Origin of the sequence: Fluctibacter corallii (genome assembly GCF_025751585.1) — a bacterium.
GTDB classification, from domain to species: Bacteria; Pseudomonadota; Gammaproteobacteria; order Enterobacterales; family Alteromonadaceae; genus Fluctibacter_A; species Fluctibacter_A corallii.
Genome location: NZ_JAOWKX010000002.1, coordinates 57672 through 115342, shown reverse-complemented (window position 1 = coordinate 115342; position 57671 = coordinate 57672). Strand labels below are relative to the sequence as shown.

53 protein-coding genes, 9 tRNA genes, 2 other RNA genes and 1 pseudogene (2 of these 65 cut by a window edge) are annotated in these 57671 nt (G+C 43.7%); 34 read left to right on the top strand and 31 right to left on the bottom strand.

Translation table 11 applies throughout. From position 1 onward, the window contains the following. The 6 genes from OE749_RS04080 to OE749_RS04055 form a co-directional block, all read right to left on the bottom strand. Nucleotides 1-477, bottom strand: the 5' portion of a protein-coding gene (locus OE749_RS04080) for a putative bifunctional diguanylate cyclase/phosphodiesterase (RefSeq protein ID WP_263711080.1). The gene continues 1308 nt to the left of window position 1, outside the view; only the first 477 of its 1785 coding nucleotides appear in the window; its start codon is at nt 475-477; the stop codon falls past the left edge of the window. Between the two features lie 407 nt (nt 478-884). Continuing rightward, nucleotides 885-1742 (bottom strand): 23S rRNA pseudouridine(2605) synthase RluB, encoded by an 858-nt coding sequence (rluB, locus tag OE749_RS04075; RefSeq protein ID WP_263711079.1) that lies wholly within the window; start codon nt 1740-1742, stop codon nt 885-887. After that, a complete protein-coding gene (scpB, locus tag OE749_RS04070) occupies nt 1742-2341 on the bottom strand; it encodes an SMC-Scp complex subunit ScpB (RefSeq protein ID WP_263711078.1) in 600 nt (199 codons plus the stop codon). Before scpB ends, rluB begins: the two co-directional genes overlap by 1 nt. Further along, nucleotides 2329-3192 (bottom strand): segregation and condensation protein A, encoded by an 864-nt coding sequence (locus tag OE749_RS04065; RefSeq protein ID WP_263711077.1) that lies wholly within the window; start codon nt 3190-3192, stop codon nt 2329-2331. The genes scpB and OE749_RS04065 overlap by 13 nt, the downstream gene beginning before the upstream one ends. Nucleotides 3193-3207: 15 nt before the next feature. Next, entirely contained in the window at nt 3208-3828 is a 621-nt protein-coding gene (locus OE749_RS04060; RefSeq protein ID WP_263711496.1) for an L-threonylcarbamoyladenylate synthase, read from the bottom strand. 125 nt (nt 3829-3953) lie between these two features. Further along, nucleotides 3954-4826: a PHP domain-containing protein gene (locus OE749_RS04055; RefSeq protein WP_263711076.1), complete on the bottom strand. Its 873-nt coding sequence runs from the start codon at nt 4824-4826 to the stop codon at nt 3954-3956. 366 nt (nt 4827-5192) lie between these two features. On the opposite strand from OE749_RS04055, the gene OE749_RS04050 reads away from it, so the two are divergent. The 12 genes and pseudogenes from OE749_RS04050 (at nt 5193) to OE749_RS03995 (ending at nt 15735) form a co-directional block, all read left to right on the top strand. Beyond that, nucleotides 5193-6785 (top strand): anthranilate synthase component 1, encoded by a 1593-nt coding sequence (locus OE749_RS04050; RefSeq protein WP_263711075.1) that lies wholly within the window; start codon nt 5193-5195, stop codon nt 6783-6785. Beyond that, nucleotides 6782-7420: an aminodeoxychorismate/anthranilate synthase component II gene (locus tag OE749_RS04045; protein ID WP_263711074.1), complete on the top strand. Its 639-nt coding sequence runs from the start codon at nt 6782-6784 to the stop codon at nt 7418-7420. Before OE749_RS04050 ends, OE749_RS04045 begins: the two co-directional genes overlap by 4 nt. Beyond that, nucleotides 7413-8444, top strand: a complete 1032-nt coding sequence (gene trpD / locus OE749_RS04040) for an anthranilate phosphoribosyltransferase (protein WP_263711073.1) — start codon at nt 7413-7415, stop codon at nt 8442-8444. Before OE749_RS04045 ends, trpD begins: the two co-directional genes overlap by 8 nt. After that, nucleotides 8445-9824 (top strand): bifunctional indole-3-glycerol-phosphate synthase TrpC/phosphoribosylanthranilate isomerase TrpF, encoded by a 1380-nt coding sequence (gene trpCF, locus OE749_RS04035; protein WP_263711072.1) that lies wholly within the window; start codon nt 8445-8447, stop codon nt 9822-9824. A 30-nt stretch (nt 9825-9854) separates the two neighbouring features. After that, nucleotides 9855-11033, top strand: a complete 1179-nt coding sequence (gene trpB / locus OE749_RS04030) for a tryptophan synthase subunit beta (RefSeq protein ID WP_263711071.1) — start codon at nt 9855-9857, stop codon at nt 11031-11033. Continuing rightward, nucleotides 11033-11839, top strand: a complete 807-nt coding sequence (gene trpA, locus OE749_RS04025) for a tryptophan synthase subunit alpha (RefSeq protein ID WP_263711069.1) — start codon at nt 11033-11035, stop codon at nt 11837-11839. The genes trpB and trpA overlap by 1 nt, the downstream gene beginning before the upstream one ends. Before the next feature lie 9 nt (nt 11840-11848). Then, nucleotides 11849-12148, top strand: coding sequence for a YciI family protein (locus OE749_RS04020; RefSeq protein WP_263711068.1), 300 nt, complete (start codon nt 11849-11851; stop codon nt 12146-12148). Between the two features lie 29 nt (nt 12149-12177). Continuing rightward, nucleotides 12178-12590: pseudogene (gene arfB / locus OE749_RS04015) on the top strand (alternative ribosome rescue aminoacyl-tRNA hydrolase ArfB). A gap of 183 nt (nt 12591-12773) precedes the next feature. After that, a complete protein-coding gene (locus OE749_RS04010; protein ID WP_263711067.1) occupies nt 12774-13238 on the top strand; it encodes a hypothetical protein in 465 nt (154 codons plus the stop codon). 225 nt (nt 13239-13463) lie between these two features. Further along, nucleotides 13464-13736: a PepSY domain-containing protein gene (locus tag OE749_RS04005; protein WP_263711066.1), complete on the top strand. Its 273-nt coding sequence runs from the start codon at nt 13464-13466 to the stop codon at nt 13734-13736. Further along, nucleotides 13736-14410, top strand: coding sequence for a response regulator transcription factor (locus tag OE749_RS04000; RefSeq protein WP_263711065.1), 675 nt, complete (start codon nt 13736-13738; stop codon nt 14408-14410). Before OE749_RS04005 ends, OE749_RS04000 begins: the two co-directional genes overlap by 1 nt. Beyond that, entirely contained in the window at nt 14407-15735 is a 1329-nt protein-coding gene (locus OE749_RS03995; protein WP_263711064.1) for an ATP-binding protein, read from the top strand. The genes OE749_RS04000 and OE749_RS03995 overlap by 4 nt, the downstream gene beginning before the upstream one ends. 101 nt (nt 15736-15836) lie before the next feature. On the opposite strand, the gene OE749_RS03990 is transcribed toward OE749_RS03995, so the two are convergent. After that, the gene (locus OE749_RS03990) at nt 15837-16751 is read right to left on the bottom strand and encodes a hypothetical protein (RefSeq protein WP_263711063.1); all 915 of its coding nucleotides are present in this window, start codon (nt 16749-16751) and stop codon (nt 15837-15839) included. Between the two features lie 208 nt (nt 16752-16959). Next, nucleotides 16960-18018, bottom strand: a complete 1059-nt coding sequence (locus OE749_RS03985) for an AI-2E family transporter (protein WP_263711062.1) — start codon at nt 18016-18018, stop codon at nt 16960-16962. Between the two features lie 157 nt (nt 18019-18175). On the opposite strand from OE749_RS03985, the gene folX reads away from it, so the two are divergent. Both folX and OE749_RS03975 read left to right on the top strand, forming a co-directional pair. Beyond that, nucleotides 18176-18553 carry a dihydroneopterin triphosphate 2'-epimerase gene (folX, locus tag OE749_RS03980; RefSeq protein WP_263711061.1) on the top strand — a complete coding sequence of 126 codons (378 nt, stop codon included), beginning with the start codon at nt 18176-18178 and terminating at the stop codon, nt 18551-18553. Nucleotides 18554-18562: 9 nt separating this feature from the next. After that, a complete protein-coding gene (locus tag OE749_RS03975; RefSeq protein ID WP_263711060.1) occupies nt 18563-19462 on the top strand; it encodes a TIGR01777 family oxidoreductase in 900 nt (299 codons plus the stop codon). Nucleotides 19463-19470: 8 nt separating this feature from the next. Here the strand turns inward: OE749_RS03975 and OE749_RS03970 are convergent, their stop codons facing one another. Next, a complete protein-coding gene (locus OE749_RS03970) occupies nt 19471-21987 on the bottom strand; it encodes an ABC transporter permease (RefSeq protein WP_263711059.1) in 2517 nt (838 codons plus the stop codon). A gap of 2 nt (nt 21988-21989) precedes the next feature. Next, nucleotides 21990-22706, bottom strand: coding sequence for an ABC transporter ATP-binding protein (locus OE749_RS03965; protein WP_404828122.1), 717 nt, complete (start codon nt 22704-22706; stop codon nt 21990-21992). Nucleotides 22707-22749: 43 nt separating this feature from the next. On the opposite strand from OE749_RS03965, the gene OE749_RS03960 reads away from it, so the two are divergent. Together OE749_RS03960 and OE749_RS03955 are read left to right on the top strand one after the other, a co-directional pair. Beyond that, nucleotides 22750-23388: an arylesterase gene (locus OE749_RS03960; RefSeq protein WP_404828133.1), complete on the top strand. Its 639-nt coding sequence runs from the start codon at nt 22750-22752 to the stop codon at nt 23386-23388. Nucleotides 23389-23461: 73 nt separating this feature from the next. Beyond that, complete coding sequence (locus OE749_RS03955) at nt 23462-23686, top strand: hypothetical protein (RefSeq protein ID WP_263711058.1); 225 nt, start codon at nt 23462-23464, stop codon at nt 23684-23686. Nucleotides 23687-23855: 169 nt separating this feature from the next. Here the strand turns inward: OE749_RS03955 and OE749_RS03950 are convergent, their stop codons facing one another. The 4 genes from OE749_RS03950 to OE749_RS03935 all read right to left on the bottom strand — a co-directional run bounded on the left by OE749_RS03950 (nt 23856) and on the right by OE749_RS03935 (nt 27935). After that, a complete protein-coding gene (locus OE749_RS03950) occupies nt 23856-25148 on the bottom strand; it encodes an amidohydrolase family protein (RefSeq protein ID WP_263711057.1) in 1293 nt (430 codons plus the stop codon). Then, nucleotides 25145-26560, bottom strand: coding sequence for an amidohydrolase (locus tag OE749_RS03945; RefSeq protein WP_263711056.1), 1416 nt, complete (start codon nt 26558-26560; stop codon nt 25145-25147). Before OE749_RS03945 ends, OE749_RS03950 begins: the two co-directional genes overlap by 4 nt. Before the next feature lie 124 nt (nt 26561-26684). Continuing rightward, nucleotides 26685-27614, bottom strand: a complete 930-nt coding sequence (gene dusC, locus OE749_RS03940; protein WP_263711055.1) for a tRNA dihydrouridine(16) synthase DusC — start codon at nt 27612-27614, stop codon at nt 26685-26687. 135 nt (nt 27615-27749) lie between these two features. Next, nucleotides 27750-27935, bottom strand: coding sequence for a DUF1289 domain-containing protein (locus tag OE749_RS03935; RefSeq protein ID WP_263711054.1), 186 nt, complete (start codon nt 27933-27935; stop codon nt 27750-27752). Between the two features lie 294 nt (nt 27936-28229). Here OE749_RS03935 and OE749_RS03930 point away from each other — a divergent pair, with 294 nt between their 5' ends. Then, a complete protein-coding gene (locus tag OE749_RS03930; RefSeq protein ID WP_263711053.1) occupies nt 28230-30407 on the top strand; it encodes a M3 family metallopeptidase in 2178 nt (725 codons plus the stop codon). Between the two features lie 147 nt (nt 30408-30554). Continuing rightward, complete coding sequence (locus OE749_RS03925) at nt 30555-33875, top strand: collagenase (protein WP_263711052.1); 3321 nt, start codon at nt 30555-30557, stop codon at nt 33873-33875. Between the two features lie 411 nt (nt 33876-34286). Here OE749_RS03925 and OE749_RS03920 read toward each other — a convergent pair. The 8 genes from OE749_RS03920 to gltX all read right to left on the bottom strand — a co-directional run bounded on the left by OE749_RS03920 (nt 34287) and on the right by gltX (nt 36876). Then, nucleotides 34287-34420, bottom strand: a non-coding RNA gene (locus OE749_RS03920) — RtT sRNA. A 37-nt stretch (nt 34421-34457) separates the two neighbouring features. Further along, nucleotides 34458-34591, bottom strand: a non-coding RNA gene (locus OE749_RS03915) — RtT sRNA. 38 nt (nt 34592-34629) lie between these two features. Continuing rightward, nucleotides 34630-34705, bottom strand: a tRNA-Glu gene (locus tag OE749_RS03910). Nucleotides 34706-34809: 104 nt separating this feature from the next. Next, a tRNA-Glu gene (locus OE749_RS03905) sits at nt 34810-34885 on the bottom strand. A gap of 104 nt (nt 34886-34989) precedes the next feature. After that, nucleotides 34990-35065 (bottom strand) — tRNA-Glu (locus OE749_RS03900). 155 nt (nt 35066-35220) lie between these two features. After that, nucleotides 35221-35296 (bottom strand) — tRNA-Glu (locus OE749_RS03895). A 7-nt stretch (nt 35297-35303) separates the two neighbouring features. Then, nucleotides 35304-35379, bottom strand: a tRNA-Ala gene (locus OE749_RS03890). A gap of 87 nt (nt 35380-35466) precedes the next feature. Next, nucleotides 35467-36876 carry a glutamate--tRNA ligase gene (gene gltX, locus OE749_RS03885; RefSeq protein WP_263711051.1) on the bottom strand — a complete coding sequence of 470 codons (1410 nt, stop codon included), beginning with the start codon at nt 36874-36876 and terminating at the stop codon, nt 35467-35469. Nucleotides 36877-37210: 334 nt separating this feature from the next. Between gltX and OE749_RS03880 the strand changes: the two genes are divergently transcribed. The 10 genes from OE749_RS03880 to OE749_RS03835 all read left to right on the top strand — a co-directional run bounded on the left by OE749_RS03880 (nt 37211) and on the right by OE749_RS03835 (nt 41513). After that, nucleotides 37211-37286, top strand: a tRNA-Val gene (locus OE749_RS03880). A gap of 27 nt (nt 37287-37313) precedes the next feature. Then, a tRNA-Val gene (locus tag OE749_RS03875) sits at nt 37314-37389 on the top strand. A 22-nt stretch (nt 37390-37411) separates the two neighbouring features. Next, nucleotides 37412-37487, top strand: a tRNA-Val gene (locus OE749_RS03870). Nucleotides 37488-37508: 21 nt separating this feature from the next. Continuing rightward, nucleotides 37509-37584 (top strand) — tRNA-Val (locus OE749_RS03865). Between the two features lie 228 nt (nt 37585-37812). Beyond that, nucleotides 37813-38004, top strand: a complete 192-nt coding sequence (locus OE749_RS03860; protein ID WP_263711050.1) for a CsbD family protein — start codon at nt 37813-37815, stop codon at nt 38002-38004. Nucleotides 38005-38096: 92 nt separating this feature from the next. Then, complete coding sequence (locus tag OE749_RS03855; protein ID WP_263711049.1) at nt 38097-39089, top strand: mechanosensitive ion channel family protein; 993 nt, start codon at nt 38097-38099, stop codon at nt 39087-39089. Between the two features lie 19 nt (nt 39090-39108). Further along, entirely contained in the window at nt 39109-39693 is a 585-nt protein-coding gene (locus OE749_RS03850; protein ID WP_263711048.1) for an exopolysaccharide biosynthesis protein, read from the top strand. Nucleotides 39694-39748: 55 nt separating this feature from the next. Next, on the top strand, nt 39749-40234 hold the full coding sequence (locus tag OE749_RS03845) for an acyloxyacyl hydrolase (RefSeq protein WP_263711047.1): 486 nt from the start codon (nt 39749-39751) through the stop codon (nt 40232-40234). A 208-nt stretch (nt 40235-40442) separates the two neighbouring features. Further along, nucleotides 40443-40859: a hypothetical protein gene (locus tag OE749_RS03840; RefSeq protein ID WP_263711046.1), complete on the top strand. Its 417-nt coding sequence runs from the start codon at nt 40443-40445 to the stop codon at nt 40857-40859. A gap of 72 nt (nt 40860-40931) precedes the next feature. Next, on the top strand, nt 40932-41513 hold the full coding sequence (locus OE749_RS03835) for a class I SAM-dependent DNA methyltransferase (protein ID WP_263711045.1): 582 nt from the start codon (nt 40932-40934) through the stop codon (nt 41511-41513). Nucleotides 41514-41602: 89 nt separating this feature from the next. On the opposite strand, the gene OE749_RS03830 is transcribed toward OE749_RS03835, so the two are convergent. From OE749_RS03830 to OE749_RS03805, 6 genes are all read right to left on the bottom strand, one after another. Continuing rightward, on the bottom strand, nt 41603-42151 hold the full coding sequence (locus OE749_RS03830; RefSeq protein ID WP_263711044.1) for a BON domain-containing protein: 549 nt from the start codon (nt 42149-42151) through the stop codon (nt 41603-41605). A 569-nt stretch (nt 42152-42720) separates the two neighbouring features. Further along, nucleotides 42721-42918, bottom strand: a complete 198-nt coding sequence (locus OE749_RS03825) for a hypothetical protein (protein WP_263711043.1) — start codon at nt 42916-42918, stop codon at nt 42721-42723. A 27-nt stretch (nt 42919-42945) separates the two neighbouring features. Further along, nucleotides 42946-43122, bottom strand: a complete 177-nt coding sequence (locus tag OE749_RS03820) for a DUF1328 domain-containing protein (protein ID WP_263711042.1) — start codon at nt 43120-43122, stop codon at nt 42946-42948. Nucleotides 43123-43355: 233 nt separating this feature from the next. Continuing rightward, nucleotides 43356-43478: an entericidin A/B family lipoprotein gene (locus OE749_RS03815; protein ID WP_404828132.1), complete on the bottom strand. Its 123-nt coding sequence runs from the start codon at nt 43476-43478 to the stop codon at nt 43356-43358. 54 nt (nt 43479-43532) lie between these two features. Beyond that, nucleotides 43533-44870: an NADP-specific glutamate dehydrogenase gene (gene gdhA / locus OE749_RS03810; protein ID WP_263711040.1), complete on the bottom strand. Its 1338-nt coding sequence runs from the start codon at nt 44868-44870 to the stop codon at nt 43533-43535. Between the two features lie 37 nt (nt 44871-44907). Next, a complete protein-coding gene (locus OE749_RS03805) occupies nt 44908-45384 on the bottom strand; it encodes a hypothetical protein (RefSeq protein ID WP_263711039.1) in 477 nt (158 codons plus the stop codon). Between the two features lie 281 nt (nt 45385-45665). Here OE749_RS03805 and OE749_RS03800 point away from each other — a divergent pair, with 281 nt between their 5' ends. The 3 genes from OE749_RS03800 (at nt 45666) to OE749_RS03790 (ending at nt 50076) form a co-directional block, all read left to right on the top strand. Further along, nucleotides 45666-47012, top strand: a complete 1347-nt coding sequence (locus OE749_RS03800; protein WP_263711038.1) for a sigma-54 interaction domain-containing protein — start codon at nt 45666-45668, stop codon at nt 47010-47012. Nucleotides 47013-47110: 98 nt separating this feature from the next. Next, a complete protein-coding gene (locus tag OE749_RS03795; RefSeq protein ID WP_263711037.1) occupies nt 47111-48733 on the top strand; it encodes a tetratricopeptide repeat-containing response regulator in 1623 nt (540 codons plus the stop codon). A 158-nt stretch (nt 48734-48891) separates the two neighbouring features. Then, nucleotides 48892-50076: a porin gene (locus OE749_RS03790; protein WP_263711036.1), complete on the top strand. Its 1185-nt coding sequence runs from the start codon at nt 48892-48894 to the stop codon at nt 50074-50076. 96 nt (nt 50077-50172) lie between these two features. Here the strand turns inward: OE749_RS03790 and OE749_RS03785 are convergent, their stop codons facing one another. Beyond that, complete coding sequence (locus OE749_RS03785; protein WP_263711035.1) at nt 50173-51705, bottom strand: MFS transporter; 1533 nt, start codon at nt 51703-51705, stop codon at nt 50173-50175. A 275-nt stretch (nt 51706-51980) separates the two neighbouring features. Here OE749_RS03785 and OE749_RS03780 point away from each other — a divergent pair, with 275 nt between their 5' ends. Then, the gene (locus tag OE749_RS03780) at nt 51981-53792 is read left to right on the top strand and encodes an ABCB family ABC transporter ATP-binding protein/permease (protein ID WP_263711034.1); all 1812 of its coding nucleotides are present in this window, start codon (nt 51981-51983) and stop codon (nt 53790-53792) included. Continuing rightward, nucleotides 53789-54001 (top strand): DUF3820 family protein, encoded by a 213-nt coding sequence (locus OE749_RS03775; RefSeq protein WP_263711033.1) that lies wholly within the window; start codon nt 53789-53791, stop codon nt 53999-54001. Before OE749_RS03780 ends, OE749_RS03775 begins: the two co-directional genes overlap by 4 nt. A gap of 76 nt (nt 54002-54077) precedes the next feature. Here the strand turns inward: OE749_RS03775 and OE749_RS03770 are convergent, their stop codons facing one another. Both OE749_RS03770 and OE749_RS03765 read right to left on the bottom strand, forming a co-directional pair. Beyond that, complete coding sequence (locus OE749_RS03770) at nt 54078-54422, bottom strand: PDZ domain-containing protein (protein WP_263711032.1); 345 nt, start codon at nt 54420-54422, stop codon at nt 54078-54080. Nucleotides 54423-54579: 157 nt separating this feature from the next. After that, nucleotides 54580-56151: a methyl-accepting chemotaxis protein gene (locus OE749_RS03765; protein WP_263711031.1), complete on the bottom strand. Its 1572-nt coding sequence runs from the start codon at nt 56149-56151 to the stop codon at nt 54580-54582. 526 nt (nt 56152-56677) lie between these two features. Between OE749_RS03765 and OE749_RS03760 the strand changes: the two genes are divergently transcribed. Next, nucleotides 56678-57671: the beginning of a PilZ domain-containing protein gene (locus OE749_RS03760; RefSeq protein ID WP_263711030.1), read on the top strand. 1331 nt of this gene lie beyond the right edge of the window; 994 of the gene's 2325 nt are visible here — the first part of the coding sequence; the start codon lies at nt 56678-56680; its stop codon lies off the right edge, out of view.

Here is a 57671-nt window from a genome sequence, read left to right as displayed (position 1 = left end):
GTTACGCATTGAACGTTGTAGTTTTTCATTAAAAAATTGTCGATTGTACAGTCCCGTGAGCGGATCATACTTAGACATATATTGATGTTGTACTTCGAGATCTCGCTTCGATTGATATTGCTGCAACAAATTCAACAATCGATGTCCGGCCACATCTAAATTGTCATGAATGTGAATAAAATCAGCGACGCCATGGCGAAAAAGGTTTTCAATCTTACTTTCGGTAATTTCACTTACGACCGCAACGACTGGAAGCCCGGCCTTTCCGGCTCTTCGATGTAATGAAGCAATGAATCCTTGACCATTTTGTTTTGAGAAGGATTCGTCGACGAGTGCTAGCTGGAATTGCCCTCCTCGCAAAGACGCATACACGTCTCTTTCTTGATTTACTCGGTGAGTCGACACATGGCGTTTACCCATGACCGCCTCAATGGCAACATAAAACTCTGTATTGTCTGTACACACAAGCATACTCATCGTATGTTTGCCCGGCGTGTATCTCCTGTTCATTTCGTGGTTTGGCGCTCGCCTCAGCGTGCGCTCATCATTGAACATCTCAAACGTCTCCTGATTATTATATTATGCGCAAACGCGCATTGGACGATTCCATCGTGTCGTACTGAGTACTACTTTTTCAATGATAAAGTGAAAACATACCATATCGGGATCTGGGCAAGAGATCAAAATTTATGCGAAGATTTTTACGTTTTCCCAACATTTAACAACATTTATGCAAATATCTAGTCATTAATATGTGAGACAAAATCAAGGACATTTCACAGACCCACTGTATAAAGAGGATCCCATGTCATGGCGAGAATATATGGTGTTGAAAGCAACAAGCGACGTACTGCTTACGAGCCCGTCGCTTTAGGACATTGTTATTATTCTGGGGTATCTTTCTTTTTGGATACGTTATGCTTTTTAATTGAACGGCGCATACGACTTATACGCACATGATCTAATTTATTTTTGCGCTCTTTCACTATCGACTCTGTTTCTGGTGCCAAACGCACCGACTTACGTAAAGCGTTCACTTCGTCTAGTTCTAACTCAACCCAGCCACCTTGCGGCAAACGCTTTTTCAATTCTAAGTCGCCGTATTTGGTTCGAATTAGGCGGCTGACTCTCACGTCTTGCGACTCCCACAAACGCCTAACCTCTCGATTTCGCCCCTCTGCAAGCGTCACATCGAACCATCGGTTAACACTTTCATCGTCTTGGGAGCGTGGTCGAATCGTTAAGAAGCGCGCTTCCCCATCATCTAGTTTTACCCCTTTGCGAAGTCGATTCATCATTGCTTGATCGACATCACCAAACACACGCACAGCGTACTCCCGTATCACTTCATGCTTAGGGTGCATCAGGCGGTTAGCGAGTTCGCCATCATTCGTAAATAACAGTAATCCACTGGTGTTGATATCTAGACGGCCGACGGTAATCCAGCGTCCATTTTGAATATGTGGCAAGCGATCGAATACGGTCGGTCGGCCTTGTTGATCTTTGCGACTGCACAACTCTCCTTCAGGCTTGTTGTACATTAGAACTCGGCAAATCTGCTTCTGGTATACACGATTCAGCAAGCGGCCATCAACGCGAATTTGATCTTCATTCTCGACGCGATCACCAAGGGTAGCGACATGTCCGTTGACAGAAATTCGCCCCTGCTCTATCCACTTTTCCATCTCACGACGGGAGCCCACACCAGCATTGGCTAGGACTTTTTGTAGTTTTTCACTCATTAATGTATTTGCTCATTCGATATCTTAGTGCTTGACTGTTCTGAAGAATGACTCTCCTGCTCAGCCAGCGCTGAAAACGATTCAATATCTGGTAATTCAGATAAACTTTTTAAATTAAAATAGTCTAAAAATGCTTTGGTTGTAGCATAAAGTGCGGGACGTCCCGGTACTTCTTTATGCCCCACTACTTTTATCCATTCGCGTTCTGTCAGCGTTCTTATGATATTGCTGCTAACAGATACACCGCGTACATCTTCTATTTCGCCGCGTGTAATTGGCTGGCGATAGGCAATCAATGCCAACGTTTCTAACAGGGCTCGAGAATACCTTGGCGCATGGTCTTGCCACATTTTACTTAACCATGGACTCAGGCTGTCCAACGATTGAAAACGAAAACCTGATGCCACTTCTACCAATACAACACCGCGCTCACTATAGTCTTGCTGAAGCTCACTTAACACCGCATCCAGCTGTTTTTCAGATACGGTCAAACCATCGAGCACCGTGTCGAACAAATTGGCTCGGCTAACAGGAGCCTGCGCAACAAATATTGCTGCCTCAACAAGTTGCTTGAGTTGATCACGCTTTATTCTTGCCATTCGCGCTCTTCCTGAATAACAGGATCAGAATGACAAAGCCGTATATGGATCTGCGCATACGGTTCTGCCTGTACTAACTCCACTAACGTTTCTTTAATAAGCTCAAGTGTCGCGAGAAATGTTACCACCACACCCGCTTTACCCTCGCTTGGACTCAGTAAGGCATCAAATTCAGTAAACTGCGTTTCACTGAGTCTTTCTAATATCTGAGACATGCGCTCTCGCGTTGATAACGCTTCAGGCGCAATATGGTGATGCTCAAATGCTTGCGCTCGTCGCATTGCAGCGTGAAAACCTAAAACTAATTCCCGTAATGACACGTCGGGCAAAACTGTAATAGGCTGCACTGACGCATCTGGCGACGCAGAGGCTATAAATGCATCGCGCTCTTGCCTTGGTAACAGATCAATTTCTTGCGCTGCGAGCTTGACGGCTTCGTATTCCCTAAGTCGCCGAATAAGCTCTGCTCGAGGGTCTTCTTCTTCTGCCTCTTCAGATGGACGCTTCGGCAGCAGCAAACGGGATTTTATTTCCGCTAAAATTGCCGCCATAAGCAGATACTCTGCGGCAAGTTCTAATTTTAGCGACTTCATGATATCAACATATTCCATATACTGCTGTGTAATTTTCAGCACTGGCATGGTGAGAATATCAAACTTTTGCCGACGAATCAGATACAGCAACAGATCAAGTGGCCCTTCAAACGCCTCCAGTATCACCTCTAACGCATCAGGCGGAATGTACAGATCCTCTGGTTTTTCAAGTACAGCCTCACCATTAACAAACGCTAAGGGGAGCGATTGCTGCACTGGATTAACTGTTTTATCAGAAGGATCTGAAGACGCTGTCATAAATACAAGTGGCTATTAACCAAATACGCTTGGATCGCCACTGCCCTCGCGAACGAGCACAAACTCACCATCAGACATATCCATCACCGTTGTGGGCTGCTCTCCCAAAAAGCCGCCATGAATAATCACGCCTACTTGTTTTTCTAACTTATCGCGAATCGCTTCTGGGTCAGATTCGGCCATGGTCTCGTTAGGCAAAATTAAGGATGTCGACATCAAGGGTTCACCAAGCTCCTCTAGCAATGCAAGAGCAATAATATTATCAGGTACTCTTAGCCCTATGGTGCGGCGCTTAGGATTCTGTAAACGTTTAGGCACTTCTTTCGTCGCTTTGAGAACAAAGGTATAGGGTCCAGGTGTATTGTTCTTAATCGCCCTGAACGCTTGGTTGTCTACTTTTGCATAGACCGATAGCTCAGACATATCGCGGCACATCAAGGTAAAGTTATGGTCTTTGCCGATATTTCGGATTCGACAAATTTGCTCCATTGCTTGTTTGTCTTCCATCTGACACCCAATGGCATACCCTGAATCAGTAGGATATACCACAACCGCTCCGCTTCGAATCATGTCACAGGCTTGGCGCAATAAACGTTGCTGTGGATTATCGGGATGCACGTAAAAGAATTGGCTCATCATATTTCTTCTTGTATTCAATGCCACTATGCAAGTTCATTGTCGTACTTTATAGCAACGTTTTAGTTGTGACGGTATGTTGTTTTATATTTAGTCATCTAAATTTAGTGACGCACAGTGCCAAGTTAACTCGACAATGCCTCTGCTTGCGCGAATGTCCAATCTGACCAAACTGGCGTCACATTCTTCGGCAGCGACAAATTTTTCCCCAGCTCAGTCCAACGATTGGGAAAATGGAAATCTGAGCCACTTGACGCTAGCAAACTATGCTCTTTTGTTAAGTCTATCAATAACTGACGCTTAACGGGCGACAAATGTGAGTGAATCACTTCCATGCCATCGCCCTTCGCTTCGGCAAATTGCGCCACCAATCGGCGTAGCCACTTGGTGGTCATATCATAATGCCCAGGGTGCGCAAGTACTGCTTGTCCGCCTGCATCATGTATCCAACTAATCGCTTCTTCTATAGATATCCACTTAGGTTTGACGTGGGCACGTTTTCCTTTGCCTAAGTACTTTTTAAATGCACTGTCAGCATCTTTCACGGCCTGCAATTCAACCATCGCTCTAGCAAAGTGCGCGCGAGTGATCTGTCCTTTGCCTGCCAATTTCTGCGCTTTGTCTAACACACCGTGTACGCCCGCCTTTTCAAGCTTCTCGTTAATCTGCAATGCGCGTTCATCCCGTCGCTGCGACTGCTCTGCTAACCGAGATAAAAACGTCTGATCGTTAATGTCGACATTCAAACCAAGAATGTGAATGTCAAAATTATGCCAAGATGTTGAGATCTCAACGCCAGCGATAATTTCTAGCCGCGGTGGCTTTCCTGGTTTCGTCGACTCCTTTACAGCATCGCGGGCTTCGGCAATGCCTGAAATCGTATCATGATCAGTAATCGCTAAAACGTCCACCTGCATGTTAAGCGCCCGTTGAATCAACTCTTTAGGAGAGAGTAATCCATCGGAATAATACGTGTGGCTATGCAGGTCTATTTTCATTCGTTTTAACTTATATTCAAAATACCTATTGACAGAAGCGCCAATTTGTTTTCTCCTAAAAAGGAAGTTGCATTATACGTGAATGCAGGAATAGACACAAAAACAACGGTTAAATATGCGCAACACTCATATCTGACGGTTGAAAATTAAGCAAAAAGCGAAGAAAGTAAATACAATGAATTTTTCAACAAACGCAATGAACACAATTTGGTGGTGGCACAACCCAACTTAACGGGCTGTGTGCGTTTGTGTATGTACGAATAAACCAGAAAGGCCCGATTATCGGGCCTTTTTTGTATGTGGGTTTCGATAATTGGATTTAACACGAATTTAAATACAACGATTTAACCACAAAGAGTAAGGATCATGAGTTTAACGCAACTTAGCGAGCAGCTGGGAAAGGTTGAAACACTCGTACGATCAGCGAGTTACATTGCCGATCCTCTATCAGCATATGAATATTTGTGTGCTAACCAAAACTACAATGTACTGTTGGAATCGGCAGAAATTGACAGCAAAGATAATCTAAAAAGTCTAATTCTAACCGACGCAGCCGTTAGACTAGAATGCCAAGGGCTAACGGTATTTTGTAAAGCAGTATCTGCCAACGGAGAGGCTGTGATACAGCAACTAGCCGAGTACGGCGCCAACACCCAAGATTGCAACATCATCAACCACACCACTACGCAATTAGATATCCAATTTTCTCCTGTTAACCATAATCTTGATGAAGATAGCCGCTTAAAATCTTCTTTTGTCTTAGCGCCGTTACGCGAAATGATTCGTCAGCTTACGCCGATTCGCAATCATCCCGATAGCGTGTTTCTTGCTGGTGCATTTGCTTACGATTTACTCGGCGTATATGAACAATTGCCCGAAGTAGAAATGGGTGACAATACCTGCCCTGATTACGTTTTTTACCTGGCAGAAACGTTGATTATCATTGATCATCAACGCCAATCTACGGAAGTACTTGGAAATATATTTAGTGGTCCCAACGTAGCCAGCCACTACTTTAACGTTAGCCAACGCGTTGAAACGTTAGTAAACGCCCTTGAAACATTGCCTGAGTCCCCTCCCTCTACCACAGCCGCATCGACAGACATCCGGATGTCTAAGTCTGATGAGGAATTCAAGCAAGACGTATTGGCTTTAAAAGAACATATTCTCGCGGGCGATATCTTTCAGGTCGTTCCTTCACGCACTTTCAGTCTAGAATGCCCCAATCCATACGCGGCATACCGTGAGCTGAAAAAACGAAATCCGAGTCCTTACATGTTTTATCTTAAGGATGACGATTTTGCGATGTTTGGCGCGTCACCTGAGTCAGCGCTGAAATATGAACAAGAAACGAACCAAGTAGAGATATATCCAATTGCCGGTACAAGACCGCGTGGAAAGCGCGAAGACGGTAGCCTCGATTTAGACTTAGATAGCCGTCTTGAGTTGGCCTTACGCGAAGATCACAAAGAAAAAGCCGAGCATCTCATGTTAGTTGATTTAGCCAGAAATGACGTTGCCCGCGTGTCGAAGCCGGGTTCGCGTCATGTAAAAGACTTACTAAAGGTTGACCGATATTCTCACGTTATGCACTTAGTCTCACGTGTAGTAGGTGAACTTAGAGATGATTTGGACGCCCTTCATGCCTATCAGGCCTGTATGAATATGGGTACCTTAGTCGGAGCGCCTAAAGTCAGTGCAGCGAGTTTAATTCGCGAGGTGGAGAAAACTCGACGTGGTAGCTACGGTGGCGCAGTGGGTTATTTAAATGCCAAAGGCGATATGGATAGCTGTATTGTCATCCGCAGTGCATTTGTTCGTAACGGTAAAGCATACATTCAAGCCGGTGCGGGCGTCGTTTACGATTCAGATCCACAAGCCGAGGCAGATGAAACTCGCGGCAAAGCACAAGCGGTTATTAGTGCCATTCAAGCTGCGAATCAAGGAGTATCAGCATGAAAACCCATGTTTTTCTTATCGACAACTTTGACTCCTTCACCTACAACCTAGTAGATGAGTTACGCGCTATTGGATTTGAGTTATCTGTTTACCGAAATTCGATGAATGCGGATGCCCTGCTTGAGAAAATGGACGATGCGGCAAAATCTCGCCCCGTCATGCTAATGCTATCACCAGGCCCAGGAGAGCCGACTAGCGCCGGCTGCATGATGGCGTTACTCGATAAAGTAAAAGGCCGATATCCTGTCTTGGGGATCTGCTTAGGTCATCAAGCCATTGTGCAGTCGTATGGTGGTGATATCGTCCGAGCCAATGTGGTGATGCATGGCAAGTCATCTCCTATGAAATGCGAAACACATCCTATTTTTGATGGGTTGCCAAATCCCTTACCCATTGCTCGCTACCATTCACTAATGGCGGCGAATTTACCCTCATCGCTTCAGGCTCTCGCAATGACCAGCGATTTAACTGGCGATGTCACAATGGCAGTATTGCACCCAGACGATGCCATGTTGGGTTTTCAATTTCATCCTGAGTCAATTCTGACGCAGCAAGGCAGCCAATTGCTCAAGCAGTCAGTTGAATACCTTGTATCACTTACCGCTACTTCACAAGGAGATGCCGCCCATGGCTGAGTCTTTCGCTTTATCGAATCTTCTTAGTACCTTGTATCAGGGACAGTCGTTAACAATGCGTGAAGCCGAATATGCATTCTCAGAGGTGGTAAAAGGCCATGTTGACGACATCACCCTGTCTTCAATGCTTACAGCGTTGAAAATAAAAGGGGAAACACCAAACGAAATTGCCGGCGCAGCCCGCGCATTAATTGCGAACGCAACGCACTTCCCAACTCCAGATTATGCCTTTGCAGATATTGTTGGTACTGGCGGAGACGGCCACAACACCATAAACATTTCCTCTGCCGCAGCGGTAGTGGCTGCAAGTTGTGGTGTGGCAGTTGCGAAGCATGGAAACCGAAGTGTATCGAGCAAATCAGGCTCTGCTGACTTTTTCAGAGAGAGTGGATTAGCGCTAGGTATGTCTGCTGATATTGCACGAACTTGCCTTGATGAAAGCCACTTTTGCTTTCTTTTCGCCCCGAATTACCATGCTGGTATCAAGCATGCCATGCCGGTAAGAACTACATTAAAAATCCGCACACTGTTTAATTTACTTGGGCCATTAGTTAACCCTGCAAAGCCCACGCATATTATGATTGGCGTATACTCCCCCGAGTTAGTCACACCATTTGCGGAAACCTTGCGTTTACTAGGATACCAAAATGCCTATGTAGTGCATGGCAGCGGCTTAGATGAACTTGCAATACATGGTGAGTCCACCATTGCTCATCTACAAAATGAAACTATTTCATACAAAACCGTCACGCCAGAAGATTTTGGACTACGTCAGTTTTCACTTAGCGCGATTGAAGGCGGTGAACCGGAATACAATAAACGCTTGATATGGGATGTGCTAGAAGGCCGTGGTGAAGCAGCACATGTCGAAGCCATTGCACTAAATGCTGCGGCTTTGCTCGTGCTCACTGAAAAAGCACCTGATTATAAAACCGCTGCCATTATGGCGAAAGATGCCATGCAATCAGGCAAGGCGGCTAAAACATTGCATTTATCAGCGTCACTTAGTATGCAGGAGAAGTAAATGGCGAACGTATTAGAAAACATCGTCGCGGACAAGCGTCAAGAAATCGCAAAGCGTAAAAGCGATTTTCCTCTCGATGCTTTCAAACAATCACTTGCCCCGTCAAACCGCTCGTTTTACGACGCATTAAACACAGAGCACGCGGGATTTATTTTCGAATGCAAAAAAGCATCGCCCTCGAAAGGCCTGATACGCGAGCGATTCGACTTAGATGAGATCATTCACGCGTATTCGCCACACGCAGCGTGCATTTCAGTGCTAACAGATGAGAAATATTTTCAAGGTAAATTTGCGTATCTACCTTATGTGCGAGAGAGATTGGCGCAACCCGTTCTGAATAAAGATTTTTTTGTCGACCCTTATCAGGTTTACCTCGCTCGGTATTATCAAGCCGACGCCATTTTGCTTATGCTATCGGTATTATCAAATGACGAGTACATCGCATTAGCAGAAATTGCGCATAGCCTTAACCTTGATATATTGACCGAGGTCAGTAATGAAGAAGAGACGTATCGCGCCATTGAATTAGGTGCCAATATTATCGGTATCAATAATCGAAATTTGCGGGATCTCAGTACCAACCTAGCGATGACTGAGCACCTTGCACCAATAATTAAAAAACACGCCCCAAATGCCCTAATCATATCAGAGTCAGGCATATACACCCACCAGGACGTACTACGCTTAGCGCCGTTAGTAAATGGCTTTTTGGTGGGCAGCTCATTGATGGCTGAGACCGATTTAGACGCTGCCGTGCGCGCTTTAGTAGTGGGTGACATTAAAATTTGTGGGATTACGCGAGAAGAAGATGCAGAGGCTGTAGTTAACAGTCAGGCAAATTATGCAGGCCTTATTTTTGCCAAGCAATCATTGCGGGCAATCGCATACGAGCAAGCAAAACGCATTGTCGAACGCTTTCCATTTCGCTACGTGGGCGTATTTGTCAACGAAGAGGTGAGTGTGGTGGCCGAACATGCCAGAGGGTTAGGCCTATACGCGGTGCAGCTTCACGGTAACGAGGACGAGGGCTATCGCAACGCATTAAAAGCGCAACTTCCAAGCCACTGCCAAATATGGCAAGCCATCGGGGTTGAATCGGAGTCACCCGATGTGACTGTTGCCTACGCAGATCGGGTATTACTCGATTGTAAAGTCGGAAATCAATCTGGCGGTACCGGACAACAATTTGACTGGGCTTTGCTCCCTCAAAATAGTGACTTGCCTCTTGTTTTGGCCGGAGGGCTCAACATAGACAACATTGTTAACGCCAGCCAGTTACCCGTAAACACATTGGACGTAAATTCTGGTGTAGAAGATGCGCCAGGGCACAAGTCTGCCAGCAAAATTAACTCGTTGTTTTCAACGCTACGACAATATTAATCGTTGTCATTTTTAAAGAGACAAAACGTTATGAATCAATTAGATAAAAAATTCGGTGAGTACGGCGGTATGTTCGTACCTGAATTGCTTATTCCAGCGTTGGATCAACTGGAGCAAGCATTCATAGATGCACAACAAGACGAAAGCTTTCAAGCAGAGTTTATGGCGTTATTGAAGGACTATGCAGGTCGTCCAACTGCCATGACCCTTAGCCGCAATCTAGTAAGCAACCCGAAGGTAAAACTCTATTTAAAGCGAGAAGATTTGCTGCATGGCGGTGCCCATAAAACCAATCAGGTATTGGGTCAGGCACTGCTTACCAAACGTATGGGCAAAACCGAAGTCATCGCAGAGACAGGCGCAGGCCAACATGGTGTTGCGACTGCCTTGGCTTGTGCATTATTGGGCTTAAAAGCTCGGATTTACATGGGTGCAAAAGACGTTGAACGTCAAGCGCCTAACGTGTTCAGAATGCGCCTGATGGGAGCAGAAGTTATCCCCGTTGACTCAGGTTCGGGCACGTTAAAAGACGCTGTAAACGAAGCGCTACGAGACTGGTCTGCGAATTATGACAAGGCCCATTATCTTCTAGGGACAGCAGCAGGCCCTCATCCATTTCCCACGATTGTACGTGAGTTCCATAGAATGATTGGCGAGGAAACCAGAGCACAAATGATGGAAAAAGAAGGCAGACTGCCCGACGCGGTTGTCGCGTGTGTTGGTGGCGGTTCGAACGCCATCGGCATGTTTGCTGACTTCATTGAAGAGCCATCTGTTAAACTAGTCGGTGTGGAACCAGCTGGTAAAGGATTGCATACCCACGAACATGGCGCTGCAATTTGTACTGGCAGCAAAGGCATTTTGCACGGCACGTACAGTTACATCATGCAAGATAAAGATGGCCAAATCGAAGAGTCGTATTCCGTTTCAGCAGGACTAGACTACCCAGCAGTCGGACCCCAGCATGCACATTTGCACGATACCGGTCGCGCAGAATACGTTGCCATCACTGATGACGAAGCCTTAAACGCCTTTCAAATATTAGCGAGGAAAGAAGGAATTATTCCGGCATTAGAATCTTCTCATGCACTTGCTCACGCGCTAAATATGGCAGATGAAGCAGAAGAGGACACCATTATCGTGGTTAATCTGTCAGGCCGTGGCGATAAAGATCTCGCCCATGTACACAGCATTTTAGGAGAAAAATAATGGGACGCTATGAAACCATGTTCGCCGCCCTGAGCGAGAAAAAAGAAGGGGCTTTTGTTCCTTTTGTCATGATTGGCGATCCTGATAAACAAACCTCTATCGATATTATTGATACTTTGGTAGAGGCGGGTGCAGACGCGTTAGAATTAGGTATACCTTATTCTGATCCTATTGCTGATGGTCCCACTATCCAAAAAGCCAGTATTCGCGCGCTAGGTGAAAAAATTACACCAGCAGACTGTTTTGATATCATCAAAACAATCCGGACTCGTCACCCTGATACGCCCATCGGGCTGTTGCTCTACAGTAACTTAGTGTTCGCTGCTGGCATTACGCAATTTTATCAACAAGCCGCAGACGCAGGGGTTGACTCAATGTTGATTGCTGATGTACCGCTACGTGAAGCGTCACCATTTATAGAAGTAGCAAAGCAACACAACATGGATCAAATCTTGATAGCGCCGCCCAATGCAAATGATGAAACCTTTCAGGCAATAGGTGAAAATTCGAGCGGCTATACGTATTTGTTGGGTAGAGCTGGCGTAACAGGCGCAGAAACCGAAGCCGCAATGCCAACAGATACGTTAATCAGTAAGCTGACTCAACATCAGGTTGCCCCTCCCCTTTTGGGTTTTGGGATCTCTAAACCAGAACAGGTTAAAGCCGCCATCGACGCTGGTGCAGCCGGTGCAATTTCTGGATCGGCGACTGTAAATATTATTGAAAGCCATCTGCATGATAAAGCAAAGATGCTATCAACATTGTCTGATTTCGTTAAAAATATGAAAGCAGCAACCAAACAGTAAGGAACGCTTATGTGGTATATGATTTGTGCAACGGATAAGCCTGGCACGTTGGCCAAGCGCCTTGAAGCCCGTCCATCCCACTTAGCGAGATTAAAATCGCTTCAAGATGAAGGCCGCTTGCTGGTTGCAGGCCCGTTCCCAGCAATAGATTGCGAAGACCCTGGCGAAGCGGGTTTTACTGGCTCGCTTGTGGTGGCTGAGTTTGAATGTATTGAGCAGGCACAACAGTGGGCTGATGCCGACCCGTATATTACAGCAGGTGTGTATGACTCCGTTGTGGTAAAGCCATACAAAAAAGTGTTGCCTTAAACAATATGCGCTAGCTAACGGAGAAAATCATGTTGATCATCAGTAACAAAGTATCAATTCAGGCTCATGAAATTGAACTTAACGCCATTCGAGCACAAGGTGCTGGTGGTCAAAATGTAAATAAAGTATCAAGCGCAATACACTTGCGCTTGATACTAAACAGTCGTCCCTACCCGACTTTTATAAACAACGCTTGCTCCAACAGCGCGATAGCCGGATTACAAGCGATGGGATTATTATCATCAAAGCACAACAGTTCAGAACGCAAGAGCAAAATAAAGAAGATGCACTTGCCCGACTGCAAGCCTTAATCGTAGCAGCAGGAAAAACAGAAAAAGCCCGCCGAGCAACTAAACCGACCCGTGCATCACAAACTCGTCGAATGGACAAAAAGAAGAAACATGGACAACAAAAGTCGATGCGTAAACGAGTCGATTACTAATATCGGCTTGTTATTGTCACAATATCCCGCCTATTCACAATAAGTAAGTGATTCCACCGCACACCATTATAATTTTTCTTTGAAAATCAGACCTCTTTGCTCTTTTTGACTGCCTTTTAACAAATTTGGCTTAAGGAAATTTTGAAGCTTCCGATAACATTTTTGTATCAGAAGGGGCATGTTATGAAGTCAGTTATTAATCAAATTGCGAAAAAGGTCACGTCAAAAAAATTACCTCCTTTTTTGAAAGGCTGCGCGGTTTCGTTAATGTTGCCTTTATCTCTGTCAGGTTGCATGAATGGATTTGAAATTCAATCATTTGCAGACACCTCTTCTCTTCGTGTGTCGGAAGACACAGTAAGTTACGTAAATCGTATTTTTTATGCAGATTTCAAATACGGAGATTGGCGGTATCAGGGTGCCTCAGCCCGTGCCGGTGAAATCAAGGCTTACATTCAAATTCCAGATAAACTGGATTTAGATGAAGACGTGCAACAAAAATACGTTACCGACGTGATTTGCCCAAAGCATGATCGTCAGGAATTATGGCAAAAACTGAAACACATTAATTTGTCAGTTCACTTGTATACCCGTACAAAAACAGACAGTGTCTCAGCAACATGCCAAAGTCCATACAAAGTCTCATAAAGTATCAAAAGGGAACAAAGTTACCTCAACCTCATTGCTTTGTTCCCTTTACTTCTCATCGCCTTCAATTCATGTTCAATTCAGGCACCCATTGATATGGTGTATCCAAGCGCTTAAATTGGGTAAACTGGAAAGTAATAAAAATACTGTGACAGCAATTGGTTACATCGTGTTATTCTTTACTAAGATAAAGTCAACGCACATTATGTGGAAGGTAAAGTGAGTATGAAAAAGTGGGTTTCTACGCTTTTATTGATAACATGCTTTCTGGCGGCGCCCACACATTTACTCGCCCAAAAGCAAGATAAAGCTTCAATAAACAAAGCACAAGCCGCACAGCGTGCAAAGCAAGTAGTCCAAGGCCGTGTACTAAAAGTAGAGCAAGATAGTCAAAAATATCGCGTTAAAGTTTTACAAAAGTCAGGGCGTGTTGTGTCAGTTGACGTGGACAAGCGCTCTGGCAAAGTGACGACGAGAAATCAAGAGAAGGGATATTAATGCGCATTTTGGTGGTAGAAGATGACAGTCGCCTGTTAACGCAACTAGACCAATTTTTACAACAGAATGGTTACAGTGTTGACTTGGCTGACGACGGCGAAAAAGCCCTATTTTTACTAAAAGAGTATCCTTACGATTTGGCTATCATTGATATAGGTCTACCCAAAATGGATGGCTTTGACGTAATTCGCCATGCCCGTAAACATCATATTAACTGCCCTATGCTGATTCTGACTGCGCGTGATCGCTGGCAAGAAAAAGTAGAAGGTTTAGATGCCGGCGCTGACGATTATCTTACTAAACCTTTTCATAATGAAGAGTTGCTCGCCCGTACTAAAGCCCTTATTCGCCGTGCAGCTGGACAAGCCAACCCGACCATTGAGAAAGGTCCGATTGTGCTTGATACCGTCGCAGAAGAAGTCAGTGTTGATGGCAAATCGTTAGATTTAACCGCTTACGAGTACAAAGTGCTTGAGTACTTAATTATGAATCCGCAAAAGATTGTGTCTAAAACAGAGTTAACTGAACATATTTACGATCAAGACTTCGATTTAGACAGCAATGTTATTGAGGTTTTCATTGGCCGTTTGCGTAAAAAGCTCGATCCAGATGGCACTATCAAGCCAATAGAAACTATGCGTGGACGAGGATATCGATTTAACCGCGCCTTATGAAAACAGTGTCTCTGCGACTAAGAGGCGTCATTGCAGCCCTTATCGCCATCACGGTATTTGTTCCTTTAAGCATCATCGCGTTGGAAAGTGCCTTTACGAATAGTTTACGCCAGTCTTTACTGGAACAATTGCGGGTACACAGTTTAACCCTAATTGCCGAGTTTGAGATGGATAAAGGGCAGGCACAAATGCCCGAAGCACTGTTGAATAATCGGCTTAATATGCCCGAGTCGGGGCTATATGCCTACATTACGTCAAAAGATACCCTACTCTGGTCTTCACTAAGTACACTTAATCAACCGCCATTACCCAATATTTTAAAACCAGAAACGGGAAAAGAACTATTTATTCCCAAATATCAAACTAATAATGCGGTATTTTTGTACGCCTATACAGCCGAATTTGAAGGAGCCAATGGCTATCAACCCGTCAGCTTTTTATTGCTTCAATCACGGGAACAGTTTGAACAAGAACGAGAGGCATTTTCTTCAACACTCCGTTACTGGATTGGCGGCATCGGTGCCATTCTACTTATCATTTTACTTTACACTATGAACATGATGCTTCGCCCAATAAAAGACCTCGCGAAACAGATTAAGCAAACGGAGTACGGTGAGCAAACGCGCGTTTCTGAAGATTATCCGCCTGAATTAGAAATTTTAAAATCAAGTATCAACCACTTATTAGATGTCGAACAAGCGCAGCGAACACGCTATAAGAATAGCTTAGGCGATCTTGCTCACAGCTTAAAAACACCCTTAGCCGTCGTCAACAATATTGACGGTTTGCCAGATTCAGCGAGAGAGCCTCTTGCACAAATTTCTGCCATTATTGAAAGGCAATTAAAGCGCGCCGTAGCGGGAACTGGATCTGGTTGGGAGAACCCTATTGAGGTTAAACCAATTGTTACAAAACTCCTTAATGCTATGAGCAAGGTCTACCATGACAAAAACGTTAAGCTTGAAAATAACGTAGATGAAAAAGCGCAATTTAAAGGAGACGAAACAGACTTGATGGAAATGCTAGGGAATGTCATTGATAACGCTTGCAAAGCGGCGAAAGCGAGTGTCAAAGTCAATACGGTAATAACGCAGCACTACCTTTCTATCATTATTGAAGATGATGGAAACGGCATCAGCCCAACAGATAGAGCGAAGCTGATTGAACGAGGCAAACGGTTAGACAGTTACCAAGAAGGTCAAGGAATTGGTATGGCAGTGGTGGCAGACTTAGTGGCGGCCTATCAAGGAAAAATAGATATCAACGAAAGTACTTTAGGTGGTGCGAAGCTATCGCTTTTCTTTCCACACGTACTCAATAACTGATTCATGGAATTACACCATACTCAAACAAAAAGGCGTCACCATTGTGACGCCTATTCTCCATCGCTTAGCCAACAAATTTGAAAGCTAAACGATAAATATGATTAAAAGCACTCAAAACTTGGGTTTGGTGCGCACTCACCTTTCGACATAAATGATTCATCAATCACGATAAAGTCGCGATTACGATTTCCATCTGTTACTTCCAATACGCCCTTAATGTAGTAAGTCGTGTTGTACATGTTAAAGAAACGCTTTGAAAATATGCTGGAACTGGATGTTCCGTAATTTAGATCCCAATGATAGGTCAACCCAATCCCTTGTGATGATGAAGCGTCTTTTCTGTATTCATTGTAGAAATGTGCATTTGATACTTTTGCTATCGGGCCACTGTTACGGCCTGCAATGCGCGCATATTCACTTAACTGGTAATCATAGGTACTGGATGAGTTATTAACATCGTACAAGGCGACCATTTTGAGTTTTTCATAGGCCGTTGGCTGGCGTCCAGCTGCCGCGGAGAACTTACTTTTAATACGAGACAGAATGGAAGTATCTACTGAACCATTAGCTTCAACCGTCAATTTACAAACATTACTTTCTACTTTGTCTGACAAATTTCTGTAGTAACTTGTAATACTATTTTGATTAGGTTTATAGTATTCAGAGCTAGAAACCGCCCGCAAACCTTCTCTCACTCCTTTAGCGACTGCTTTACATGAGTAATTTAAACCTGGTGATAGCCATTTATTGAACTTGCTATCACATCGCCTTTTCATATCGCTGTATAGTATGTCATCAGCGGCAGATTTAGATAAGCCCAATACCTGATAATTTCGATCATGAGTATTACACTGATCTTTCCATACACTTTTCAGCGTATGAGTTACACCATCAATCGTAGGGAAAGTACACCCATCTGTATAGGGTACAAATTTAGGACATAAAGATGCAGCATAAGACTGAGAACTTAGAAATGCGGCTGTTAATAGCCCCATAACACCCAATTTAGTTTTCATGTTAACTCCTTGTTTTTGTTATAATAACAACAGCGAGAGTATACAAGAAGGCCAAATATTTCAACCAAATAAATTGGACAAGCAATAGTTTTTGCCCTAACCGAAAGGCCAAAATTCAACACGTTAAATAGACACCTTTCGGTTCTAGCAAAGTAATAAACTCAAGCAGTGACTTATAAAACAACACCAAGTTTACGTTACAGCCAATCTACTTATTGATATCTGATGTGGCTAATGGCTCATTGCTATCACCCGCTAAAAGAAGTGCCATCCACTTTGTATCCTGATTCGATTCGAGCGCGATTTTAACAATCATAGTCAACGGCACGGAAAGCAGCATACCGACAGTGCCCAACAACCATCCCCAGAAAATTAAAGATAGAAAAACAACCAACGTAGACAGCCCCAAGCCTTTTCCCATATAGCGAGGCTCTACCATATTTCCCATCACAGTATTCGTCACTACGTAACCGATCGCGGTTAACCCCGCAACCGCCGGACCAAGTTGCACTAGTGCAAGAAGTACTGCAGGGATTGCGGCAATAAATGAACCAATATTAGGAATAAAATTGAATAAGAACGCGACCACAGCCCAGAGCAGAAAATGATCAACGTTCAATACGTATAACCAGATCCCAATAAGCACCCCTGTCGCTAAACTGACTAGCATTTTAATAGCCAAGTAATTCTTAACACTGGTTAAAAACTTATCAACCTGCTGCATCTTCATGGATGGGTCGTCTAATGCGATGTGAATTTTTTTAGGTATTGAATCTGCTTCAAACAACATAAACACAACGGTTAGAAGAATTAACAAAAAGTTTGCAAGCACATTACCAAACCCCGACAGTAGATTTGTTACCATCGACATTGCCATACCGGGATCAAAATGGGAAACCAAAAACTCTCTATTTATGTGGATATTAAATGCTTCCAGATGGCTAGCAAGCCAAACGAATTCATCCCCCAACTTTTGGCGATACTCAGGTAGATTTTCACTAAATTCATTCATTGAATTGCCAACCAACCCAGCGAGCATCATGCCAAACACAACAATCATGAAAATGACAAAAATAACGGATAGCCAACGTGGAACTCTATATCGATATGCCCAATTAATGAGCGGATTCGTGGCCATAGCAATAAATACAGACAATAAGAATGGCACAACAATCGCACTTGCTGCTTTAATACCAGCCATAACAATTACGATACCTGCGCACACAAACACCACCTTATGTGACGTGTGTATATTGACTTCGCCCATGAATAAACCTTACTGTTTTTATAATTTCTGTTACCGGATGAAAGTTACCAGATCTTTATTTGAAAAAACACCGTATCATCAAAGCCATACACTCAAATGGTATATCATCAGCAAGTTATTCATATAGAATACAATAAACATAACATTGGAATCGTTCATGCAACTTAACAACGCTACTATTCGTATTAAGAATTTACGCCTTCGCACCTACATTGGCATTAAAGACGACGAAATACAGAACAAACAAGATGTCGTAATTAACGTAAAAATAGAATATGACGCGACTCGAGCCACAGATTCAGATGAAATGGATGACGCACTTAACTATAAAACCATTACAAAGCGGATCATCAAATTAGTCGAAGATAATCGCTTTTCTTTATTGGAAAAACTTACTTCAGATATCTTGGCAATTGCGTCAGAGCATAGCTGGGTAATTTATGCAGAAGCCGAAGTCGACAAACCTCATGCACTTCGCTTTGCCGATTCCGTGTCTCTTTGCCTATCATGTAATAAAGACGACAACGCTTTATAAGGATACATTATGCGCGTGCTTATTACGGGGGCAACAGGCCTGATTGGTTCACACCTGATACCTCACCTTCAGCAACAAGCTGACTTAACCGCCCTTACCCGAAATGTGTCACGCGCTGAAATGGCATTGTCTAACCATAATATGCAATTCATTTCGAGCCTAGCATCTTTATCGAACCTGAATGAATTTGATGCCGTTATTAATTTAGCGGGTGAACCCATCGTAAACAAGCGATGGACGGCAGCTCAAAAACAAAGGATTGAAGAAAGTCGCTGGGGAATCACTCAGCAATTGGCAGATCTTATACGCGCAAGCACATCGCCTCCTTCTGTATTAATTAGCGGCTCTGCGATTGGCTTTTATGGCCGACAAGGCAATGAAATCATTGATGAAGGCTTTAATTCGCCACACGATGAATTTAGCCACCAGCTATGTGCGCGATGGGAGCAAATTGCACTGGAAGCGGCTTCGGAAAATACCCGAGTATGTATTTTACGCACCGGTATTGTGCTTTCAAAAAAAGGCGGTGCCCTCAGTAAAATGCTGCTTCCGTTCAAATTGGGGCTAGGCGGCCCTATGGGTACTGGCAACCAATACATGTCGTGGATACACATCGATGATATGATCAGTGCTATCTTATTTTTGCTTTCCAATGCAGACTGCGAAGGCGTTTATAATTTTACGGCGCCTACTCCAGTTACGAACAGCACTTTCTCTAAAGAACTTGCCCGTCAATTGCGCCGACCTTGCCTATTGCGTACACCCAGCTTTGCTTTGAAGCTACTTATGGGCGAGATGTCTGATTTGCTATTAACAGGACAACGCGTTGTACCAAAGCGGCTCCAAGAGGCAGGATACCCATTTAAGTACCCTACCCTTGCAGATGCATTGGCGAACTTACACCTATAATGCCAGGGTTACACCATTTGTCTGAGCAGGTGGCTGGTATTTAAGCGCAGCAACCTCCAGCAGCCAGCCGCCCCTAATATTCCCACCATAGTTGCGCCCGCCATCGGTGCAACGAGCCAGTAAACGAAATGGAAGCTGCCCTCCATGTCAAAGACCTGTTTTTGTAACAGATAAAGGGTTAACTCGTTCGCTATGGCGGCCATAAAACCCGCCACCACACCAATAATCAAAAACTCAACTAAAACGCTACTGCGAATCAGGCGACCTTTCGCGCCCAACGTACGCAATATGGCGATTTCTTCTTGCCTCTCATCCATACTCGCTTGAACCTGTGCGATTAACACTAACGACCCAGCCGCCAACACAAGAACAAGGATGAACTCAACTGCCAACGAAACTTGATCTACAATATCGCGCAGCTGATTGATTTGAGCATCAACATCGTAGAGTGTGACACTAGAAAACGGTTGCAATAACTGACTTATTTCCGCTTTGCGTGACGCTGGCAAATGAAAGCTCGTAATGTACGTAGGCCGATAGTTTTTCATTACATCAGGATGTAGCACAAAGAAGAAGTTGGGCTGCATAGTTTGCCAGTTTACCTCTCGTAAACTGGTTACCTTTACATCGATCTGCTCGCTACCAACATTAAAGGTCAAGGTGTCTCCCATGTTTATACCGAGGCGCTCTGCAACTTTGTTTTCAACAGACACACCATATTCCTCTGTGCCTTGTTGTTCAGTCAGCCACTTCCCTTCAACAATCCGATTCTCACTTTGAAGATTCAAACTCCACGTGAGGTTAGCCTCTCTACCTAGCCCTCTGCGCTGATCAGACTCGACACTCTCTTCTTCTTTTGTAATTTCGGTGCGTAATCCTTCACCGTTAATCGCGACAAAACGCCCTCTCACCACCGGGTAAAATGTGTCAGTTTCAACGCCCATATCAGCAAAGTGTTGCTTTAACGGGGGGAGCTGGGATTGTGTGATGTTAATTAAAAAATAGTTTGGTGTGCCCTCCGGAAGCTGATCTCGCCACTGCTTCACCATATCGTTGCGCATCACCAACACCACAAGAAGCAACATAATGGTGATTGAGAAACTGATCAGTTGCACACTATTTCCCATCGCCCGTCTACGAATACGTGCCCAGGCCAATTGCCAAGCCCCAATTCTGCCGCTTCCCAGTTTTCTTCCTAGCACGATTAATCCATAAGTAATACCAAGCAGACCAATCACCAAGGCAATTCCGCTAACAAATAAGATTGCGCTAAGCATCACGTTTTGGCTATAAGCATACATCAGCATAAAAATGGCGCTGCCTGCTGCTAAAAACTGCACTAGCCTTGAACTCATGGTCGCTCCCAAATCTCTTCGAAGGACACGAAGCGGAGGTACCGAAAATAATTTCATCAACGGATAAAGAGAAAACAACACTGCGCACACAATGCCTGTCATCGTGGCAATCATGACTGGACGCCAATGCCAAGTGCCGAGAGAAATATCAACCGTGTCGCCAATTAGCGTGACCACGCCTTGCTGGATTACTAGACCTGCAATTGTCCCCAATATAATGCCTAAACAGGTGATAAAAGAAATTTGTAATAGATAGATCTTCCTTACCATGTGACCTGGCGCGCCGAGTGTTTTCATGATAGCCACGGGATCATAATGCCGTTGGCTGTATCGTTGAGCGGCTACCGCTATCGACACCGCAGCCAAAACGATGGCCAATAAGCTCGCGAGAAGGAAATAACGTTCCGCTCTCGCGACAGAGCGCCCTAACGGAGATGCGCTGTCTTTAACCGAATCCCAGTCATGAATTTCACTGTCTAACTGAGGGCGAAGCCATTCATAATATGCATCAAGATCACCTTCTTCGCCCGTGAAATAGTAACTGTAGGTCACACGACTTCCCGGCCCAGCAATATTGGTCTTTGCCAAGTCTTGCTCAGAAATCATCACCATTGGGTTACCACCAAAGACATTAAACCCTGCATCAGGCACGTCGGTGATCACGTTAGTCAGAACAAACTGTGCATCGCCCACTTCGAGTGTATCGCCTATCTTCGCCCCTAAACTTTGCAATACCCGTGACTCTGCCCACACCTCACCGGGTTGCGGCTGCTCAGTGGTAACCTGACCTTGCGTAAACGGCGCATCAGAGATTTTAACTTCACCTTTAAGCGGATATCCGGGCGTCACCGCTCGCATGCGCCCCAGTAACAGATTGTCGTTGGCAAAGATCATGGAACGCGTATGCACCACATGTGTTGTGTTCAGCGCCATAGACTGCGCTTTGTCTATCCACTCATCGTTCACAGGCTGTCTGGAGTCAAGCACTCTATCTGCCGCTAAAAACTCTGCCGTTTGTGCCGTTAAGGCACTTTGCAGGCGTTCACTAAACAATGACAACGACAGCACCGCAGCAACGGATAAGGTGATGGCCAGCAGAATAATCGTCAGCTCACCACGGCGGGCTTCGTGCCTGAAAAGTCGCCAAGCCAAATTAAAAACTGTGCTCATACTTAGCCCACCTGCTGCAGCTTGCCATCAACCATTTGCACTTCGGTTAACTCGCCCGCATGCATACGTAATTGTCGATGACAGTGTCCCGCTAAGGTATTGTCATGGGTGACCAGCACCAAGGTGGTATCGGAATGTTTATTCAACTCAAACAGCAACGTCTCTATTCGTTCACTGTTGGCTGCATCAAGATTGCCAGTTGGTTCATCCGCAAACAAAATTTTTGGCTCTGTAATAAAAGCCCTGGCTATCGCCACGCGCTGTTGTTCACCACCCGACAACTGATTAGGATAATGTGTGGCGCGATGGGATAAGCCGACTTTCTCTAATAGAGCTTGCGCACGCGCTTTGGGATTGTCTAAACCAGCAATCTCTGCTGGTAACATAATATTTTCAAGCGCGGTAAGGCTTTGTACGAGCATAAAACTCTGGAAAATAAAACCAACCTTTTCTCCTCGTATTCGTGCTCGCTCTTCTTCATCGCCCTCGTGCAATGCCTCGCTGTCAAGATAAATCTCACCGTTACTGACTTCATCCAATCCAGCCAACAGTCCAAGCAAGGTTGATTTACCGGAACCCGACGCACCAATGATGGCCACCGACTCACCTGTCTTGACATTAAACGAAATAGGTTGAAGGATCTGCAACTGACCTTCTGACGTAGAAACGATTTTAGTAACAGATTTACACTCGATAATATTAGTTAAGGACGTTGTCATAGTGCTCGCTTATAAAAATTTTTCCATCGCATGCTTTTTAAGCATAGTCTTCTTGCTTATACCGTCAGTGCTCTATTCAGATCACTGTGAAGCATCAACTAACGACAGCAAAACATTGCTGATACTAGGAGACAGCCTAAGCGCAGGCTACGGTCTTGCACAAGGTGAAAGTTGGGTTAGTTTGTTACAAAATGCGTGGAAGGAACAAGGCATTCACGTTATAAATGCTGCTGTAAGCGGTGAAACCACGGACGGTGGCTTAGCCCGCCTCCCTCGCCTACTCGACTTACATGCGCCAACCCATATGCTACTAGAGCTGGGAGGTAACGATGGTTTACAAGGCCATTCGCCCGCAAAAATTAAAGCCAACTTGCAAGAGATGATTGAGATAGCACAAGGTAAAGGCGTGAGCGTGATACTGCAACAAATGCAAATTCCTACAAATTATGGTCGTCGATATAATCAGATGTTTGTGAACAATTATATTTCACTCGCTAAAGAGTATGACATTCCCCGCATTCCATTTTTTCTGGAAGACGTTGCCCTAAACCCTGATTTAATGCAACGAGATGGCATTCATCCTAACAAAAGCGCGCAACCCATTATCGCTGAGTTCATGGCCAAACACTTGTCTCCATATTTGGGCCTAAATGCTCAATCATCAGTCAGTTCGGGCAATTAAACTTCGCCTTTATCACATTACAAATTTTGGACTATACTTTACGTTACGAAATGATTCACAATGATAGAGGCAAGTGATGGAAGTCGGAGCAACATCTTCAAATCAATCTATTCTTCAGTCTCCTACACAAAGCGGTGGCGCCAATCGTCAGGAAGCACAGCAACAAAGTGTGCAGCGTCAGGAGCAAAATGTTCAGCAAGTTGAAGCAGAGTCTCAGCAAGCAAGACTGGAGTCGCCATCTCAACAATCGCAACCTGTGAATGATCGTGTTGGAACCTTAGTTAACACAACGGCATAGTAAAGATTTCGAGTTTTAGTGCAAAAGCCAGCTGGTAATACGCTCGCTTTTTAGACGAGTCCAAGGCATCGTTGTTCATTAATCGTAACGCAAAAAAACCAGCCGAAGCTGGTTTTTCTATTTTTGCGTGCTCAATGGTGCTATCAGAATATTGAGCTCACCGCAGACGCTAAGGTCTGACGTAGCGCATCGGCTTAGGTTGTTCAAGATTTAAATAGCGATCGCGTAACTTGCTTTGACGCGATTCCATTTTAATCTTTTCTCCATTAATGAACACCTGTGTAGCTGCCTCAGTCACTTGTAAAGGGTCGCCAGACCAGATGACTACATCAGCCCGCTTGCCTGGAGCCAAACTCCCTAGCGTATTCTCAACACCGAACAATTTCGCTACATTAATCGTCAGCGCAGCTAATCCTTGTTCCCACGATAAACCATTTGCAACGGCATTGCCCGCGTGTTGTTTGGCCAAACGAATGTTATGGGTATTGATTCCAATGGTCACCATCACCCCTGCTTCTTCTAGTCTGGACGCATTTTCGAGCGTAGCACCCAGCTCATCAAAGTTATAGGGAAGGTTTGACTCGGGATCAAGGATGACCGGAATATTCGCCTGTGCAAGCGCATCTGCAACGCGCCATGCTTCCGTTGCATTAATCAATGCAATATTTAGCGATGGGTTGCGCTGCTTGAATCCAATCACCTGACGAATATCTGCCGCGCGATTCGCTTCGATTAATAATGGCACGTTGCCGTCTAAGACCGGCTTCAACGCCTTTAGATCCGAGCGACTTAGCAAACCATGCCAAGCTTTATCATATCCTGCGAGTTGCGTTGTTGCCGCTTGCACTTCATCCAAGGCAGTTTCTAGCTGCACCCATAATGATGCACGGCTACCGCCATTGGCATCTGCGCCATGACCACTAACAGACGTTGAAACAAATGCTCTCGGCTTAATGACAGGTACATCCAAATCGCCCAGCGTAATGATCGCACCTTGACCACCAAATAACTGTCCTGTTCTCGACATGCTGGTGGCAGCTGACGTGATCCCTTCAATACGGCTAATATTGATAAGTGAAGAATCTGGATTAACGGCATAAGATACATCAAGCGCGGCACCAACCTGACTAATATCACGCGCTTCACTTCGGCTATCAACGGTGCCAGCAGACATACTCACCTCTTCCAGCCCTAGTGAAGTTAATGCGCCAATCAATCCCGGCGTAACAACTTTTCCGCTTGCGTCTATGACGGTGTAACCATCCGTGCTTGCCTGCCCATCAATGACCTTTTCGATTTTACCGTCTTTGATAAAGACAGTACCGTTCTCAAAAGAACCCGCTGCGTCCATCGTGTGCACCGTGGCTCCAGTAATCGCATAATTTTCAGCTTGAACCTGGGCTACAAAAGATAATGAAGCACCTACTACCGCTGCGATAAGGCTTTTATTTACCGTGCTCATTTGGCGTCTCCTTCTCCTGGCTGGCCTAATTCAAAATCACTCACTGGCCATGTATCTGGAGCGTTGCGGTCATACACAAGTGCACCATCAATATAAACATGTTCAGCCTGTGCGTAGGTAGAGAAAGGATTTTCACTCCATATCACTACATCTGCTTGTTTACCTGTTTCTAACGAACCGGTTTTGTCGAAAACACCCAATGATTTGGCTGGATTCGACGTCAACCACGTCCACGCATCGGCTTCAGTAATATCTAACCCGACACGCTTTCCATCAGCCCACGCTTTGGCCGCCTCTTGGTTTAAGCGCTGAATACCTAAGTCGCTATCAGAGTGAACGATAGCGCATGCACCTGCATGGTGTACCATAGGGATGTTTTCTTTAATTGCGTCATAGGCTTCCATTTTGAAGCCCCACCAATCGGCCCACATGGAAGAGCACACGTCAGCTTCGGCCAGCTTATCAGCGATTTTGTATGATTCAACCGCGTGATGGAATGAGCTGATTTTATAATCGAACTCTTTCATCACATCCATCATGGTGCCCATATCATCGGCACGATAGCAATGCATGTGTACTAAGATGTCTCCGTTTAACACACCTGCAAGAGTTTCTAATTGGAGGTCACGTTTCGGCGGCTTGGGATTTTTACCTGCTTTATGATCAGCTTCATAGCGTGCCCAGTTTTCCATGTAGTCTTGGGCATCAGCCCAAGCTTGACGATAACCCGCAACGTTACCCATTCGGGTTGCCGGGCCACCCTTTTCACCATACACTCGCTTCGGGTTCTCACCACACGCCATTTTCATTCCGTAAGGCGCACCCGGAAATTTCATATCCTGAATGGTACGATTTGGCATATTCTTTACTGTCACAGCACGTCCACCAACCAGATTCGCTGAGCCTGGTAGAATTTGTAACGTCGTTACACCACCGGCTAATGCTCGGCTAAAACCAGGATCTTGTGGCCAAATAGAATGCTCTGCCCATACGCCTGCGGTAACAGGCTTAGTCATTTCATTTCCATCAGAGTGGGAATTGGTCTCTGGCGTTGCATATACACCGAGGTGGCTATGGGTATCAATGATACCGGGTGTCACCCATTTACCTTTCCCATCGATAACTTTGGCATCGCTCGGTGCATTAATGTTAGTACCCAATGCAGAAATTTTACCGTCTTGCATTAATATCGCACCGTTTTCCACTTTACCGCCAATGCCATCCAAAATGGTGACGTTTTGAATTAAAACGGGGGGATATTCAATAACTTGATAGGTGCTTGGAAAAGGGTTGCTATCAATGGTAACGAGCGGAGCTTGCTCTTCTGTAGATGGCTTTTCGCCACAACCGACAAGAAGTATTGAGCTCAAAGCCACCGCCACCGCTGATTTAAGCATGGTTGGTGTTGTCATAGTGTTCCTTTATTATGTATTTTTGTGAGAATCTGATTCACTTCATAGCATGTCAGAATACGCTTTGACCAACAGGCCGTTAAAACGTCTGCGACCAATGTATCAATTAATACGATAAGTGACCCTACACGTTTTGTAAAATTCGAACAATCGCGTCTGGGTCATGAAGAGTGCGAATATGCTGAAAAACGCTTTCAGCTTGGGTGTACTGGCGTTTTAAATAACCAAACCACTGTTTAATGCGGTTAGGGTAATATTTACCTTTGTCACCGTACAATTCATATCCTGAATAAGATACCAGCATATCTGCTACATGCTTCCATGCCATCGGAGCATCACCATGTTTAATCACTTGAGCAAGATTAGGCATCGCTAGCGCACCACGACCAATCATCAAATCCTGACAACCTGATGCTAGCAAACAAGCATCAGCATCTTCTTTGCCCCACACCTCGCCATTGGCAACGATGGGTACCGACACGTGTTGCTTAATCGTTTGAATCCAATGCCAATGAGCAGGCGGTTTGTAGCCTTCAACTTTGGTTCGAGCATGAATAGCAAGTTCATCTGCCCCCCCTGACGCCAGTGCGGATGCATTTTCAATTGCAAGGGTTTTATCTTCAAATCCCAATCGCATTTTTGCAGTAACAGGATGTGAATTGGGAACCGCATCGCGAACCGCTTTAACAATTGTATAGAGGGTTTCAGGCTCTTTAAGGAGCACCGCGCCACCTTTATTTTTGTTAACGGTTTTAGCAGGGCAACCAAAATTGAGATCTACCCCGTGAGAGCCCAATTCGACGGCCTTAACTGCATTTTCGGCCAGCCATTCAGGCGATTGCCCTAATAGCTGTACTTTGACTGGCGTACCAGACGGCGTTACACCACCATTACGCAGTTCAGGACACATGCGGTAAAACACTTTATTCGGGTAGCATTGATCCACTACCCTGATAAATTCTGTTACGCACAGATCAAAACCACCAATACGCGTTAGCATGTCACGCATTAGATGATCAACAACGCCCTCCATTGGAGCAAGAATAATACGCATATAACAACTGTAAGCTAGAGAGGCTCGATTCCATGCGTTGGCAAAGAATAAACGAACCTAAAATAAAAACGAATCTAGGGAGAGAGTTTACCAAAAAGCTGCCTATGACACAGCTCAAATCATTCAATAAAAAAGCTATTCATTTGGGACTTGATCGCTGGTTTTTCTAGATTCTACAGCACTAAGGATACTTATTCGCTCTTCTTCAGATGCGCTTCCCCATCGCGTGATCTCTTCCAATGAACGGCGACACCCTATGCAAATATCGTCTTCATCCAAACAACAGTTTCCAATACAAGGGGATTGAATTGATATGGTCAATGGCTTCTCCCAAACTTTATCACAGCAAGTTTAACAAATAGTATATTGATTAAATACTGTCTTATTAACATGTAATTCACCTTATATTTTCAGCAACCTTTCCTTTTTTGTTGCGCTGAACACGGCTAAACAGATAGCCTTAGGTCTGATTGCATCCGTGAGATTTCTTCGGCTGCGTATTAACATTATTGGGGGCCACAATTTCTGCTTTTTTACGCATTATCAAAACGTCACCCCATCAACTTTCAGGACATAAAGCAAACATATCCGAATAAAGGATCTTGAGAAAAACGTATGAAAAAACCAATATTAACCCTAACAAGTGCGGCAATACTGCTTGCTTTAGGTGCTTGTTCACAAACCAATACCTCAGTTCAAAGCAATCCAATGAATACATCAGCCTCATCAGATGTTGCTAGTAATATTTTATTACAGGAATATAAAGGACCCTATGGCGGTGTACCTGCCTTCGACAAAATGCGTAAAGAAGACGTGAAACCCGCAATGAAAGCGGCCATTGATGCGCATTTGGCTGAGCTCAACGCGATTGCTAATGTTGACGCTGCACCCACATTTGAAAATACCATTGTAGCAATGGAAAAATCGGGTCAATTATTAGACAGTGTTTATACGTACTATGGCATTTTTGCATCGAACAAAAGCAGCCCAGAATTTCGTGAGATTCAGCGTGAAATTTCACCTATGCTGTCTGAGTATTACTCAAAAATGAGTCAAAATGAAAAACTGTTTGCACGTGTAAAAGCCGTCTATGAAAGTGAAGAAATGCAATCACTTTCGCCAGAAGAACAACGTGTAACATTGTTGACATACAACCAGTTCGCTCGCAACGGCGCAACATTGGAAGGCGACGCTCAAGCGCGTTACGCTGAAATTAACAAGCAGTTGGCAAAACTACATACACAATTTGCAAATAACGTCCTCCATGACGAAGAATTCTATGTGTTATATTTAGATGAAAGTCAGCTGTCAGGCCTTCCTGAGTCTTTCAAGTCGGCAGCGGCGGCGGCTGCAAAATCTCGTGGTAAAGAAGGTAAATATGCCATTACCAATACACGCTCTTCGATGGATCCGTTCCTGACGTATTCAGACGAACGTGGATTGCGTGAACAAGTATGGAAAACATACTATAACCGCGGGAATAATGGTGACGAGTATGATAATAACGCACTGATAAAAGAGATCCTTACTTTACGCCATGAACGTGTAAATTTGCTTGGATACGACAACTATGCCAAATGGCGTTTAGAAGATCGTATGGCAAAAAATCCCAAGAATGCGATGGATCTGATGCAAAAAGTTTGGCCCGCTGCGATTAGTCGCGTAGAGCAAGAAGTGGCAGACATGCAAGCTATTGCAAAGAAAGAGGGCCACGATATTACCATCAAGCCTTGGGACTATCGTTACTATGCTGAAAAAGTACGTAAAGCCAAATACGATTTAGATTCTGACGAAATAAAACAGTACTTGCAGTTAGATAAACTACAAGACGCCATGTTTTATGTTGCAGATCGCGTATTCAACTATGAATTCACACCCGTACCAAAAGGTTCTGTGCCCGTTTTCCACGAAGATGTGGTGGTATACGAAGTAAAAGACAAAGAGTCAAAAGCCCTCATCGGCCTTTGGTATTTAGACCCGTTTGCTCGCCAAGGGAAACGTTCTGGTGCATGGGCGACCACTTACCGTGGTTATCAAACATTTGGTGAGAAAAAACCTGTTCTATCATCGAATAACTCAAATTTTGTTAAAGGCCCAGATAACGGCGCTACACTCATTTCTTGGGATGATGCAGAAACGTTCTTCCATGAATTTGGTCACGCACTGCATTTCCTATCAACAGATGTACAATATCCTTCATCGCAGTCTGGCGTAAGAGATTACACTGAATTCCAATCTCAATTGCTTGAACGTTGGTTACTTACTGATGAAGTAATTAATAACTATTTGGTGCATCATGAAACGGGTAAGCCGATTCCTGCATCATTGGTTGAAAAAATCAAACGTGCATCTACATTCAATGAAGGATTTAAGACGACAGAATACTTAGCGTCGGCATTAATGGATTTGTACTACCATACCACTGATCCTGCAAACATTGATCCTCAAGCGTTTGAAAAGCAAACGCTTAATTCTCTTGGTATGCCAGAAGAAATTGTTATGCGTCACCGTAGCACACACTTCGGACATATCTTTTCTGGCGAAGGTTACTCATCTGGATACTACGGCTATATGTGGGCAGAAGTACTTACGTCTGACGCAGCTGAAGCATTCGAAGAATCGCCAGGTGGTTATTACGACCAAGACATGAGCGAGAAGTTGGTTAAACACCTATTCTCGATTCGCAACGCAATGGACCCAGCTGACGCCTATCGCCTGTTCCGTGGTCGCGATGCCAAAGTAGAAGCGCTGATGCGTGACAGAGGTTTCCCAGTTTCGTCATCTGACAAATAATATAATAGAGAGAAAGCGTCCTGCTTTCTCTCTCCTCACCTTTCAATCAACCCAAGCATCAACTATTATTGCCGTGCACCCTGCCCTTTGGTAAATTACGTAACCACAAAGATAAACACGACATAAAGACAAAAGGAATTGATACTAATGGTATCCTTCAGACCCATTTTTAGCACGCTAGCCGCCTCCTTTGTAGTAGGTATGTTACTGACCCCCAACACCGCCTATTCTGATACAGAAAAACAAGCCAGAAGTAAGGTACGTGACAAAGTTGGATTCTATGAAGTAAGCAAACCCAATGACGATACGCATTTTTCATGGGAAGCCAAATCACCACAGCTGCACAAAAATATAAGAAAAAGCATCTCAAAAAAACGCGCATTCAGAAGCGCTGACCATGCCAGTTGCCAAATAGCGGCAATAGAATCAGCTTCCGTACATGAGCGAATCAACCTGATAAAACAATTAGATAGTCAGTGTATTGGTTCAACATTTTGGACTAACAATGCTTTCACTAAAAGCCTGTATTCACAATCGCAAGTGGCAGCATTGATTCAAGAAATTCAATCAATCGTACCATCCTACAAAGGCGAATCAAATTCTGGGCTATATCAGTTATTAGAAGTCACTCGAGCGGCGTATTTCGTTGCTGATGGCAGCAGTGATTTCAATTTTGACGACAATACACAACCTCTCAGAGAAAATTTAGTTTTTGCACTAGAAGCATTAATGAAAAACAGCCATTGGCGCTTGAACACCGAATACCAACAAGACTCTGTTGCATATGAAGCGTACTACCTTATTAACAACCTTTTCCTTCAAGCTGATCTTTATGACGAGCTTATGGCAGATCTTGATCACTACCAAAATAACCAGGTAAGAGACAAATTAGCCCTTAAAAATGTATGGATCATATTCGACGTGTTATCACGTGTACAGTTTGATGGCGCAAAAAGCTTCGCAACGTCATTTCGAAATAAAGTGGAACAAGATAATAAGGTCATAGACAGAATTCGCTTTTGGTCGATGGACCAAGACGTGTTCTCAAGAGTAGACTACGTGCCTCACGGCCCAATTTACTGGCTTGCAAACTATATTTTGTACTCAAATACATTACGAAATCAAGGCGTTGCGCTGGCAAAACAAGTATTGCAGCAATATCCTGTAGATTCAGAGTGGTTTTTGAGCTTGATCGGTGGTTACGCCTTTGATGAACACTGCTCAGCGATTGACAGCCAGTTTTGCAGTAGCCAGTATAAACAACAACTAAAAAACCGTTTATACCCAAACACATACCAATATGAAGGCAGCGATATCACTATTCATACCGCACTGGATGAAGCAAGAGTAAATCGCCTCTATTTAGCAGCAAGCCAAGTAAAATCGCAATTTTTTAGAGTCACTCAAAATACAACGCCCGTACCTGGTGATAATTCAGACGCGTTAACTATTTACATCGCCCACTCCAGTGAACACTACGATAGATTTCAAGGGTACCTGTTTAACCTAGACAGCAATAATGGTGGCATTTATATCGAATCTGATGCCACGTTTTACACTTACGAGCGTACAGAAGAAGAGAGCCGTTTTACACTCGAAGAGCTGTTTCGCCATGAGTATGTGCATTATTTAGAGTCTCGGTATCAAATTCATGGTAGTTACGGTGAAGGTGAGTTTTACTCGAGCAAGTATGAACATTGGGAAGTTGAGGGTTTAGCAGAGTTTTTAAGTGGTGCAACGGCATCAGAAGGCGTAAAAATGCGGACTAGCATTATCAATTCTTTGCAGAACCAACTTCCAGAGAAGATGTCATTTAAAGAGATTATAGAATCGAATAGTGGTTTTGAGGTCTACCCTTATGGTGCGGTATTGCATCACTTTTTGTATTCGCAGTTTCCCGAATATCATCAACAAATGTTCTACACATTACGCACCAATGATATTGCGGGTTACGAAGCACTGTTAACCCAACTAAGTCAAAATGCAAACGTTACTCAACGTTTTAATGCGCATTTTGACAGCGTATTGGAAAATACAGAGAATAGTTGGAATCCCATAACGCCATGGTTAGTGCCTGAACGCCTAGACGCAAAATCTCCTGCAACAATCGAGACTGCGGTTTTTGAAAAAGCCTCTGAGCATATAAACTGTATTGCCATTGACAGTTCCCAAAGTGTGAAATGCACGGCGCCTTCAATGACATCAACGTCTTTTGACAAGTTTAATCAAACGCTAGATACGTATGTTAATTATTTTGCGTCAATGGCTTTAAATAATGGCACTACGTTCTCTTGCTATGGTGACAACATATCACAACATGACAACTCCATTCGTTACACGCCTGTATGTATCGGCTACCTTGGAGAACACGCATCAATAGCAAACCATGCGCCTATTGTTGATGCTGGTGCAGACTTTTTCACTTTCGATGCGAGCGAAATCACATTACAGGCATTTTCGTTCGATGCTGAAATGGAACCCCTCTCCCTAAAATGGACTCAAGCAAAAGGACCCAGTGTAACGTTCAAAGGTGAGCAAAATGCTAAGAATCTAACATTTAGAACGCCATTAGTTGAAACATTAACAGACATTGAATTTACAGTTTCAGCTTCTGATGGAACGACATCGAGCGAAGACAAAGTGACGATTAAGCTAATGCCCCGCTCTTACTATGCTGTCACGAAACCAGAACATTATATATACATTAACGCTGACTATGGTGAGATGGTAACAATCGCTTCAACGCTATACTCTCCAACTAACCAGGCATTAACGTATAAATGGGGAGAAATCGTAGAAGAAAACTATGGTGCGCCAGCAAAGCTGCTTAATGATATTACGCTCGCAAATGAAGCAGAAATAAGGTTAAACACGGGAAGTTTAGACCCTAGCTATTTCTCGAAGACAACGGAGCCATCATCCCGTTTTTACTTAGAGGTAGAAGCATCTGACGGACAAACTTCAGAAGCCCAAACCATCGTATTAGATATTGCACAACCAAAATCCTCTTGGCCCTTTGACCGCTATTATTCTGTTTCGGTAGAGGGTAATGAGTCCGTAGTCATTGAACTTGAAAAACCCACTAACACTCTATTGGAAGGATTAGAATTTAAATATAAATGGGAGCAATGGGCAGAAGATGAGCATAAGTTAGATGAGTACAATGCAGTTAAGAATGTACTGAAAATAGATTCTCGCCAATTTGATCACGCCCTAGCCAGTGAAAAAGGACAAGTGGAATACCACTTTTCCGCTTATGTATCAGATGGACGAGAGGAGTATACTTACACTGTCCTAATCACAGTAAAAGGCCAAACAGACAGCACAAGCAATACGAATCAAACCAACAATACTGGCGCAAGCGATTCATCAGGTGGAGGTGGCTCAACATCAATACTTGCTGTATTGATGCTAGCCTTAATCTCTTTCAAAAAAAGAGCTGTACGTATAGCAAGCTCAAAACAATAGCCCCTAAATAGTGTGCAGCTCAACACTACATTTGTCTTGAGCTGCACCTCTCAACCGTAAATTGATGGTTAAACGACAATTCTGTAATAACGCTACCCGCTATTAGTCGAGATATTCACGCAACCTTGCTTTAAGTAACAGACACGCGAATTATCCCCAAGAAGGCCAAGCCATTCCTTGTCAAAGCGCAAATGGGGGTGAAATCCAGACGGCGGCTCAACGTTTAGAAAAACGATAAAACGAAACGCCTAGGGGCTTATTCGGCGCTGCGCACCTCACCCTTCGGGCCGTTGCTAAAGCAACGTTCCAACTTTCCTATCGGAAAGGTTGGTCGAACCTGAGGGCTTCTTATTTCTCATGGAATACATCAAAATAAAAAAGCCCCACTCTTTCGAGTGAGGCTTGTTTATTTGGCGTCCCCTAGGGGATTATTCGGCGCTGCGCACCTCACCCTTCGGGCCGTTGCTAAAGCAACGTTCCAACTTTCCTATCGGAAAGGTTGGTCGAACCTAAGGGCTTCTCATTTCTCATGGAATACAACAAATAAAAAAGCCCCACTCTTTCGAGTGAGGCTTGTTTATTTGGCGTCCCCTAGGGGATTATTCGGCGCTGCGCACCTCACCCTTCGGGCCGTTGCTAAAGCAACGTTCCAACTTTCCTACCGGAAAGGTTGGTCGAACCTAAGGGCTTCTCATTTCTCATGGAATACAACAAAATAAACAAGCCCCACTCTTTCGAGTGAGGCTTGTTTATTTGGCGTCCCCTAGGGGATTCGAACCCCTGTTACCGCCGTGAAAGGGCGGTGTCCTAGGCCTCTAGACGAAGGGGACTAAAAATCGTGAATGAAAGCAGTGCTTTCTAGATTTTAAGTCCGAAGCATTGTTTTATGCTTCAGCCTATTTCACAGTATTAATCGACTGTGACGCGATGTAAATGGCGTCCCCTAGGGGATTCGAACCCCTGTTACCGCCGTGAAAGGGCGGTGTCCTAGGCCTCTAGACGAAGGGGACTAAAAATCGTGAATGAAAGCAGTACTTTCTAGATTTTAAGTCCGAAGCATTGTTTTATGCTTCAGCCTATTTCACAGTATTAATCGACTGCGACGCGATGTAAATGGCGTCCCCTAGGGGATTCGAACCCCTGTTACCGCCGTGAAAGGGCGGTGTCCTAGGCCTCTAGACGAAGGGGACAAAAACCTTTTACAAAATAAAGACAACGTGTCTTTATTTCAGATTCTTGCAAACTAGATACCATATAAGTATCCGTTTTACCTAGAACCATAACGACAGTAACCACCGTTATGTACATATCCAAAATCGCGTCTTAGAAAGACTAACCAATAAGATGGCGTCCCCTAGGGGATTCGAACCCCTGTTACCGCCGTGAAAGGGCGGTGTCCTAGGCCTCTAGACGAAGGGGACCCGATTTTGGTGGAGCCAGGCGGGATCGAACCGCCGACCTCTTGCATGCCATGCAAGCGCTCTCCCAGCTGAGCTATGGCCCCGTTACGCAACAGTTCTGATTTCTCAGTGCTGTTCCGTGACAGCGGGGCGCATTCTAGGCATGTGACCTTTTTATGTCAAACATTTTTTTAAGAATTTTCTCTGTTTGCTATATATTTGAGCGCTTTGTCTATTCGCTGAACGACTTGCTCTTTATTTAGCAAATTAAGGGTAATATCAAGTGATGGAGAATTCCCTGATCCTGTCACCGCCACACGAAGTGGCATGCCAACTTTGCCCATGCCTACCTCTAACTCTTCTGCGGTTCCATTAATCGCTGCCTGAATAGACTCAGGATTCCAATCAGAAATATTAGCTAACTTCTCTTGCACCAATGTAAGCGGCTCTTTTGCAACGCCACGTAAGTGTTTCTTAGCGGCTTTTTCGTCAAAGGCATCGTATTCTTCATAAAAGTAGCGGCTAATTTCAGCCATCTCTTTTAACGTTTTAACACGATCTGCTTGAATACGAATCACCTCTTCTAATGCAGGGCCATTAGCAAGACTGATATTTTGTTGTTCAAAATGCCATTTCGCATGTTCCGCAACTTCTGCTTCTGGCAACGACTTAATATAGTGCTGATTCAACCAAATAAGCTTTTCAGTATTAAATGCAGATGCGCTCTGCCCTATCGCACCTAAACTAAACAGCTCTATCATTTCTTCTTTAGAGAAAATCTCCTGATCACCATGAGACCATCCTAAACGCACTAAGTAGTTAAGCAATGCTTGCGGAAGGTAGCCGTCGTCGCGGTATTGCATAACACTAACAGCACCGTGGCGCTTCGACAGTTTTTTACCGTCATCGCCCAGTATCATTGATACGTGCGCATATTCCGGCACAGGTGCGCCTAATGCTTCAAGTATATTAATTTGTCGAGGCGTGTTGTTTAAATGATCTTCGCCACGAATAACATGGGTAATTCCCATATCCCAATCATCTACCACGACACAGAAATTATACGTAGGGGTGCCGTCTGAACGTTGAATAATCAGATCGTCTAATTCACTATTTGCAATGACGACATCGCCGCGGATATGATCTTTAATCGTGACAGAGCCCGATAAAGGGTTTTTAAAACGAATCACAAAAGGTTGCCCTTCAGGATGATCAGTGCGATCACGCCATGTGCCTGGGTAGCGGGGCTTCTCGCCGTTTGCCATTTGCTTTTCGCGAATAGCATCTAATTCTTCTGACGACATAAAGCACTTATACGCTTTTCCTTCGTCTAACAATTGCTGGATCAGTTCCTTATATCGATCAAATCGCTTAGTTTGATAATAAGGCCCTTTGTCCCAATCAAGTCCTAACCACGCCATTCCCTCAAGAATGGCATCAATTGCAGACTGAGTAGAACGCTCGATGTCTGTGTCTTCTATACGTAAAACAAATTCGCCACCTTTACTTTTCGCGTAAAGCCAAGAATAGAGTGCGGTACGCGCCCCACCTACGTGAAGATAGCCGGTCGGGCTTGGCGCAAATCGAGTCACTGAAGTCATAGTTTTCTCTTTAGAATTAATTTTTGATGCATTTTAATCAAGGGTAAGCATAGAGTCCAAACTAATCTGCTTTTCATAGAAAGTTAATCAAGCCAAATACGTTGTCTAAGTAAGCTCTTTAAGGTAATGAAGCGCAATACTTCACATACAAAGCTAACAACGCACGCGCTTAACGGTATAAATCACATCCGTTTTGAATATTTTTTATTAAAATTGATGAGGATTTGGGCGTTTAAACATTTTAATTAAAAATGAGGTTGACAGTTAAAACTTCGCACCTATAATAGCGCCCCACTTACCAAGCAACACTGCTTGCAAGGTAGAAAAGAGAAATGGACGGTTAGCTCAGTTGGGAGAGCACCGCCCTTACAAGGCGGGGGTCACTGGTTCAAGCCCAGTACCGTCCACCATTTTTCTTTTCATGTCAGACTAAAGTCGGACGGTTAGCTCAGTTGGGAGAGCACCGCCCTTACAAGGCGGGGGTCACTGGTTCAAGCCCAGTACCGTCCACCACTTTAGCTGCACCAGATATTCTGGACGGTTAGCTCAGTTGGGAGAGCACCGCCCTTACAAGGCGGGGGTCACTGGTTCAAGCCCAGTACCGTCCACCACTTTACTGTACCGAATATTCTGGACGGTTAGCTCAGTTGGGAGAGCACCGCCCTTACAAGGCGGGGGTCACTGGTTCAAGCCCAGTACCGTCCACCATTCTATATTTCTATAAATATCATCACGTTATCTCTACGTAAAAGTTTTTCGCCGGAAAAGTTTTCATTTACTGCGTGTAATTTCTTCTAGCTCATCCCTTTTCTTCATTCTAACAAAAACCTAACCTATTGAATTTTATCACTTTTAGCATATGGCATATTTCTGGCTATACTTGTTGGGCAGCTTACTTTTGAGCTGTCTTTTCATGTAACCGCAAGGAGATTACAAATGAACGACGATATCGCAGAAGGCCGTTGGAAGCAGTTACGAGGAGAAATTAAAGAGCGTTATGGAAAACTCACCGACAGTGACATTGACCGTATGGAAGGTAAGTTCGAAAACTTTTACGGCACAATGCAAGAAAAATACGGTATGAGTCGAGATAAAGCGAAAAAAGCATTCAATGAATTAACTCGCTAAGCATTACGACAGATATGTGCGGGGCGCGACGTCTGACGTCCCGCTATACATTTCGATAATCGCACTTCCCTTCCCTCTCACTGGAGTAACATATGGAAATCGAAGCATTTGATAAGTTCTGGAAATTAATAAACGAAAAATTATCAACTTGGGTAGAGGCAGGTATCAGCCATCTCCCAAATATGATAGTTGCTATTGTCATTGCGCTTATCTTTGCTTTTATTGCTCGCGTCTCCAGTAGCGCCCTCAAACGGGTGCTGTATCGCACGTTAGAGTCAAAACAAATTGCAGATCTACTTTCTGCTATCTTTAAGATACTGGTGCTTGCCGCAGGGATATTCATTGCTCTCGATTTTCTAGGGTTACGTGGAACGGTTACCTCATTACTGGCTGGGGCGGGAATCATTGGCCTTGCCATTGGTTTTGCATTCCAAGATATGACCGAAAACCTTATCGCAGGTATGACAATGGGCGTCAGAAAGCCTTTTCAAATCGGCGATATCATCAAATCTGATGATGTATTTGGAAAAGTAGAACGCATTAACCTGCGCAACACCCTAATAGAAACCTTTTACGGTCAACTGACGATTGTTCCAAACAAAACTTTGTTCCAAAACGTACTGGTCAACTATTCCCATTATGGTGTGCGCCGAATTGAGGTGCCTGTTGGTATCTCGTATGCCGACGATCCTGAAAAAGCCGAAAAAATCTTGGTGGACGGACTCAACTCCCTAGATTTTGTTGTAAGAAAAGAAGAAACCGCTGTCTATGCCGAGAGTTTCGGAGACAGCAGTGTAAATTTATTGGTGTGGTTCTGGATTGATTACCCTGGCGAAACCGGCTTTATGCAAGCCAGACACACAGCAGTATGTAAGATTAAATCAATTTTGGAAGAGAACGATATTCTTATTCCATTCCCTATCAGAACTATCGACTTTGGTGCAAAAGGCGGGCGCGAGCTAGACGGTATCTTAAACGATTACCAAAAAGAGAATCGCAATCAATCCCAGTCTTCGAATAAAGACGATGCGCCTGAGACTTCAGCCAATGATGCTGAAGGTGATGACAGTGAAGCTGCCGAATAATAAGCACTGAGAACAGGTTATGAGTTCTACGACGTTGTCAGACGTGCTTCATCAGCTAAGTCAAAGCACTAATCAGCGCACTACCACGCTCGGCGATTTGGTCGAGCAACTTGAGAGTCGCGGGTTCGGCCCCATGCTTATGGTGCCAGCGTTGATTGCGATTCTCCCAACAGGGGCGATTCCTGGCATTCCCAGTCTTTGCGGCATACTCATTTTTCTAATCTCCATGCAAGTGACGTGGGGACGAAAACATCCTTGGTTACCCGATCGTATTACATCGATTGAAATTTCCCAGCAAAAACTCGACAGCGCCTTAGATTCATTTACCAAAACGAGTCAGGTTATTGACCGAGTTTTACATCAACGCTTACAAAGTCTAAGTGAGTTTCCTGTTAATCGCATTATAGCCTTGTGTTGTGGGCTTACAGGACTATTGATGATTCCGTTGGAAGTCGTACCGTTTTTTGCTGCGGTTCCCGCCTCCGCTATTTTGTTCGCCTCCTTAGGGCTGGCGACAAAAGACGGTATCGCCATACTCATCGCGCTATGCGTACAAATTGCATCAGTCTATTTAGTGCTAAATCATGTTTTTGGGCTCATATAGCGCTTTCAGCTTAAAAAAATTCTAAATTCTAGCTATTAATCAAAGAGGTAAATAAATGAAATACATAGCAGTTATCACGTTCATTGCACTTTCTATTTTATTGCAATCCAACGCAAAAGCAGATTTTTACATAGAAAACGGCGTAGTCGGTGTGGGAATGTGGCGTATTTTAGAGTCAGCTGACCGAGAAGGATTACACCTAAGTGTAGAATCAAACGAGCTTTCGAGTTTTTACGACACACGGCTTATCGCGCTTGCCGTGATCGCCGACAAAGGCCAACGCTACTATGCCTTAGGTATTTCAAAAGATCTCTGGGAAACCGAACAGTTTGCGTTTGGAATTGCGACCCATATTGGCTTTGTCGAAGAAGAGAGACGACTGGGTAACGAGCTTGAATTTTTCTCAAAAGTTTACGCTGATTACCGATTTTCCAATGTAAACAGTGCTAGACTGGAATTCGGTCATGTCTCCAATGCAGGAACGGGAGAGCGCAATCCTGGTTCTGAAAACCTCACACTTTCGTGGGTTCACCGTTTTTAAATACTAATAGAGAGGCAGAGTGAGCATTCTGCCTCTTATTCTGTCTCTTATCACGTCTCACACCTAAGCATTCATTTCGACGTATACTCCCTTCCCTTGCAAATGAGTAACCTTTGTCACAGGTTTGTGTCATCTCATCACTCCTTCTCTTTGCCGTTTATAGGCTAAAGGCTACACTGAAAGATAAGACACAATACCTAGGTGAACTATGCAATCAATCCGGCCTGAATCACGCGTATTTCGAAAGGATAATGTGATTTTCGAAGTGGGTAGTAACCTATACGATGAAAAAGATGTAGAGCAATGCGTTAAAAATATTGCACTCGTCTCCAACGGGCTGGAACGTTGGGTACTGATCTCGATTCCAGACAAATCCAAAGGTATCACGCCAGAAGGGGCCGAAACCGCTGTAGATCTTTTGAATCAAGCTTTGCACGGTACATGTGCCGCACTATTGGTGCTTACCACGACCACCTCTGCCAAAATATTCGCACACTCTCTTGAGCAACACGGCTTAGAGCACAAGTTTTTCTGTAGCGAATCACTTATGGAGCTATTGATAAAAGCAGAGACCATTTTAGATGATCCCACGTTATTTATGGACAATAAGCGCATAACCAATTAGCAACGTTATTGATGGCATAAATGCTCTTATTACTGTGTTATATTCCCAGAAAACGTTATAGAGATAGTTAGCATGTCTGACACATGGAACGACTTCGCCTCTGGCTGGGACACGAATAGCGATGTCATTCGCTATGCTGAAAACGCCTTTGCATCACTCAAGCAAACAGTTGCCATAAAACAAAGCCGAATTCTGGACTTTGGTTGTGGTACTGGGTTATTAACGGAAAAAATGGCACCAGATGCCCATTACATCGTTGCGCTAGATCCAGCAGATAAAATGATAGAGGTGCTTGAAAGTAAGTGCCTAAGTAATGTCACCACTTTTCCTACCGCTTTAACAACGTCACTGATTAACGACAATACGCTACTTAAGAATAAATTTGATCTGATTGTCGCCTCTTCAGCAATGGCTTTTGTGCCCAATGTTAGTGAAACTTTGAATCTAATTAAATCACTCCTAGACAGTAACGGTGTGTATGTGCAGTGGGACTGGTTAAATGCAACGAATGACAGTGGTGGCATGGGGTTCACTAAAGAAGCGCTTCATTCCCATTTATCTGCAGCAGGGTTTACTCATATTACACTCACCACGCCATTTTCGATAAACGCCCAAGGCAACACAATGGATGTATTAATGGCGGTAGCACAGTAAAAGCAGCGTTTAAGTAATCTGCACAAAAAAGGCCAGCTAACGCTGGCCCGACTCACTAGGGGAGAAGTGTGAGATATAAACTTAGAGGGTTATCCGGTTACAGATAATTTATCAACGACCTTAGAAACGTCATCAGTATTTTTAGCGATGGTGACGGCCAGATCTCGCTCTGCATCGCTGTCTACTTCACCTTTCAGCGTTACAATACCATTCTCCGCTTCCACTTCGATATCTGAACCAGACACCTCGCTTTCAAACAGTAAACGTGTTTTCACTACCGTTTCTACTTTTTGGTCGCTAAGGTCTTGCATGAACTCGCTCGTATTATCTTCGTCATCACTCGCAACTGACAAGCGATTATCTACTGATGTCACACCATCGATACTTACGATTAATTCTTCTGCCAACTCTTTTTCAACATCACTTTCAACTTGACCCGTTAAACGTACTTCACCATTTTTAACATCAGTATTAATATCAAATGAATCTAAATTTCCATTGAAAAGAAGAGTAGCTTCAGCTTTGCCATCTATCCACGCATCTTTTGCCTCTTTCTCCCAAGAATTATCGGCATAAACTGAAGAAGAAGCCAAACCTAAAGCTACTGCAAGTGAAATTAAAGTCATTGAACGTTTCATAAATTCATCCTCATATTATTAACTCACTTTAACTAATGCTAACACCGTGCCAAAGTCGCAAAACACTGTTTTTATTGAACTTATACAACCCACTCCAACAAAAATAAAAAAGTATTATGTAATTTTTTGCCAATTTCTCAAACTATCATGTAATTAATTCACACTAATATTAATAAACATCCTTAAAGCAGTTTTATTATTTTAATCTCAAAACTTAAGTTAGAAGTAAGGAATGCTTATTATTTTAATAATAAACATTCTTTAACCGCCAACAAATGTAAACAAATGCGTTTATATTGCCCTGAAAAGAAAATTTTTCGGTCGCTTATGGCGGGAATGCAGAGGAGTAATACAAGTCCAGATTCTCAATAGAATTAACTCGCTAACATAGGTAGCACAACAATGATAATCTCGTCACCCTGCTAGAAAAGAAACTCACATTAAAACTAGGTAACAGGCTCAGAAGCGTACATTAATCTAATTAGAAGAGAATTGGCGACGAAACTAGAAAATTTGGAGCCCAAAATAAAAAAGGAGCCATAAGGCTCCTTTTCTAAGAAAGATACGTATTAGCAATCTTTATCTTCTGCACCTACACCATCTTTAACATCTTCACATGCATCTTCAATGGCATTTCCGGTATCAGTGACCATTTCATCTACTTTTTCACCCACTTCTTCAGCGCCATCATCACCACAAGCGCCCAAAGCAAAAAGTAATGGTAAAGCCAACAATGTTTGTGCGAACAATTTAAAATTAATTTTCATAGTTATATTCCTATTTTTCCTTTTCAATTAAACATGCGGCGATTTGCCACGAAGTGCTCCAGCGATTAAAGAAATTACCAATAAAACGAGAAACACAAAAAAGATAATCTTTGCAATTCCTGCTGCTGCTCCTGCGATACCACCAAAACCGAATAAAGCTGCAATTATTGCGATTACAAAAAATACTAATGCCCAACTCAACATAGCCTTCTCCTGATTTTCAGACTGTATAACCTTCACCTAGAGTAATGCTAAGTCCGTGCCAACAATCAAGAAACAACGTAAACTCTTGTTTTATATAAAGTTTGTAAATTTCAGATGATTCCTTATTCTTTTGTTATAGCGCAAGTTCAGAAATTTCTACAAGGTGTGTTGATAATATTTTCACAGACATAAAAAAAGCGTGCCTAAACACGCTTTTTCATATATTTCAGTAATTAATCGCCGTCAGCCGCATCTTGTACCGCCTCTCCAGCACTCTCCACGTCTTTACCAATCCCTTCTACTGTTGCGCAGCCTGCCAGCGAAAAACCAGCCAGTAAAAAAAGTACATACATCATTATTTTGCTATTACGCTTTTCCATCTTTTTATCTCCAAGTTTGCGTGATGCCAATTAGATACCCAGCGCAATCATAGCGTTTGCCAATCGTTCAAAACTCGCCATATTTGCACCTTTAACGTAATTAATATGTCCATCACTTTCTTCACCATAGTTGACACATCTATCATGAATAGTAGTCATGATTTCTCTAAGTTGCTCATTTAGCACATCAAATTCTTTACGCTGGAAAGACGCATTCTGCGACATTTCTAATCCTGATAACGCGACGCCGCCTGCATTCGATGCTTTTCCAGGGGAGTAAAGTACTTTTTCTTTTTGAATTAATTCAATAGCTTGACTCGTACATGGCATGTTGGCGCCTTCAGCGATACACAGACACCCATTGTCAATCAAAGATTTAGCGTCATCTTCATTCAACTCATTTTGTGTTGCACACGGCATCGCAACATCACAGGTTAGATGCCAAGGTGTTTCATCGTCCTGCCATTTTCCATTAATGTCTTCATGCACATCTTTTAACGCGTTATCACTGTCGCCACGTCGCGCCAGTATTTTTTTAACACTCTCTTCACTGAATCCTTCTTCACACACCAAAACGCCTTTACTGTTTGACAAAGAGATAACTTTTGCCCCTCGCTCAATGGCTTTTAATGCTGCATGAATCGCTACATTTCCCGCTCCCGAAATAGCAACACGCATACCTTCCAGGGATTTATCATGTTGCTCAAGCATGGCAATGAGAAAATAAACAAGCCCATAACCTGTCGCCTCTGTTCTTACGTGACTGCCCCCAAACTCAATGTCTTTACCTGTCAGCACCCCTTCAAATTGATTTTGAATCTTTTTGTACTGACCATACAGATAGCCAATTTCACGATTGCCAACATTTATATCGCCTGCGGGAACATCTGTCTTCGCACCAATGTGACGCTGCAATTCCATCATATAGGCCTGACAAAAGCGCATGATATCGATATCACTTTTCCCTTTTGGGTCGAAATCAGCGCCGCCTTTTCCTCCGCCCATCGGCAACCCTGTTAATGCATTTTTAAAACACTGTTCAAATGCGAGGAACTTCAAAATAGATTCATTCACGGTGGGATGAAATCGAAGCCCGCCTTTATAAGGACCAATGAGGTTAGAATGCTGAACACGCCATCCACGGTTAATATGTACCTGATTGTCTTCATCTAACCATTCAACTCGAAACGTGATGATGCGGTCAGGTTCCGTTAAACGCTCAAATACACGCTTCTCCTGATAATGTTTGTTGTCCTTTATCATCGGTTTAATGTCTTGGTACACTTCTTCGACCGCCTGAAGAAATTCTTTTTGATTTTTATAGCGCGACTGCAATGCATCAAGGTATTTAGAAAGATCTTGGGTCATAAATAATTCCGTAAAATTAACAGATAAGCACCGCGCGTTATGCGGTGCTACGAGTGGAGGTTTTATTGAAGCGATCCAATGCTATTTGCATTTGCGCGACGATGCCCGCCAGCGATTGTTTTAACCGAGAATCTGTTACCTTTGGAATCATATCTCTGAGTACGCCGACGCAAGAGCGTTCAGCGTCAACTAGATTGCGTCGGAGTAAACCTTCCTCAACGTTGTCTGTATTAGGCTCTAATTGCGTATAGCACTGTTGCAGTTTTTCTGCATCCTCTACTACCGGATAATCTGAGTGACTCACCTGCTCTTCATAGTCACCCAACTCAGAAACAAACTTTGATCGCAAACGTACTTGTTCTGCGCACATTTTACGTAAATTGTAGTCATCAACTTTTGATGCAATTGCCTTGTAAAGCAAACCAGTTGCTTGGAACACCTCAATTAAACGGCGTATTGCCGTAGGCGGCGATTTATTTTGCTCGGGAAAATCAACAATTTTTGAAGCACACATACTTGAACTCCTCTATTACCAATTAATAGTGATTCAAAAATTATACCAAGCGCTAACTTGTTAAATTTATTATATAAATGTATAAAGGCGCGCTGAAAAGTGATCTTAAACAGGTAACTTTTACATATAAAGGTTACAATAAATTCTGACTATACTTAGTCACTACAGTGGTCTTATAAAGCAACGGACGGTTCTGAACCACGTTAACCCATCAGCACTTTTAGTTTAGCGCTTACGGTCAATGTAAGTTCACCTCCTTACCTATTCGGAGAGATGAGAAAATGCGCCCTAGAATTGTGATATGTGTCGGAGACAGCAAAATAAATGAAGCGCTGTCTTCCATGAAGGTGTTGTCGTCTTTCGACAAAGTGTATGGGGATCCAGAAGATCCTGAATTCCCCAGACTGTTAGACGAATCGGTACACCTAGCGATAGTCGAAGTAAATGCCACCAGCAGAAAACGGCTTAAAGATCTACAAAACACCCCTCACTTCTCAGATATCGAGTTCTTATTTTTGAGTGACGGAACGCCAGATGAAAATCTTGATAAAATCATGTTCTCTGGTGCGGGCTTTCATTTTCGAACGCCGTACGATTTTGGACAAATTGAAACCACCCTCGACGATTTCTATGCATCTTTAGAAACCACGACAACAAGAAGTGTCAGCGCGGTTACCAGCAATCTCGATCAGTTTGGGCTACTTGTGGGTTCGTCCAAATCAATGCATAAAGTCTATCGGTTGCTTCGCAAAGTCGCGCAATCTGACGTTAACGTGTTTATCGTCGGTGAAAGCGGGTGTGGTAAAGAGTTAGTGGCGAACACCCTTCACCTTGTTAGTGAGCGCCACGAAAAACCGTTTGTAGCAATTAACTGCGGTGCACTGAGTCCAGAACTGGTTGACAGTGAACTATTTGGGCATGTTAAAGGTGCCTTTACAGGGGCACATCGCGATCATGAAGGGGTATTCTCGCAAGCAGAAGGCGGCACACTGTTTTTGGATGAGGTGACAGAGATGCCACTGGATCATCAAATCAAACTTCTGCGCGTGCTGGAAACCGGTGAATACCGGCCAGTGGGCAGCAATCAGGTAAAAATTGCTAACGTTCGCGTGGTCTCTGCCACCAACCGCGATCCACAAGAAGCCATTCGAGACAACATTTTCCGTCACGATTTATATTTCCGCCTTGCGCAGTTTCCTGTTCACATTCCCCCGCTTCGTAAGCGAGGTAAGGATATTGAAGGGCTCGCGAGACACTTTTTGGCTTATCGTAACGCAGAAGAGAAAACCAACAAGTGTATTGATGCCGCCGCAATTGAAAAAATTAACGCGCACAGTTGGCCTGGAAACGTGCGTGAGCTTAAATATGCCATTGAACGCGCTTTCTTGCTTTGTGATGAAGTCATAGAGCCTGGCCACCTCTTGTTAGAAACAGCAGATTCAGATACTGACAACACACAGCTACAAGAAGATAATATTCCTAGTGGCGTACCATTGTTTGACTTGGAAAAACAAGTCATACTGAAAACATTGGAAGACAACAAAGGCAATAAAACTGATACTGCTACGCAGCTCGGGATTAGCGTAAAAACACTTTACAACAAGCTTGAGAAGTACCAACAAGAGTAGTAAGTCAGTAGGCTTTAGTAGGACAACGTAGACACGTTGTCCTTAACTAATCAGCAGCATTTACGATAACCTGATTAGAGCAGCCAACAGCAGATGACATGATTCCACAACTCGCGAAAGAAACAAAAGTACTGATTGTCGATGATCAAGTACTGGCAAAAGGGTACATGAAATACTCACTGGAAGAGCTAGGTTTCAGTGACATCACCTATGTTGATAAGGCACAGCTGGCATTGGAGCGCATTCGCCATCAGCACTATAACCTGATTGTCTGTTCTTATAATTTGAAACGCGATCAAGATGGCTATTATCTCTACGAACAACTCAAGCACAATAACGAGTTACCCCCGAGCACCGCATTCATTTTTATTAGTGCAGATACAACTTCCGATATTGTTCATAGCATTGTTGAACTTCAACCCGACGACTTTTTAGCTAAACCATTTACTGTTAATGACTTAGATAAACGTTTATCAAAAGTACTGAGCAGGAAAAAAGCGTTAAACGGTGTTTATCGCTACATGGAAAAGCGCCAGTACCCTAAAGCACTCTCCGAATTAGAGCAATTTTTAGCCGAGCCGAAAAACAGTGAGTTTTATCCGCTTGCGTTAAAAACCAAAGGTGACTTGCTACTTGCAAGCGGTCATTATGAACAAGCCAGAGACTTTTTCCATGCGATCTTAAATGTTCAAACCTTTACCTGGGCGCAATTAGGGTTAGTGAATGCGTATATTCATCTCGATGAAGATGAACAAGCAGAAAAGCTAGTTTTACGTCTTGCATTTAAGCCTGAATGTCAATTGGCTGCTTATGATTTATTATCGGCACTTCAAATTAAGCAAAAAGACTTTAATGCAGCATTAGAATGTGTGCTTGTGGCAACAGAAATATCCCCTAGAAATATTCGCCGACACAAGACTGCGCTCGACCTGTCGCGCATTACCCACGATTATGCGTCTCAGTTTGATGCAGCCAAGAAAATCGTCAAATTCGCGAAAGATTCTATTCATGACCTACCAGAAAACTACCTCAATGTCGCACGTGCTGGCATAGATTACGCGATGACATGCGAAGACGATGAAACAGACAGATTAATAAAACAGGCGAATGAATATGTTAAGCAGTTTAAGGCAGCATTTCCCAAGGCAGAGTTACATGAACAAATGAAAGTCATTAACGCCAGATTGCTTTATCTACAAGACGAGAAAGAAAACGCAAAAGCCCTTCTTGAGCAACTTGAAGAGGAAAATTGGGAAACTGACAGCTTAGAAGCGTTGCTTGATAAAGCCAAAGCCTTTCATGAACTGGGTTGGTTTGAACGTTCTGCCAATATCATGGACAAAATAGAGCAACGTTGCGTGCGGGACGAAAAACAAGGCAGCTTGTTTATGCAATACTTGCAACAAGAGAAGAAAGAGCGTGAAGATATCAAACTCCCACCTAAAGCGCTGAACAATAAAGCGGTCGAACTGTTCGAGAAAGGCGACATCGAAAACGCACTTGTCACCTTCCGCCAAGCCTTTACGGTGATGCCTAAAAACCCCGCTATTGCACTAAATCTACTGCAAACTCTCTCTAAAGAAAGCAGCAATGATGATACTCATCCGCCTTCACACCGCTTAATAAAGGCGTGTATCGAAACCATTGAAAATGGCACCCTCACCGAAGAGCAAGAAGCGCGCTATCATCGTGTTCGCGGTATATTGGAACAGGTATCGTAACTGTGACCAATCACACGTTATTAGGTTAAACAGCGTCAAATTGATGCTAGATTTAGTTAATACATTGTAGAGAGACGATTTTTTTTTGTTATTTCGTGCAAAACCTTGTGAGTGAACTATTTTTAGTGATGTAAGTTCACTCAAACGGTTGAATCACAATGAATAAAATCACCGCATGCATCAGTCTGGCATTGATTTCAGGTGCTGCAAACGCTGTCGATATGGATTCGATTAGAATACACGGATTTGGTTCGGTCGTCGCAGCCTCTGTAATAGATGGCCCAGGTTATATCGCAGAATATCCCAATTTAGGCACATACGATGAAGATGACAGTATCAGCTTTAGCCCTGAAAGCAGGCTAGGTATTCAAATGATGGGAAATATCAGCGAACGCTTTTCTGCTACTACGCAAATTATGCTTAGAGGCGCCAACGATTACGATCCTGAAATTGCTTGGGCGTACCTAACCTACAATGTCAGCAACGAGGGTACGTTACAAGCCGGTCGACTTCGCGTGCCTGTCTATCATTTTTCTGAGTATATGGATGTGGGCTACGCCTACCCATGGATTCGCATTCCATCAGACACCTACTCGTTAGATTTAATCAATTATAACGGTGCGCGTTATTCTCATAATTTTTATATTGGTGAAAGTACGCTGGGTCTGACCTTTTCGTACGGTAACCAAACCAACGATGATGACGAGCTCATGAGCTACTTATTTCCTGAGCGGATAGATCGCGATTTCAGCGATATCATCGGTATCGTTGCCAACCTTGATTTAGGCGGTATCGTGCTTCGCAGCTCTTACGTTGAAGCTGAAATGCTAGAAACGCGACACTTATCCAACTTTGTTGCCCAGAATGTACTCGGCCTGCCTGACGCTATTTTATATCCTAGCTCGACAGGACTGACGGATAGCGATGGCAACAGTTTAGTGGCGTTTGATACAGAGTATGACATCTCATTTTTCGATGCGTCTGTAAACGCCACATTTGGCGATTTGGGAATATTCCTTGAATACAACAAATATAAACCATTCTATAAATCTTACTTTGGCAGCCTGACCTATACGTTCGGCACAGTGCAAGCTTATGTGTTGTACTCAAAATTTGATTTGGATTTGCCTTGGGAATCCCACGATACTCAGTCTGTTGGGTTACGTTGGGATTTTGATACCAATGTGGCTCTGAAGTTTGATATCAGTAAGTTTGATGATACGGGCTACAACCCTTTCACTGGCGACCCTAACCCAGTGTATCAACCTGCCCGTGTTGAGAATGGCGGGGATGGCGATGGTGATGCCACTATTGCCAGCATTGGTATCGACTTTGTATTTTAGTTGCAGACACAGTATTTTAGCATTTTGAAATCACCAAGCACTTCACTCACCCCATTTGTTGAAGTGCTTGGTTAGCGTTTAAGGCAATCTCAAACGTTACGCGCCCTTTACGTTTTCCTGAATTCTGAGCGTTAGCACTCCTGCTAACAACATGCTCATGCCACCCACTACCAACGCATATATAGGTTCATTACTGAATATCTTACTCACGAGAAAACCTAAAATACTGGCCGCTAAAATTTGTGGAAGCACAATAAAGTAGTTAAAAATTCCCATGAACACGCCCATTTTATTTGCTGGCAAGGCGTTCGACAATAACGCGTAAGGTACACCTAAAATTGATGCCCATGCGAAGCCCACACCAATCATGGGAATAATGAGTAACGTGGGATCTTGAATCCATAAAAAAGACAAAAAGCCCGCACCACCAAGAAACAGGTTAATCATATGGGCATAGCGTAAATTCATCCATCGCACCATTAATGGAATCAACATTGCCGCAAAAATAGTCGTACCGTTATACACTGCATTGAGTACCCCCACCCAGTCAGCACCTTCATTATAAAGCACGCTCGTGGGATCACTGCTACCATAATGGTGCGACGTAACCGCAGCAGTCATGTATGTCCACATTGCGAAAAAAGGAAACCAAGAAAAAAACTGGACGACAGCCAATTGTTTCATAGTTTGCGGCATAGAAAACAAGTCATTCATGACTTCACTGAATCCGTTTTTGCCTGTGTGATGCTCGGTTAGCCAGCCAGCAATTAACTGACACACACCGAAAAATGCGATCCCGCCGGTCAAAATAAACAAGCCTTTATCAAGTGCATCAATATGATACGTGAGCAATGCCGATAATATTACTCCCACTACTAACCACAGACTTCCCTGTTTGAAATAAGTACTAGCGGTGCGAGGAGCATGATGCTCAACAATCACACCGCCTTCATGTTCTTCAGCGCGCTCAAACGCCTCAAGTTGCTCTGGCGAATATTCCTTGGTTGAGACAATAGTCCAAATAATCGCTAAAAATAGCACCACGCCGCCCGCGTAAAATGAGAATTTAACCGAATCGGGAATAACACCAGGTGCGGCGGTATTACTAATATCAAACCAATTTGACATCATCCAAGGCAGTGCAGAAGCCACAACCGCCCCTACCCCAATGAAAAAAGTTTGCATTGCATACCCAGTTGCGCGCTGCTGCTTGGGTAGCATGTCTCCGACAAAGGCTCTTGTGGGCTCCATGCAAATATTGATAGACGCATCCATGATCCAAAGCATGCCAGCAGCAAACCACAAATAGGGTGAATTTGGCATGATAAGAAGTGACAAGCTCGCAGCAATTGCGCCGATAAGGAAAAAAGGTCGCCGTCTTCCAAGACGATTCCAGGTGTTATCACTTAAATAGCCCACTATCGGCTGCACAATTAACCCTGTAATCGGTGCAGCAACAAACAGAATTGCCATATTGCCGTAATCTGCCCCCAAGGTTTCGAATATCCGGCTAACGTTGGCATTTTGTAAGGAGAAGCCAAATTGGATACCTAAAAAGCCGAAACACATGTTCCATATTTGCCAAAAAGAAAGTTCCGGTTTTTTCTGCATGTTATTCTCGTTATTCATTGTTTAAAGCTGCTTAGATGCGATGTAATTAACTGGCGCGATAGTATAAGGTACGCCAAATTAATGCATTAGATATCGCCTCGCAATGCTCCGTCGTGTGTTCTTGTAAATACCGTATTCAACCACCGACCACTGCGGCTGCAAAATGAATACGAATGCATAAGCTTATGAGCAACGTCAAACAGTAAAAATTTAGTCAGTGAAACTGCGTTAATCGCTATAAAAAGACAGACATCTTCTTTACACTATGCAAAATTATTCAGCTTATCAATATTATGCGCGCTAGCCGATTTCCTATTTCTCCCGATACCCCCGTTAATGTTGCGGTAGTCAAATCTGTGGTTCCGTATCTTATGGAATTCAAATCAAGGGTAGTCTTAGCCTTACTGTGTTTGGTATTGGCAAAGGTGGCCAGCGTGGGTATGCCGTTCGTTCTCAAACACATCGTAGATAATTTAAATCTAGACGCTATTCAGTTAACACTGCTCTCCATTCCAATTGCATTAATTTTTGCGTATGGCTTCTTACGCCTCATGAACGTGCTATTGGGTGAAGTAAGAGATACGCTTTTTGGGCGGGTTACCGAGCGTGCTATGCGTAGAATTGGACTAAAAGTCTTTAAACACTTACACGCGTTAGATCTCGATTTTCATCTCAACCGACAAACAGGTGGGCTGTCTAGAGACATAGAAAGAGGTACCAGTGGCATCAGCTTCCTGATGCGATTTATGGTCTTCAACATTGGCCCAACCCTACTAGAGATTGTCTTTGTGGTTGGGTTGTTATTTTTTAATTACGGAGCACACTTTGCGTTAGTGATTTTACTGTCAGTGGTGACCTACGTATTTTTCTCTATGAAAGCCACTGACTGGCGCACTAAGTACTTACGTGAAATGAATCTAGCAGACTCAAGCACCAATACTCGTGCAATAGACAGTCTAATTAATTATGAAACGGTTAAGTATTTTAACAACGAACAATACGAAGCAAACAGATATGACGCTGATTTAGCGGATTGGGAATCCGCTCGCCGTAAAAATCGTCTATCTTTATTTGCCCTCAATGGCGGACAAGCATTTATCATTGCCACGGCCATGACTGCAATGATGTATCTAGCAGCTAAAGGGGTAGAATCAGGTAAGATGACCATTGGTGATTTCGTCTTAATCAACGCCTTTACTATGCAAATATTTATGCCATTGAACTTTCTAGGGTTTGTGTATCGCGAAATACGTGGTTCACTGGCAAATATCGAAAACATGTTTGCTCTACTGCGCCAATCTCCGGCAGTAGTAGACACCCACAATGCAGAAAGCCTTAACATTCAACGTGGAGAAATTCAATTTAAACACGTGGGCTTTCATTACGCACCCGAACGCAAAATATTGTCAGACATCTCGTTCACTGTAAAACCGGGAGAAACACTTGCAGTTGTGGGAGATAGCGGAGCCGGCAAATCAACCTTGGTCAAGCTACTATTTCGTTTTTACGAACCTACCGAAGGAAGCATCTTGATTGACGGACAGCCTCTACGCAACGTCACGCAAGAGAGCTTACGTAAGGCTATCGGTATCGTACCGCAAGACACGGTACTATTTAACGATTCGTTATTTGAGAATATTAAATATGGTCGACCCGATGCCACCGATGAAGATGTTTACAATGCAATTCGACTTGCACATCTCGATGCCTTTGTTGGCTCACTTCCCGATGGTATTCATACAAAAGTCGGCGAGCGAGGCCTTAAACTTTCTGGTGGCGAAAAACAACGCGTCGCCATCGCTCGTACTATCTTAAAAAATCCGCCAATATTGCTGTTTGATGAGGCAACGTCGTCATTAGACAGCCAATCGGAAAAGGCCATTTTATCAGCACTCAATGAGATTGCGGTGGGCCATACCAGTTTGGTCATCGCCCATCGCCTTTCAACAATTAAACATGCCGACCAAATTATTGTTATGGAGGGTGGACGTATTGTTGAATCAGGCACGCACGCTGAATTACTCGCAAAACACAATAAATATTTCCATATGTGGCAAGCCCAGCAAGCAGAGTCTAGTCAAGAAAACATGGACCCTTTTAAATGAACCACGAAACACTGGTAGAGGCAATTAACCAAACAATGCCCTTTGGAAAGTACAAAGGGTTACCGTTGCTCCGCCTCCCCGAGCCCTATTTGGTTTGGTTCCATCAGCAAGGGTTTCCATCAGGGAAGCTCGGCGAACAACTCGCGCTTATTCATGAAGTAAAAGTGAATGGCTTAGAGACAATGCTGTACCCACTGCTAAATGAATAATCAGTAAAGTAATTCAGTGTACATCAGCGGTCTGAGATAGCGTTAAGTTAAGGTAATGCTAACCTAAAGAAGCCGATCATTGAACATGAATTGCAATGCTTATTTCATCGCTCTTTTCGTCGGGCTTCACGCGCAGATTTAGGGTTTCTCCTGGCGTCTTTTTCATGAGTTTTTTCGCTTTACTGGCTGAACAACCTGGTACGTTACACCCATCAATAGAAGTAATGAGATATCCTGCTTTTAGCCCAGCAAGTGCCGCAGGCGAACCTTCAAACACTTCATCGACTTTTACCTCGGTCAGCTCAGGACTGAAAAAGCCAGATACGGATACACTTGCAGAAAAACCGATTGCGCCTTTATCAGCGATTGCTTGACCTGAGACCAGAGCAAGCGCAAGTACTAATACATAGAATTTTTTCATTATAACCTCCTTGTAACTATCTGATTTCATTAAAATGCAAGGTAATATGAAATGCAAGTGATTAATACTTGTATAGTGTTAATCTTGGTCATTACGAACAAAGCCGAGAGACAAAAAAGCGGGTCACATAAACCCGCTTTATCGGAGTAATAGTAGGTTACGATGCTCTAAATCGTGCCACCAGCGAACGTAGTTGATGGACAGTATTCAACAAGTTTTTACTCGACTTCAAACCTGTTTCCGATGCATTGCGGGTCTCACTGGCACCATCAGCAATATCAATAATCTGCTGATTAATGTGATCCGCAACACTACTTTGCTGCTCGATAGTCGCCGACATCTCGATTGTCATATCTGCGATAGCGCCTACTGATTGATTAATACGAGAAAGCACTTCGCGTGTTTCTTCAACAATCATCGTGCCAGAGGTCGCAGATGCCATACCTTGCTCAGACACCTCAACAGCACGGTTTGAGCGCTCAATCAGTTTAGTGATAACACCATGAATTTCATCGGTAGACTCGCGAGTTTTAGAGGCAAGATTACGCACTTCATCAGCCACAACGGCAAATCCACGTCCTTGCTCTCCTGCACGCGCAGCTTCGATAGCCGCATTTAAAGCCAACAGATTAGTTTGCTCTGCAATCGATGAAATAATATTAGCCGCCTCGCCAATTTCATTGGTAGAGTCAGCCAATTCTTGTACCGTTTGAGAGATAGATTCCACCGCCTCGCGTAAAGATTCGATGGCAACCATAGCTTTGTCAGCCGCAGCTAAGCCTTCCTCAACATTCTGCGACGCAACTTTTGCACTTCCCGCATTATTTTCAACGCGGTTAGCAACATCCTGAATGGCCGTAGTCATTTCAGTGATTGCTGAAGCGACTTCACGTGTTGCGTGGCTTTGCTGTTCAGCTACGACGTTAGTGCTGTTTGCTTGCTGCTCTGTTTCCAGTGCAATATCGTCAAGTGAGGCACTGGCATCATAAATACGCGTGAGTGCAGTATCGTTGCGTCGAAGCTCGCAATACATGGCTAGTTTAGCTCGCGCTAACGACTCATGATCAGAAAAATAGGTTTGAGCAACCAAACCGTTTGAGTAAGAGTTTCCTCCTAACTTTAACAGGCTAAGCAATTCCTGCTTTTGAGCAACATTTTTAATGCCGTTGTTGATCAATACAGCAAGTAATGCGATGACACCGCCAAGCCATGTCCCCATCAAGCCGAGTATAACGAAGGCTGCGATTCCCGATATGCTTGCGCTGATCCATTGCTTAAAAAACTGTACGAGTTTATCTGTCCCAGTTAACGGCGATTGCCCTTTATTGATACGCTGATATACATTTTCAGCTCGCTCAATTTGCGCATCTGTTGGCTTGGTTCTGACAGACTCATACCCCACCACTTTACCATTTTCCAAGACCGGAGTGACAAAAGCAGACACCCAATAATAATCACCATTCTTACGTCGGTTTTTCACTAGCCCCATCCAAGGCTTACCGGTTTTAATGGTATCCCAAAGCTCTTTAAATGCCGCTTTAGGCATATCGGGGTGACGCACGATATTGTGATTTTTATTCATCAACTCGTCGTAACTGAAGCCACTCACTTCGCAAAAATCATCATTGCAATGGGTGATAACACCACGTAAATCTGTTGAAGATATAAGTGTTGTGTCGGGCTTCAACTTGTATTCGTTATTCGTAACGGATTGATTTCTCCGTGCCATGTTCTCTCCTGACTCATTCAACCACATAAGTATGCGGCAGGGCTGGCTTTATAACACTCGCTGACAAAAAATTAAACTAATTCCAGTATTTAACCTAATTCATTGTGGCAATCACATTGTGCCAATCACATTGTGGCAATCACATTGTGGCAATCACAAAATCCATTTCCTTGTTCGCTATGGCGAAACTCACAAACAGTCTTTGTTCATACCTCAGAACAAGTACAAACCACTGAAAATAAGAATAGTCAGTAAAATATAGTGCGTATAGGTAATCGGCAGGTTTGACCAGGTATTTAGCGATTTACTTTTACATTTAGATTAAAATTATTTATAAACACCATTGGATTAACAAATACTTAGAACACTTTGCGGTTTTAACTCGCCTTCGGTGTTTACACACTCAAGGCCGCACAATAGGTGTCGTCTGATTAGACTGGGACAGCACTCAAAAACGCTCGTTAAAACGCACCTTACAAATGTAGTAGTAATTAAAGCATGATTGTTGTTTTATCAGGCGGATGCCGTGGCTAAAGCCCACCGCTCTGTTGTCGATCAATACCAAGGCGTTATCCGCGCACTCGTTCCTTTTGCTGCTAGAGGCAAGTTACAGGAAGGTCTGAATAAATTCAGTTCTAGAATTCCGGCTGTGTATCTGTCTGAAATTGAATATGAAGTAACACGCTTGGCTGCTCCCTGTGACAAAAATGCATCGAGTAGACAATTCGCGAAAGAGCTCACTAGCATAGTTAAGGTAGGCAAGGTAAAAGTTGAGCTCGACAGTGTTGGCCGACGTATTCTTGACGACGAGCTGGTTAAGTATAATAATCTTTACACCCACGGTGTGTATGAGGCCATCACTAGTGAATCACGTTACTATGCTCAAATTGCTAAAGAATCTCGCGAGCGTGTAGAACAGGATTACTCAGTAGATTGTGCCGTTTCTCTTAATGATACGCTCCCTGCCGATCCACATTTAGTACCAGATTTTACCGTCCATAGCACTGAGTTCGATGATGGTAGACCACAAACAATACATGCATTGAGTAAAAATAAACTACTCATTGCTACATCGTTTAAGCCTCCCTGCTTTTTAGGCGAAAAAGTCGCGTTTACCTTCCCAGCCATTGCAAACTTATCGATCGAACCAATGCATATTGAGTACCAATACGATGGTGTTAAGCCGTTAAAAGGACGAGGCAAATACGCTGCAAAGTTCGTTCTCCACGGTTTCGAAAAATGGGCTGAAAAGGTCAGTCGATATATTCAAGCACAATTGACGGTGTGTCCACTCGTGGCAGAGCAAGAAGCTCAACGAACAAAACAAATGCTGTATTGCGACGCGCTACTATCGAATTCTGCAAGCCAAGCCTTATTGTGCTCTGAGCAGTTAGACTATTTACGTCCTGAATATTGGCTCAGTTTATCGCTAGGGCAACCGAATGCGTTGTTGCTTTCACTCTGTGCCAATGCGATGAAACAGGTCTCTCAAGATTTAGAGAAAATGTCTGAATCGTATC

What these genes read in the sequence shown, in the direction of transcription:
- OE749_RS04005 (WP_263711066.1), top strand. Translation starts at nt 13,464, where the DNA reads ATGAAAAAGTGGGTTTCTACGCTTTTATTGATAACATGCTTTCTGGCG.
- OE749_RS04010 (WP_263711067.1), top strand. Translation starts at nt 12,774, where the DNA reads ATGAAGTCAGTTATTAATCAAATTGCGAAAAAGGTCACGTCAAAAAAA.
- OE749_RS04065 (WP_263711077.1), bottom strand. Translation starts at nt 3,192, where the DNA reads ATGACAGCGTCTTCAGATCCTTCTGATAAAACAGTTAATCCAGTGCAG.
- OE749_RS03815 (WP_404828132.1), bottom strand. Translation starts at nt 43,478, where the DNA reads ATGATGTATGTACTTTTTTTACTGGCTGGTTTTTCGCTGGCAGGCTGC.
- trpA (WP_263711069.1), top strand. Translation starts at nt 11,033, where the DNA reads ATGGGACGCTATGAAACCATGTTCGCCGCCCTGAGCGAGAAAAAAGAA.
- OE749_RS03780 (WP_263711034.1), top strand. Translation starts at nt 51,981, where the DNA reads ATGCGCGCTAGCCGATTTCCTATTTCTCCCGATACCCCCGTTAATGTT.
- OE749_RS03990 (WP_263711063.1), bottom strand. Translation starts at nt 16,751, where the DNA reads ATGAAAACTAAATTGGGTGTTATGGGGCTATTAACAGCCGCATTTCTA.
- OE749_RS03820 (WP_263711042.1), bottom strand. Translation starts at nt 43,122, where the DNA reads ATGTTGAGTTGGGCATTAGTATTTTTTGTAATCGCAATAATTGCAGCT.
- OE749_RS03995 (WP_263711064.1), top strand. Translation starts at nt 14,407, where the DNA reads ATGAAAACAGTGTCTCTGCGACTAAGAGGCGTCATTGCAGCCCTTATC.
- OE749_RS03850 (WP_263711048.1), top strand. Translation starts at nt 39,109, where the DNA reads ATGAGTTCTACGACGTTGTCAGACGTGCTTCATCAGCTAAGTCAAAGC.
- OE749_RS04000 (WP_263711065.1), top strand. Translation starts at nt 13,736, where the DNA reads ATGCGCATTTTGGTGGTAGAAGATGACAGTCGCCTGTTAACGCAACTA.
- OE749_RS03775 (WP_263711033.1), top strand. Translation starts at nt 53,789, where the DNA reads ATGAACCACGAAACACTGGTAGAGGCAATTAACCAAACAATGCCCTTT.
- OE749_RS04045 (WP_263711074.1), top strand. Translation starts at nt 6,782, where the DNA reads ATGAAAACCCATGTTTTTCTTATCGACAACTTTGACTCCTTCACCTAC.
- trpCF (WP_263711072.1), top strand. Translation starts at nt 8,445, where the DNA reads ATGGCGAACGTATTAGAAAACATCGTCGCGGACAAGCGTCAAGAAATC.
- OE749_RS03800 (WP_263711038.1), top strand. Translation starts at nt 45,666, where the DNA reads ATGCGCCCTAGAATTGTGATATGTGTCGGAGACAGCAAAATAAATGAA.
- OE749_RS03965 (WP_404828122.1), bottom strand. Translation starts at nt 22,706, where the DNA reads ATGACAACGTCCTTAACTAATATTATCGAGTGTAAATCTGTTACTAAA.
- OE749_RS03790 (WP_263711036.1), top strand. Translation starts at nt 48,892, where the DNA reads ATGAATAAAATCACCGCATGCATCAGTCTGGCATTGATTTCAGGTGCT.
- OE749_RS03795 (WP_263711037.1), top strand. Translation starts at nt 47,111, where the DNA reads ATGATTCCACAACTCGCGAAAGAAACAAAAGTACTGATTGTCGATGAT.
- folX (WP_263711061.1), top strand. Translation starts at nt 18,176, where the DNA reads ATGCAACTTAACAACGCTACTATTCGTATTAAGAATTTACGCCTTCGC.
- dusC (WP_263711055.1), bottom strand. Translation starts at nt 27,614, where the DNA reads ATGCGTATTATTCTTGCTCCAATGGAGGGCGTTGTTGATCATCTAATG.
- OE749_RS03830 (WP_263711044.1), bottom strand. Translation starts at nt 42,151, where the DNA reads ATGAAACGTTCAATGACTTTAATTTCACTTGCAGTAGCTTTAGGTTTG.
- OE749_RS04020 (WP_263711068.1), top strand. Translation starts at nt 11,849, where the DNA reads ATGTGGTATATGATTTGTGCAACGGATAAGCCTGGCACGTTGGCCAAG.
- OE749_RS03840 (WP_263711046.1), top strand. Translation starts at nt 40,443, where the DNA reads ATGCAATCAATCCGGCCTGAATCACGCGTATTTCGAAAGGATAATGTG.
- OE749_RS03855 (WP_263711049.1), top strand. Translation starts at nt 38,097, where the DNA reads ATGGAAATCGAAGCATTTGATAAGTTCTGGAAATTAATAAACGAAAAA.
- OE749_RS03835 (WP_263711045.1), top strand. Translation starts at nt 40,932, where the DNA reads ATGTCTGACACATGGAACGACTTCGCCTCTGGCTGGGACACGAATAGC.
- OE749_RS03765 (WP_263711031.1), bottom strand. Translation starts at nt 56,151, where the DNA reads ATGGCACGGAGAAATCAATCCGTTACGAATAACGAATACAAGTTGAAG.
- OE749_RS04060 (WP_263711496.1), bottom strand. Translation starts at nt 3,828, where the DNA reads ATGAGCCAATTCTTTTACGTGCATCCCGATAATCCACAGCAACGTTTA.
- rluB (WP_263711079.1), bottom strand. Translation starts at nt 1,742, where the DNA reads ATGAGTGAAAAACTACAAAAAGTCCTAGCCAATGCTGGTGTGGGCTCC.
- OE749_RS03825 (WP_263711043.1), bottom strand. Translation starts at nt 42,918, where the DNA reads ATGAAAATTAATTTTAAATTGTTCGCACAAACATTGTTGGCTTTACCA.
- OE749_RS03975 (WP_263711060.1), top strand. Translation starts at nt 18,563, where the DNA reads ATGCGCGTGCTTATTACGGGGGCAACAGGCCTGATTGGTTCACACCTG.
- trpB (WP_263711071.1), top strand. Translation starts at nt 9,855, where the DNA reads ATGAATCAATTAGATAAAAAATTCGGTGAGTACGGCGGTATGTTCGTA.
- OE749_RS03860 (WP_263711050.1), top strand. Translation starts at nt 37,813, where the DNA reads ATGAACGACGATATCGCAGAAGGCCGTTGGAAGCAGTTACGAGGAGAA.
- OE749_RS04050 (WP_263711075.1), top strand. Translation starts at nt 5,193, where the DNA reads ATGAGTTTAACGCAACTTAGCGAGCAGCTGGGAAAGGTTGAAACACTC.
- OE749_RS03770 (WP_263711032.1), bottom strand. Translation starts at nt 54,422, where the DNA reads ATGAAAAAATTCTATGTATTAGTACTTGCGCTTGCTCTGGTCTCAGGT.
- gltX (WP_263711051.1), bottom strand. Translation starts at nt 36,876, where the DNA reads ATGACTTCAGTGACTCGATTTGCGCCAAGCCCGACCGGCTATCTTCAC.
- OE749_RS03945 (WP_263711056.1), bottom strand. Translation starts at nt 26,560, where the DNA reads ATGACAACACCAACCATGCTTAAATCAGCGGTGGCGGTGGCTTTGAGC.
- OE749_RS03950 (WP_263711057.1), bottom strand. Translation starts at nt 25,148, where the DNA reads ATGAGCACGGTAAATAAAAGCCTTATCGCAGCGGTAGTAGGTGCTTCA.
- OE749_RS03785 (WP_263711035.1), bottom strand. Translation starts at nt 51,705, where the DNA reads ATGAATAACGAGAATAACATGCAGAAAAAACCGGAACTTTCTTTTTGG.
- scpB (WP_263711078.1), bottom strand. Translation starts at nt 2,341, where the DNA reads ATGGCAAGAATAAAGCGTGATCAACTCAAGCAACTTGTTGAGGCAGCA.
- OE749_RS03930 (WP_263711053.1), top strand. Translation starts at nt 28,230, where the DNA reads ATGAAAAAACCAATATTAACCCTAACAAGTGCGGCAATACTGCTTGCT.
- OE749_RS03925 (WP_263711052.1), top strand. Translation starts at nt 30,555, where the DNA reads ATGGTATCCTTCAGACCCATTTTTAGCACGCTAGCCGCCTCCTTTGTA.
- OE749_RS03985 (WP_263711062.1), bottom strand. Translation starts at nt 18,018, where the DNA reads ATGGGCGAAGTCAATATACACACGTCACATAAGGTGGTGTTTGTGTGC.
- OE749_RS04055 (WP_263711076.1), bottom strand. Translation starts at nt 4,826, where the DNA reads ATGAAAATAGACCTGCATAGCCACACGTATTATTCCGATGGATTACTC.
- OE749_RS03845 (WP_263711047.1), top strand. Translation starts at nt 39,749, where the DNA reads ATGAAATACATAGCAGTTATCACGTTCATTGCACTTTCTATTTTATTG.
- trpD (WP_263711073.1), top strand. Translation starts at nt 7,413, where the DNA reads ATGGCTGAGTCTTTCGCTTTATCGAATCTTCTTAGTACCTTGTATCAG.
- gdhA (WP_263711040.1), bottom strand. Translation starts at nt 44,870, where the DNA reads ATGACCCAAGATCTTTCTAAATACCTTGATGCATTGCAGTCGCGCTAT.
- OE749_RS03805 (WP_263711039.1), bottom strand. Translation starts at nt 45,384, where the DNA reads ATGTGTGCTTCAAAAATTGTTGATTTTCCCGAGCAAAATAAATCGCCG.
- OE749_RS03970 (WP_263711059.1), bottom strand. Translation starts at nt 21,987, where the DNA reads ATGAGCACAGTTTTTAATTTGGCTTGGCGACTTTTCAGGCACGAAGCC.